Origin of the sequence: Natrinema gari JCM 14663, from assembly GCF_000337175.1 — an archaeon.
Lineage (GTDB): Archaea > Halobacteriota > Halobacteria > Halobacteriales > Natrialbaceae > Natrinema > Natrinema gari.
Genome location: NZ_AOIJ01000058.1, coordinates 1 through 54,066 on the forward strand (window position 1 = coordinate 1; position 54,066 = coordinate 54,066).

General features: G+C 59.9%; 61 protein-coding genes, 3 tRNA genes, 3 rRNA genes and 3 pseudogenes (1 of these 70 only partly in view). 34 read left to right on the plus strand and 36 right to left on the minus strand.

Features of this window, described 5'->3' with window-relative positions; all coding sequences use genetic code 11:
- From C486_RS21935 to rrf (C486_RS12965), 3 genes are all read left to right on the plus strand, one after another.
- Positions 1 to 149 (plus strand): 23S ribosomal RNA (locus tag C486_RS21935); the annotation flags it as partial.
- Between the two features lie 136 nt (positions 150 to 285).
- Positions 286 to 382: ribosomal RNA gene (gene rrf / locus C486_RS12960) — 5S ribosomal RNA — on the plus strand.
- A 153-nt stretch (positions 383 to 535) separates the two neighbouring features.
- Positions 536 to 657: ribosomal RNA gene (gene rrf / locus C486_RS12965) — 5S ribosomal RNA — on the plus strand.
- Between the two features lie 117 nt (positions 658 to 774).
- On the opposite strand, the pseudogene C486_RS12970 reads toward rrf (C486_RS12965), so the two are convergent.
- From C486_RS12970 to C486_RS12980, 3 genes and pseudogenes are all read right to left on the minus strand, one after another.
- Positions 775 to 2,218: pseudogene (locus C486_RS12970) on the minus strand (MBL fold metallo-hydrolase).
- Positions 2,219 to 2,767: 549 nt separating this feature from the next.
- Positions 2,768 to 3,043, minus strand: coding sequence for a PadR family transcriptional regulator (locus tag C486_RS12975; protein WP_008456858.1), 276 nt, complete (start codon positions 3,041 to 3,043; stop codon positions 2,768 to 2,770).
- Positions 3,044 to 3,494: 451 nt separating this feature from the next.
- The gene (locus tag C486_RS12980) at positions 3,495 to 3,689 is read right to left on the minus strand and encodes a cold-shock protein (RefSeq protein WP_006187181.1); all 195 of its coding nucleotides are present in this window, start codon (positions 3,687 to 3,689) and stop codon (positions 3,495 to 3,497) included.
- 444 nt (positions 3,690 to 4,133) lie between these two features.
- On the opposite strand from C486_RS12980, the gene C486_RS12985 reads away from it, so the two are divergent.
- The 7 genes from C486_RS12985 to C486_RS13015 all read left to right on the plus strand — a co-directional run bounded on the left by C486_RS12985 (position 4,134) and on the right by C486_RS13015 (position 10,116).
- A complete protein-coding gene (locus C486_RS12985; RefSeq protein ID WP_008456867.1) occupies positions 4,134 to 4,859 on the plus strand; it encodes a queuosine precursor transporter in 726 nt (241 codons plus the stop codon).
- A 93-nt stretch (positions 4,860 to 4,952) separates the two neighbouring features.
- On the plus strand, positions 4,953 to 6,050 hold the full coding sequence (locus tag C486_RS12990) for an aminopeptidase (protein ID WP_008456869.1): 1,098 nt from the start codon (positions 4,953 to 4,955) through the stop codon (positions 6,048 to 6,050).
- A 161-nt stretch (positions 6,051 to 6,211) separates the two neighbouring features.
- Positions 6,212 to 6,826: a DUF309 domain-containing protein gene (locus C486_RS12995; protein WP_008456870.1), complete on the plus strand. Its 615-nt coding sequence runs from the start codon at positions 6,212 to 6,214 to the stop codon at positions 6,824 to 6,826.
- Positions 6,827 to 6,926: 100 nt separating this feature from the next.
- Positions 6,927 to 7,700: an NAD-dependent glucose-6-phosphate dehydrogenase Azf gene (azf, locus tag C486_RS13000; RefSeq protein ID WP_008456871.1), complete on the plus strand. Its 774-nt coding sequence runs from the start codon at positions 6,927 to 6,929 to the stop codon at positions 7,698 to 7,700.
- Positions 7,701 to 7,799: 99 nt separating this feature from the next.
- Positions 7,800 to 8,771 (plus strand): aldo/keto reductase, encoded by a 972-nt coding sequence (locus C486_RS13005; protein WP_008456873.1) that lies wholly within the window; start codon positions 7,800 to 7,802, stop codon positions 8,769 to 8,771.
- 185 nt (positions 8,772 to 8,956) lie between these two features.
- A complete protein-coding gene (locus tag C486_RS13010) occupies positions 8,957 to 9,316 on the plus strand; it encodes a dihydroneopterin aldolase family protein (RefSeq protein WP_008456876.1) in 360 nt (119 codons plus the stop codon).
- A gap of 335 nt (positions 9,317 to 9,651) precedes the next feature.
- A complete protein-coding gene (locus C486_RS13015) occupies positions 9,652 to 10,116 on the plus strand; it encodes a DUF5790 family protein (protein ID WP_014865830.1) in 465 nt (154 codons plus the stop codon).
- 42 nt (positions 10,117 to 10,158) lie between these two features.
- Here C486_RS13015 and C486_RS13020 read toward each other — a convergent pair whose 3' ends face one another.
- A complete protein-coding gene (locus C486_RS13020) occupies positions 10,159 to 10,896 on the minus strand; it encodes a creatininase family protein (protein ID WP_008456881.1) in 738 nt (245 codons plus the stop codon).
- A gap of 130 nt (positions 10,897 to 11,026) precedes the next feature.
- On the opposite strand from C486_RS13020, the gene C486_RS13025 reads away from it, so the two are divergent.
- Positions 11,027 to 12,055, plus strand: a complete 1,029-nt coding sequence (locus C486_RS13025) for a phosphatase PAP2 family protein (RefSeq protein ID WP_008456882.1) — start codon at positions 11,027 to 11,029, stop codon at positions 12,053 to 12,055.
- Positions 12,042 to 12,386: a DUF5789 family protein gene (locus C486_RS13030; protein ID WP_008456883.1), complete on the plus strand. Its 345-nt coding sequence runs from the start codon at positions 12,042 to 12,044 to the stop codon at positions 12,384 to 12,386. Before C486_RS13025 ends, C486_RS13030 begins: the two co-directional genes overlap by 14 nt.
- A 45-nt stretch (positions 12,387 to 12,431) precedes the next feature.
- Here the strand turns inward: C486_RS13030 and C486_RS13035 are convergent, their stop codons facing one another.
- Complete coding sequence (locus tag C486_RS13035) at positions 12,432 to 14,429, minus strand: ABC transporter ATP-binding protein (RefSeq protein WP_008456884.1); 1,998 nt, start codon at positions 14,427 to 14,429, stop codon at positions 12,432 to 12,434.
- Between the two features lie 32 nt (positions 14,430 to 14,461).
- Positions 14,462 to 15,106 (minus strand): DUF192 domain-containing protein, encoded by a 645-nt coding sequence (locus C486_RS13040; RefSeq protein WP_008456885.1) that lies wholly within the window; start codon positions 15,104 to 15,106, stop codon positions 14,462 to 14,464.
- 62 nt (positions 15,107 to 15,168) lie between these two features.
- On the opposite strand from C486_RS13040, the gene C486_RS13045 reads away from it, so the two are divergent.
- Positions 15,169 to 15,242 (plus strand) — tRNA-Val (locus tag C486_RS13045).
- A gap of 356 nt (positions 15,243 to 15,598) precedes the next feature.
- Here the strand turns inward: C486_RS13045 and C486_RS13050 are convergent.
- Positions 15,599 to 16,045 (minus strand): DUF7344 domain-containing protein, encoded by a 447-nt coding sequence (locus tag C486_RS13050; RefSeq protein WP_008456886.1) that lies wholly within the window; start codon positions 16,043 to 16,045, stop codon positions 15,599 to 15,601.
- Between the two features lie 220 nt (positions 16,046 to 16,265).
- On the opposite strand from C486_RS13050, the gene C486_RS13055 reads away from it, so the two are divergent.
- Positions 16,266 to 16,339: transfer RNA gene (locus C486_RS13055), tRNA-Phe, on the plus strand.
- Positions 16,340 to 16,596: 257 nt separating this feature from the next.
- Here C486_RS13055 and C486_RS13060 read toward each other — a convergent pair.
- Both C486_RS13060 and C486_RS21350 read right to left on the minus strand, forming a co-directional pair.
- The gene (locus tag C486_RS13060) at positions 16,597 to 17,178 is read right to left on the minus strand and encodes a hypothetical protein (protein ID WP_008456887.1); all 582 of its coding nucleotides are present in this window, start codon (positions 17,176 to 17,178) and stop codon (positions 16,597 to 16,599) included.
- A gap of 6 nt (positions 17,179 to 17,184) precedes the next feature.
- Complete coding sequence (locus C486_RS21350; RefSeq protein ID WP_160164299.1) at positions 17,185 to 17,352, minus strand: hypothetical protein; 168 nt, start codon at positions 17,350 to 17,352, stop codon at positions 17,185 to 17,187.
- A 141-nt stretch (positions 17,353 to 17,493) separates the two neighbouring features.
- Between C486_RS21350 and C486_RS13065 the strand changes: the two genes are divergently transcribed.
- The gene (locus tag C486_RS13065; protein ID WP_152419172.1) at positions 17,494 to 17,898 is read left to right on the plus strand and encodes a hypothetical protein; all 405 of its coding nucleotides are present in this window, start codon (positions 17,494 to 17,496) and stop codon (positions 17,896 to 17,898) included.
- A gap of 32 nt (positions 17,899 to 17,930) precedes the next feature.
- Here the strand turns inward: C486_RS13065 and C486_RS20255 are convergent, their stop codons facing one another.
- Positions 17,931 to 18,140: a YgaP family membrane protein gene (locus C486_RS20255; protein WP_008456889.1), complete on the minus strand. Its 210-nt coding sequence runs from the start codon at positions 18,138 to 18,140 to the stop codon at positions 17,931 to 17,933.
- Positions 18,141 to 18,182: 42 nt separating this feature from the next.
- Complete coding sequence (locus tag C486_RS13070; RefSeq protein WP_008456890.1) at positions 18,183 to 18,656, minus strand: FxLYD domain-containing protein; 474 nt, start codon at positions 18,654 to 18,656, stop codon at positions 18,183 to 18,185.
- A 133-nt stretch (positions 18,657 to 18,789) separates the two neighbouring features.
- On the opposite strand from C486_RS13070, the gene C486_RS13075 reads away from it, so the two are divergent.
- From C486_RS13075 to C486_RS13090, 3 genes are all read left to right on the plus strand, one after another.
- Complete coding sequence (locus tag C486_RS13075) at positions 18,790 to 19,038, plus strand: MarR family transcriptional regulator (protein WP_394295333.1); 249 nt, start codon at positions 18,790 to 18,792, stop codon at positions 19,036 to 19,038.
- A gap of 349 nt (positions 19,039 to 19,387) precedes the next feature.
- Positions 19,388 to 19,807 carry an SWIM zinc finger family protein gene (locus tag C486_RS13080; protein ID WP_008456891.1) on the plus strand — a complete coding sequence of 140 codons (420 nt, stop codon included), beginning with the start codon at positions 19,388 to 19,390 and terminating at the stop codon, positions 19,805 to 19,807.
- Between the two features lie 328 nt (positions 19,808 to 20,135).
- Positions 20,136 to 20,684 (plus strand): TATA-box-binding protein, encoded by a 549-nt coding sequence (locus tag C486_RS13090; RefSeq protein ID WP_008456893.1) that lies wholly within the window; start codon positions 20,136 to 20,138, stop codon positions 20,682 to 20,684.
- Here C486_RS13090 and C486_RS13095 read toward each other — a convergent pair whose 3' ends face one another.
- From C486_RS13095 to C486_RS13125, 7 genes are all read right to left on the minus strand, one after another.
- The gene (locus tag C486_RS13095) at positions 20,685 to 21,407 is read right to left on the minus strand and encodes a M48 family metallopeptidase (RefSeq protein WP_008456894.1); all 723 of its coding nucleotides are present in this window, start codon (positions 21,405 to 21,407) and stop codon (positions 20,685 to 20,687) included.
- Complete coding sequence (locus C486_RS13100; protein ID WP_008456895.1) at positions 21,400 to 24,375, minus strand: type I restriction endonuclease subunit R; 2,976 nt, start codon at positions 24,373 to 24,375, stop codon at positions 21,400 to 21,402. Before C486_RS13100 ends, C486_RS13095 begins: the two co-directional genes overlap by 8 nt.
- Positions 24,368 to 25,735, minus strand: coding sequence for a restriction endonuclease subunit S (locus tag C486_RS20260; RefSeq protein WP_008456896.1), 1,368 nt, complete (start codon positions 25,733 to 25,735; stop codon positions 24,368 to 24,370). The genes C486_RS13100 and C486_RS20260 overlap by 8 nt, the downstream gene beginning before the upstream one ends.
- Positions 25,728 to 27,239 carry a type I restriction-modification system subunit M gene (locus tag C486_RS13110; RefSeq protein WP_008456897.1) on the minus strand — a complete coding sequence of 504 codons (1,512 nt, stop codon included), beginning with the start codon at positions 27,237 to 27,239 and terminating at the stop codon, positions 25,728 to 25,730. The genes C486_RS20260 and C486_RS13110 overlap by 8 nt, the downstream gene beginning before the upstream one ends.
- 116 nt (positions 27,240 to 27,355) lie before the next feature.
- Entirely contained in the window at positions 27,356 to 27,952 is a 597-nt protein-coding gene (locus tag C486_RS13115) for a hypothetical protein (RefSeq protein WP_008456899.1), read from the minus strand.
- Between the two features lie 173 nt (positions 27,953 to 28,125).
- Positions 28,126 to 29,391, minus strand: coding sequence for a hypothetical protein (locus tag C486_RS13120; protein ID WP_049910555.1), 1,266 nt, complete (start codon positions 29,389 to 29,391; stop codon positions 28,126 to 28,128).
- Positions 29,363 to 29,842, minus strand: a complete 480-nt coding sequence (locus tag C486_RS13125) for a Panacea domain-containing protein (protein ID WP_008456906.1) — start codon at positions 29,840 to 29,842, stop codon at positions 29,363 to 29,365. The genes C486_RS13120 and C486_RS13125 overlap by 29 nt, the downstream gene beginning before the upstream one ends.
- A gap of 1,796 nt (positions 29,843 to 31,638) precedes the next feature.
- Here C486_RS13125 and C486_RS13135 point away from each other — a divergent pair.
- Positions 31,639 to 32,028 carry a hypothetical protein gene (locus C486_RS13135; RefSeq protein ID WP_206536973.1) on the plus strand — a complete coding sequence of 130 codons (390 nt, stop codon included), beginning with the start codon at positions 31,639 to 31,641 and terminating at the stop codon, positions 32,026 to 32,028.
- 19 nt (positions 32,029 to 32,047) lie between these two features.
- Here C486_RS13135 and C486_RS21040 read toward each other — a convergent pair whose 3' ends face one another.
- Entirely contained in the window at positions 32,048 to 32,458 is a 411-nt protein-coding gene (locus C486_RS21040; RefSeq protein ID WP_152419174.1) for a hypothetical protein, read from the minus strand.
- A 95-nt stretch (positions 32,459 to 32,553) separates the two neighbouring features.
- A complete protein-coding gene (locus C486_RS21045; RefSeq protein WP_152419175.1) occupies positions 32,554 to 32,934 on the minus strand; it encodes a hypothetical protein in 381 nt (126 codons plus the stop codon).
- Positions 32,935 to 33,005: 71 nt separating this feature from the next.
- On the opposite strand from C486_RS21045, the gene C486_RS21355 reads away from it, so the two are divergent.
- Positions 33,006 to 33,170, plus strand: a complete 165-nt coding sequence (locus C486_RS21355) for a hypothetical protein (protein WP_160164300.1) — start codon at positions 33,006 to 33,008, stop codon at positions 33,168 to 33,170.
- Positions 33,171 to 33,174: 4 nt separating this feature from the next.
- On the opposite strand, the gene C486_RS21360 is transcribed toward C486_RS21355, so the two are convergent.
- From C486_RS21360 to C486_RS13155, 4 genes are read right to left on the minus strand one after another with little or no spacing between them, the layout of a single operon-like run.
- On the minus strand, positions 33,175 to 33,312 hold the full coding sequence (locus C486_RS21360) for a hypothetical protein (protein WP_160164301.1): 138 nt from the start codon (positions 33,310 to 33,312) through the stop codon (positions 33,175 to 33,177).
- A gap of 59 nt (positions 33,313 to 33,371) precedes the next feature.
- Positions 33,372 to 33,593: a hypothetical protein gene (locus C486_RS13150; protein ID WP_008456916.1), complete on the minus strand. Its 222-nt coding sequence runs from the start codon at positions 33,591 to 33,593 to the stop codon at positions 33,372 to 33,374.
- 25 nt (positions 33,594 to 33,618) lie between these two features.
- A complete protein-coding gene (locus tag C486_RS21735) occupies positions 33,619 to 33,771 on the minus strand; it encodes a hypothetical protein (protein WP_008456917.1) in 153 nt (50 codons plus the stop codon).
- A gap of 7 nt (positions 33,772 to 33,778) precedes the next feature.
- On the minus strand, positions 33,779 to 34,798 hold the full coding sequence (locus C486_RS13155) for a tyrosine-type recombinase/integrase (protein ID WP_008456919.1): 1,020 nt from the start codon (positions 34,796 to 34,798) through the stop codon (positions 33,779 to 33,781).
- Positions 34,799 to 35,572: 774 nt separating this feature from the next.
- Between C486_RS13155 and C486_RS13160 the strand changes: the two genes are divergently transcribed.
- On the plus strand, positions 35,573 to 35,890 hold the full coding sequence (locus tag C486_RS13160) for a hypothetical protein (RefSeq protein ID WP_008456922.1): 318 nt from the start codon (positions 35,573 to 35,575) through the stop codon (positions 35,888 to 35,890).
- A complete protein-coding gene (locus C486_RS13165) occupies positions 35,887 to 37,365 on the plus strand; it encodes a ComEC/Rec2 family competence protein (protein ID WP_049910559.1) in 1,479 nt (492 codons plus the stop codon). Before C486_RS13160 ends, C486_RS13165 begins: the two co-directional genes overlap by 4 nt.
- 10 nt (positions 37,366 to 37,375) lie before the next feature.
- Here C486_RS13165 and C486_RS13170 read toward each other — a convergent pair whose 3' ends face one another.
- Entirely contained in the window at positions 37,376 to 38,158 is a 783-nt protein-coding gene (locus tag C486_RS13170; protein WP_241432507.1) for a hypothetical protein, read from the minus strand.
- A 92-nt stretch (positions 38,159 to 38,250) separates the two neighbouring features.
- Positions 38,251 to 38,397, minus strand: a complete 147-nt coding sequence (locus C486_RS21740) for a hypothetical protein (protein ID WP_008456927.1) — start codon at positions 38,395 to 38,397, stop codon at positions 38,251 to 38,253.
- Positions 38,398 to 38,664: 267 nt separating this feature from the next.
- Here C486_RS21740 and C486_RS13175 point away from each other — a divergent pair, with 267 nt between their 5' ends.
- The 5 genes from C486_RS13175 to C486_RS13195 all read left to right on the plus strand — a co-directional run bounded on the left by C486_RS13175 (position 38,665) and on the right by C486_RS13195 (position 43,354).
- Positions 38,665 to 39,342 carry a helix-turn-helix domain-containing protein gene (locus C486_RS13175; protein WP_193787474.1) on the plus strand — a complete coding sequence of 226 codons (678 nt, stop codon included), beginning with the start codon at positions 38,665 to 38,667 and terminating at the stop codon, positions 39,340 to 39,342.
- A 239-nt stretch (positions 39,343 to 39,581) separates the two neighbouring features.
- Positions 39,582 to 40,346: an SDR family oxidoreductase gene (locus C486_RS13180; RefSeq protein ID WP_008456933.1), complete on the plus strand. Its 765-nt coding sequence runs from the start codon at positions 39,582 to 39,584 to the stop codon at positions 40,344 to 40,346.
- 207 nt (positions 40,347 to 40,553) lie between these two features.
- Positions 40,554 to 41,237 carry a helix-turn-helix domain-containing protein gene (locus tag C486_RS13185; RefSeq protein ID WP_008456934.1) on the plus strand — a complete coding sequence of 228 codons (684 nt, stop codon included), beginning with the start codon at positions 40,554 to 40,556 and terminating at the stop codon, positions 41,235 to 41,237.
- A gap of 125 nt (positions 41,238 to 41,362) precedes the next feature.
- Positions 41,363 to 42,343: an aldo/keto reductase gene (locus tag C486_RS13190; RefSeq protein WP_008456936.1), complete on the plus strand. Its 981-nt coding sequence runs from the start codon at positions 41,363 to 41,365 to the stop codon at positions 42,341 to 42,343.
- A 150-nt stretch (positions 42,344 to 42,493) separates the two neighbouring features.
- The gene (locus C486_RS13195) at positions 42,494 to 43,354 is read left to right on the plus strand and encodes an aldo/keto reductase (protein WP_008456938.1); all 861 of its coding nucleotides are present in this window, start codon (positions 42,494 to 42,496) and stop codon (positions 43,352 to 43,354) included.
- A gap of 36 nt (positions 43,355 to 43,390) precedes the next feature.
- On the opposite strand, the pseudogene C486_RS22335 reads toward C486_RS13195, so the two are convergent.
- Positions 43,391 to 43,580: pseudogene (locus C486_RS22335) on the minus strand (hypothetical protein); the annotation flags it as partial.
- Between the two features lie 211 nt (positions 43,581 to 43,791).
- Between C486_RS22335 and C486_RS13205 the strand changes: the two are divergent.
- Positions 43,792 to 44,640 (plus strand): alpha/beta fold hydrolase, encoded by an 849-nt coding sequence (locus tag C486_RS13205; RefSeq protein WP_008456944.1) that lies wholly within the window; start codon positions 43,792 to 43,794, stop codon positions 44,638 to 44,640.
- A gap of 35 nt (positions 44,641 to 44,675) precedes the next feature.
- On the opposite strand, the gene C486_RS13210 is transcribed toward C486_RS13205, so the two are convergent.
- Together C486_RS13210 and C486_RS13215 are read right to left on the minus strand one after the other, a co-directional pair.
- Positions 44,676 to 45,029, minus strand: a complete 354-nt coding sequence (locus C486_RS13210) for a hypothetical protein (protein WP_008456947.1) — start codon at positions 45,027 to 45,029, stop codon at positions 44,676 to 44,678.
- Positions 45,030 to 45,182: 153 nt separating this feature from the next.
- Positions 45,183 to 45,254, minus strand: a tRNA-His gene (locus C486_RS13215).
- Positions 45,255 to 45,431: 177 nt separating this feature from the next.
- On the opposite strand from C486_RS13215, the gene C486_RS13220 reads away from it, so the two are divergent.
- Positions 45,432 to 45,887: a DUF5814 domain-containing protein gene (locus C486_RS13220; protein ID WP_008456949.1), complete on the plus strand. Its 456-nt coding sequence runs from the start codon at positions 45,432 to 45,434 to the stop codon at positions 45,885 to 45,887.
- 165 nt (positions 45,888 to 46,052) lie between these two features.
- Here the strand turns inward: C486_RS13220 and C486_RS13225 are convergent, their stop codons facing one another.
- Positions 46,053 to 46,466: a ribbon-helix-helix protein, CopG family gene (locus tag C486_RS13225; protein ID WP_008456952.1), complete on the minus strand. Its 414-nt coding sequence runs from the start codon at positions 46,464 to 46,466 to the stop codon at positions 46,053 to 46,055.
- A 140-nt stretch (positions 46,467 to 46,606) separates the two neighbouring features.
- On the opposite strand from C486_RS13225, the gene C486_RS13230 reads away from it, so the two are divergent.
- Entirely contained in the window at positions 46,607 to 47,569 is a 963-nt protein-coding gene (locus C486_RS13230) for a VOC family protein (protein WP_008456954.1), read from the plus strand.
- Positions 47,566 to 48,237 (plus strand): annotated as a pseudogene (locus tag C486_RS13235) (alpha/beta hydrolase). Before C486_RS13230 ends, C486_RS13235 begins: the two are co-directional and overlap by 4 nt.
- A 65-nt stretch (positions 48,238 to 48,302) precedes the next feature.
- Here the strand turns inward: C486_RS13235 and C486_RS13240 are convergent.
- Positions 48,303 to 48,947 carry an RPA family protein gene (locus C486_RS13240; RefSeq protein WP_008456957.1) on the minus strand — a complete coding sequence of 215 codons (645 nt, stop codon included), beginning with the start codon at positions 48,945 to 48,947 and terminating at the stop codon, positions 48,303 to 48,305.
- A gap of 1 nt (position 48,948) precedes the next feature.
- Entirely contained in the window at positions 48,949 to 49,878 is a 930-nt protein-coding gene (locus C486_RS13245; protein ID WP_008456959.1) for a replication protein A, read from the minus strand.
- Positions 49,879 to 50,195: 317 nt separating this feature from the next.
- Between C486_RS13245 and C486_RS13250 the strand changes: the two genes are divergently transcribed.
- Positions 50,196 to 50,507 carry a DUF7091 family protein gene (locus C486_RS13250; RefSeq protein WP_007107628.1) on the plus strand — a complete coding sequence of 104 codons (312 nt, stop codon included), beginning with the start codon at positions 50,196 to 50,198 and terminating at the stop codon, positions 50,505 to 50,507.
- Between the two features lie 100 nt (positions 50,508 to 50,607).
- Here the strand turns inward: C486_RS13250 and C486_RS13255 are convergent, their stop codons facing one another.
- The 4 genes from C486_RS13255 to C486_RS13270 are packed head-to-tail and all read right to left on the minus strand — an operon-like array spanning position 50,608 to position 53,547.
- A complete protein-coding gene (locus C486_RS13255) occupies positions 50,608 to 50,817 on the minus strand; it encodes a hypothetical protein (protein WP_008456964.1) in 210 nt (69 codons plus the stop codon).
- Entirely contained in the window at positions 50,818 to 52,563 is a 1,746-nt protein-coding gene (locus tag C486_RS13260) for a b(o/a)3-type cytochrome-c oxidase subunit 1 (RefSeq protein ID WP_008456966.1), read from the minus strand.
- Positions 52,556 to 53,347, minus strand: coding sequence for a cytochrome c oxidase subunit II (locus tag C486_RS13265; protein ID WP_008456968.1), 792 nt, complete (start codon positions 53,345 to 53,347; stop codon positions 52,556 to 52,558). Before C486_RS13265 ends, C486_RS13260 begins: the two co-directional genes overlap by 8 nt.
- Entirely contained in the window at positions 53,344 to 53,547 is a 204-nt protein-coding gene (locus C486_RS13270) for a hypothetical protein (RefSeq protein ID WP_008456970.1), read from the minus strand. The genes C486_RS13265 and C486_RS13270 overlap by 4 nt, the downstream gene beginning before the upstream one ends.
- 100 nt (positions 53,548 to 53,647) lie before the next feature.
- Here C486_RS13270 and C486_RS13275 point away from each other — a divergent pair, with 100 nt between their 5' ends.
- Both C486_RS13275 and C486_RS13280 read left to right on the plus strand, forming a co-directional pair.
- Positions 53,648 to 53,863, plus strand: coding sequence for a hypothetical protein (locus tag C486_RS13275; protein WP_008456971.1), 216 nt, complete (start codon positions 53,648 to 53,650; stop codon positions 53,861 to 53,863).
- Positions 53,864 to 53,875: 12 nt separating this feature from the next.
- On the plus strand, positions 53,876 to 54,066 hold the 5' end (the start) of the coding sequence (locus tag C486_RS13280; protein WP_008456973.1) for a sulfite exporter TauE/SafE family protein. Its footprint extends 658 nt past the window's final position; 191 of the gene's 849 nt are visible here — the first part of the coding sequence; the start codon lies at positions 53,876 to 53,878; its stop codon lies beyond the right edge, outside the window.

The window sequence follows — 54,066 nt, forward strand, 5'->3', positions numbered from 1 at the left end:
AGCTGAACGCATCTAAGCTCGAAACCCACCTGGAAAAGAGATACCACCGAGGCCACTCGTAGAAGACGAGATCGATAGACTCGGGGTGTACGCACCAAGGCAACGAGGTGTTGAGCCCGCGAGCACTAACTGGCCAAGCCACACATTCATACACTACATCGCATTGGATCCGTGACGCGAGAACGGGTCCGGACGCAAACTGGACTACACGTACATAACGGTCATAGACAGCGACCGATATTGGCATGACGACGGTTCGATTCCGTTGATCGGCATTACGGCGGCCAGAGCGGCGAGGTACCTCCCGTACCCATCCCGAACACGGAAGATAAGCTCGCCTGCGTTACGGTTAGTACTGGAGTGGGCGACCCTCTGGGNATCCCGAACACGGAAGATAAGCTCGCCTGCGTTACGGTTAGTACTGGAGTGGGCGACCCTCTGGGAACTTCGTTTCGCCGCCTCCACTCATATCGACCAATTCGGTCGACGTTCACCGATCGTGGTCTGACGGCGGTTCGATTCCGCCGATCGGCATTACAGCGGCCACAGTGGCGAGGTGCCTCCCGTACCCATCCCGAACACGGAAGATAAGCTCGCCTACGTTACGGTCAGTACTGGAGTGGGCGACCCTCTGGGAAATCCGTTTCGCCGCTTCCATTCATATTACTCCCCCACACAGCGCCCGCTGTATGGGGTTTTTGTATTTATTTTTACGACCGCGATAGCATCGCCTGCTACTCGAGACCGAGGCCAAAAAATCGGAGTCGAGCTGGCTTAGACCAGTTCGATGACGTTCCCGTTCGAGGTGACGTGGAGATCGCGCCCGAGCGTGTAGCCGCGGTTGGATGCCAGTTCGACGTACCCCGAGAAGCCGCTCATGTCCTGGTGGGCCGGGATGATGTGTTCGGGCTGGAGTGCATCGAGCATCTCGTAGTGGCCCTCCTGACAGAGGTGCCCGGACACGTGAATGTCGTCGTAGATGCGTGCACCCTGCATGCGGAGTAGCTTTTCGGCCTGATAGCGCTGGCCTTCGTTCGTCGGCTCCGGAATGACCCGCGCGGAGAAGACGACCTTGTCACCGTCCTCGAGTTGGTACGGTGTTTCGCCGCGTCCCATTCGCGTAAGCGTTGCTCGAGGTTCCCCTTGATGGCCGGTGACGACGGGAAGGAAGTTCTCTTTCCCCTCGTTCATGATTCGCTCGAAGGTCTGCTCGATGGATTGGCGATAGCCGACCATCTCGACGTCGGAGGGGAAGTCGATCCCGATCCGTTTTGCGGTCCCGGAGTAGGTCTCCATCGAGCGGCCGAGGAGGATCGGCTCGCGATCGATATCGCGGGCGAATTCGATGAGCGACTTGACGCGAGCGATGTGACTCGAGAAGGTCGTGGCGACGATGCCGCCATCGTAGTCCGCCATGCTGTAGAGGGCGTCGCGGAGGTGTTCGCGGGCGACGGTTTCGGAGGGCGTGCGCCCCTTCTTGTTCGCGTTGGTACAGTCCTCGATGTAACAGAGGACGCCGTCGCCTTCGCGGCCGATTTCACGGAACCGCTCCATGTCGATCGGGTCGCCGATGACGGGCGTGTGGTCCATCCGTTTGTCGAGTCCGTAGACGACCGCGCCTTCGGGGGTGTGGACAACGGGATTGATGGCTTGGACGATCGAGTGCGTAACGTTGACGAACTCGAGGTCGACCTTTCCGGAGTCGCCGATCGACATCGTCTCGCCGGCCTCCATCTTGACGAGNGGCTTGGACGATCGAGTGCGTAACGTTGACGAACTCGAGGTCGACCTTTCCGGAGTCGCCGATCGACATCGTCTCGCCGGCCTCCATCTTGACGAGTTCGTTGTCGGTGTTGAATTTCCCTTCCTCCTCGAGTTCGCCTTTGACCAGTTCGATGGTGAACGGCGTCGCGACGATGGGTGCGTCGTACCGGTGTGCGAGTTTGCTGATCGCACCGATGTGGTCCAAGTGGCCGTGGGTGGGGACGATCGCTTTGACGTCTCCTTCGAGGTCACTCATGACCCGGTCGTCGGGGATGGCACCCATATCGATCAGGTCGAGACTGTGCATGCCTTCGGTTCGGATGTTGTCGTGAATGAGTACCTTCGAGAGGTTGAGCCCCATGTCGAAGATCACGATGTCGTCACCGGCGCGAACAGCTGTCATCTGTCGGCCGACTTCCTCGTAGCCGCCAATTGTCGCAATTTCAATGTCCATTGGTAGGGCCGATCATAGCAGTCCTGTGGACAGTCGTGCAGCCGGAACGGCTGCTGGGAGTCGCATCCTGCAACGTGAGCCGGCTTCGATCGCATCCTCGGTGGGTCGAATCGACGGCTCAGTCCCAACTGTGCCAGGGACAGCGCCTGTTTCGGTTAGTGAATCAACGACTCTCCCGACGTAAGTAGTTCTGGGTTTCACGGCGAGTTCGGGACAAGTGCGGTCTCGAGGCGACTATCGCGAGTGGAAACAAGATCGATCGGGAGAGCGGACGAGCCGCGTCTCCATTTCGTACTGCCGTCGGGATGGCATAGACGGGTCTTTATCGGTGTCGTGAGTCGCCAAGTGTGAATCGGCGACACTGGGCAGTGGCCCAGGCCGTCTCGTCGACGACCGCTGTGGTGTTGCCAGACTGAGTTACTGTCTGCCGGTTGGAGTCGGACTTGGGTTGGCGCGGGCGAAGCGTGGCTGTGCGACGGTGAGTAAGCCGCGAGCCCGTCGGATGTGTGAGTCCTATCGCATGCGTCTCCCAGCAGGGGTAAAACCGGATTACCCGTCGAGATACTGTTGTTCCCACTCCCGGCGCTGTTCGATGGTCTGTTGGCCGCGGTCACTGATCTCGTAGTAGTTGGTGCGACGGTCGAGTTGCCCCTTCTCGACGAAGTCTTTGTTGACGAGCGTGTCGAGATTGGGATACAATCGCCCGTGGTTGATTTCGCTGTTGTAATACGTTTCGACCTCTCCCTTTACGTCCTGCCCCGACGGTTGATCGGCCCCTGCGATCACGTACAGCAGGTCGCGTTGAAACCCAGTCAGATCGTCCATTTTGTATTCGGGTGGACGGACGGGAACCCGACTATTTGTTATCGATTTCGTATCAACCGGTTCGAGTACGTTCAACGGAGCTAACTGAGTCATTCGTGGTACTGTCTGTCCTTTCGGCTCGTAACCACAGCTTACAGCCGGCCGTTTGATACCAATCTGGTGTCATAGCCGAAAATAGCCGACGCCGAAACGATCCACACGCTGATCGCGTCGCTGTCATACGAGTCGGTTTCCAGTGACGGTCAGTGGCTACGCCAGCAGCCGTCCGCTACTGGGTCCCTCCTGGTTGTTGTGATCCAGTGCTGGCGACCGTCAATCGAGTGGTACCCCTCAGCGGGATCGTGGGTTCGGGTCCAGCAGCGAGTCGGCGATAGCGTCCGCTGGTTGTCGAGTTGGATGCTGAAGAATGATATTCGAATGTGAAACCCGTTACCGAACGTAAAAAGCCGTATTACAGGCGGGTGACGTTGGTGGCGCGGGGGCCCTTGGGGGCCTGTTCGATATCGAATTCGATGTCTGTGCCTTCTTCGAGGTCCGGACCGCCAACGTCTTCCATGTGGAAGAAAACGTCATCGTCCGCGTCGTCCGTCTCAATGAAACCGTAGCCGCCTGTGTCGTTGAAGAAATCAACGTTTCCTTTCGCCATTGCAATTCAATCGAGGCCGGGGACACGTATAACAGTTGTGTTATAGGTCGTGTGTCGAAACAAAAATAATTAGTGCCGAAAGACGACGATCGGACGCTATACGTCTCGGAAATCGGCACCTCGGTTTTCATTGCCTGCTGATGGATCGGCTCTCGAGAGGGTCATTGAGAGGTCGTCTCCGGGCTGGAGCGATCATCTGAGACGAGCTGGTGGTGTTGCTCGCTGACGGAAGGGGCCGACGAACGCAGTCGATCCGGCCCGATTCGGGCCGACCCGAACCGACTGTTCGTCCAGAGTCGGGTTCGAACTCACCGTGATCTGTTCGGCAGGCTTTCGATTGGGATGGTCGAACGGACCCTTGAGCGGACTCGAATCCGATCCCGTCCATACTCGAGTACTCCGTGAATAGCACTGTTTAGGTGGGTTCGGTGGATACGCCGTCCTATGAGGCAGACACAGACCCGTCACGGGCCGACGATCGCGCAGGTCGCGCTGATCGGCCTCTTCGTGACGGCGCTCGTGACCGCACAGTTGACCGCATCGAAGGTGCTCGCGTTCGAACTTCCCGTTGCGCTGCCGATCACGGGTGCGCAACTCGCGTTACCCGGGGCCGCGCTCGCGTACGCACTGACGTTCCTCGCGAGCGACTGTTATACCGAACTCTACGGGTGTCGTGCGGGGCAGGTCGTCGTCAACGTCGGCTTCGTGCTGAACTTCGTCGTGCTTGCGCTCGTCTGGTCGACGATCGCCGCGCCGGCGGCCCCTACGAGTGTCGATCCCGGCGCGTTCGAGACGGCCCTGGGTGCGTCGACGAACATCGTCATTGGGAGCCTCCTCGCGTACGTCGTCAGCCAGAACTGGGACGTTATCGTTTTCCACCGCATTCGGGAGTCCACCGGCCCCGAGAAGCTCTGGCTCCGTAACATCGCCTCGACGGCGAGCAGTCAGGCGATCGACACCGTCATCTTCGTCACGGTTGCGTTCGCCGTCGCACCCGCCGTCCTCGACGTCGGTGCAGTCCTCAAGCCTGACCTCTTGCTCTCGTTGATCGTCGGCCAGTACCTGCTGAAACTCGCGATCGCCCTTCTGGACACGCCGGTCGTCTACGCTATCGTCTCGCTCGTGCGCTCGCGCGAGGAGGGGTCGGCTGAAGACGCCAGCACTGCCTAATCGTCCACGGCTTGTAGCCGCTCTCCGCACAGCCGCTCTGGCGTTTTCGGTCCGAACGGGGAGCGTTTAGTAGCCCGCTCGAGAGGGGTACATATGGACGAACGCGTGCGCGAACACGCCGCCGTGCTGGTCGACTGGAGCGCTCGAGTCGAAGCGGGCGACGACGTGGTCCTCTCGGTGGGACCCGACGCCCACGAGCTGGCGGTCGCCGTCGCCGAGAAACTCGGCGAACGGGGGGCGAACCTCCTCGCGACCTACGGCTCGGGCGAGATCACCCGCGCCTACCTGCGGGCACACGACGGCGACTTCGACGAGAACCCGGCCCACGAACTCGCCGTCGTCGAGAACGCCGACGTCTACCTCTCGCTGGGCGGGGGCCGGAACACGAGCGCGACGGCCGACGTTCCCGGCGAGCAGCGCCGCGCCTACAACGAGGCGCGAACCGAGATTCGTGAGCGGCGATTGGGGACCCGCTGGGTCTCGACGGTCCATCCGACGCGATCGCTCGCCCAGCAGGCGAACATGGCCTACGCGGAGTATCAGGACTTCGCCTACGAGGCGATCCTGCGGGACTGGGAGTCGCTGGCCGACGAGATGGCCCAGTTGAAGGAGGTCCTTGATGCCGGTTCCGAACTGCGGCTGGTCTCGAGGGGCACCGATCTCACCATGGACATCGAGGGGCGGACGGCGGTCAACAGCGCGGCGTCGGTGGCGTACGACTCGCATAACCTCCCCAGCGGCGAGGTCTTCACCGCGCCCGACGCGACCGAGGGCGAGGTGACCTTCGATGTGCCGATGACGATCCGGGGCGAGCCCGTCCGGAACGTCCGCCTCGAGTTCGCCGACGGCGAGGTCGTCGACTACGACGCCGAGCAGGGCGAAGACGTCATCGACGACATCCTCGAGACCGACGCGGGTGCACGTCGACTGGGCGAGGTCGGCATCGGAATGAATCGCGGGATCGACCGCTACACGGACAACATCCTCTTCGATGAGAAGATGGGCGAGACCGTCCATCTGGCGCTCGGGCGAGCCTACGACGCCTGTCTCCCCGACGGCGAGTCGGGCAACGAGTCGGCCGTCCACGTCGATCTGATCACTGATGTCAGCGAGGAGTCCGTCCTCGAGGTCGACGGGGAGGTACTCCAGCGCAACGGCGTCTTCCGATTCGAGGACGGGTTCGACGCGTAGTTCCGCCCGCAGCGGCCGTATCATATCGGAGTCGGAACCCCGTCGGTCGGCGGCGACCGGAGTATGCTCGTCTCGGCGTGGCTCCGATCGCGACGGCCGCCGGGACCGCCGGCGGTCTCCGTTTCCGTCACGCTCTCGAGTCTCGAGCCCTAATGATGGCTATGCGCGATCGGCTCCGGGCCGGCGTCGCCGTCTTCAACGACGGCCATTACCACGCCGCCCACGACGCTTGGGAGGAGCGCTGGCTCGATCTCAAGTCGGGGAGCGACGACGAGCGACTGCTCCACGGCCTGATTCAGTACAGCGGCGCGGTCTATCACGCCCGCGAGGGGAACTGGGAGGGGGCCGTCGGGCTCGCGGCGAGCGGCGGCGGGTATCTCGCGGAGCTGCCGGCCGACTACCGCGAGCTCCGACTCGGGCCGGTCCGGTCGTTTCTCGCACGGCTCGCGGCCGATCCCGAGATCCTCGAACGCAGGGGGCCAGTTCAAATCGAACACGAGGGCACGCTCCCGACGCTGTCGGCGCTCGGGTTCGAGCCGATGGCGATCGCCGCCGTCGTCCTCGCCGAGGCGTTCGGCTACGACGAGGAGCCGGTCGCCCGAGCGCGCACGTACGCACGCCAGGATCTCGAGGCCGGCGCGGACGACAGCACGTTCATTACGCTGCTGTTCGATTTCGTCCGCGAGGACGAGAACCGCGGGATCATCTATCAGCGGCTCACCGATCACGTCGGCAGGCGGCGGGCGCGCGAGGAAGACGTGACGGGACTGTTCTGAACGTGGTTTCTCGTCGGGCCGCGAGCGACGGGTGCCACGGGTGGCCGTCCGTCCGCCGAACCGCATGGTACTTATCGACGCTTTCCCTTCCACCGAACGAATGGCACAGTCAGTCCTGCTTACGGGGGCTGCGGGGCGGGTCGGAGAGGCCATCCTCGGTGGCCTCGCTGACGACCACGAGTGGCGATTACTGGATCGGAATCCGCCGACTGACGACCAGCCGGGCGAGTTCGTCGTCGCGGACATCACCGACGACGATGCCGTCCGCGAGGCGATGGACGGGATCGATGTCGTGATCCATCTCGCGGGCGACCCGCGCCCCGAAGCGCCGTGGGATAGCGTGCTGACCAACAACATCGACGGCACGCAGACCGTTTTCGAGGCGGCCGTCGACGCGGGCGTCGAGCGCGTCGTCTTCGCCTCGTCGAACCACGCCGTCGGCAACTACGAGACCGACGCGCGCACGCCCGAGCTGTACCGCGAGCACGACGACTACCTGCTCGACGGCACCGAACTCCCCCGCCCGAGCAACCTCTATGGCGTCTCGAAGGCCGCCGGCGAGACCCTCGGTCGGTACTATCACGACGAACACGACCTCTCGGTCGCCTGCGTCCGCATCGGCAACCTCACCGAGGGCCACCCGCCGATCGACTACGAGCGCGGACAAGCGATGTGGCTCTCCTACCGGGACTGTGCGCACCTGTTCGATCGCTGTATCCGCGCCGACTACGGGTACGAGATCGTTTACGGCATCTCCGACAACGACCGGAAGTACTACTCGATAGAGCGCGCCCGCGAGGCCCTGGGCTACGATCCGCAGGACAACTCCGCGTACTACGACGGCGAGGAGCGGGTCGCCGAACCGGACGCCTGATCGGTCGCGACCGGACCTCGGTCCCGCATTCTCCTCGAGAGCCGGCAACCGACTCGGACGAGCCACGACGTTTTGTCGCCGGCGGTCACACTCTCCGCCATGGAGTACACCACGCTCGGATCGACTGGGATGACTGTCAGCCGAATTTGCCTCGGCGGTATGAGTTTCGGGACCGGCCAGGAATGGATGCTCGATCCCGAGGAAAGCAAGGCGCTCATCGAGCGCGCGCTCGATCTCGGGATCAACTTCTTCGACACTGCGAACGTCTACTCGACGGGCGAGTCCGAAGCGATCCTGGGCGAGGCTCTCGAGGGCTACGACCGCGACTCGTATGTCGTCGCAACGAAGGTCTTTGGCGACATGAACCCCGACAACCCGAACGCGAGCGGGCTCTCCCGCAAAGCCATCGAGCAGGAACTCGAGGCGAGCCTCGACCGGTTGGGCATGGACACGATCGATCTCTACCAGACCCACCGCTGGGACTACGACACACCGATCGACGAGACCCTGCGCGCGCTCGACGATGCGGTCCGTCGCGGACAGGTGCGGTACATCGGCACGTCGTCGATGTGGGCCCACCAGTTCGCGGAGGCGTTACACACCAGCGACGCGCTGGGTCTCGAGCGGTTCGTGACGATGCAAAACCACTACAACCTCTTCTACCGCGAGGAAGAGCGGGAGATGTTACCGCTCTGCGAGCGGGAGGATATCGGGGTCATTCCGTGGTCGCCGTTGGCCCGCGGCGTCGCGACCCGGCCCCACGAGGAGATCGAGTCCACGACGCGCGGCCGAACTGACCAGTATCTCGAGCAGATGTCGTACCTGCAGGGCGGCGGCACGGAGATCAACGAACGGATTCAGGAACTCGCCGCCGACAAGGGCGTCTCGATGGGGCAACTCTCCCTCGCATGGCTCCTCCACAAGGACTGGGTCGACGCCCCTATCGTCGGGACGACCAGCGTCGAACACCTGGAGGACGCCGTCGAAGCCCTCGAGATCGACCTCTCGAGTTCCGACATGGAGTATCTCGAGGAACCATACGAGCCGCTGCCGGTCGCGGGCCACGAGTAAGGAGACCGACCCGGCTGTCCGTGCTACAACGGACCGGCCTCCGCGCGTACCGCTACGATCCGCTCGAGGTGGGCCGCGTTCGGCCCCGAGTCTCCGGTCGCTCGTCGTGAGTGAGCGGACGTCGGTACCGAGGCCTCCCGATTACCATCGCAACCCCCTTGCCCGACGCACTCGAGTGTCCGTCCATGTCCACGGACACGACACCGACGGATGCCGAGGCCGCCTGTTTCGAGGCCGGCATCAAGTTCGGCTCGCTCTACCACCAGTTCGCCGGCACACCGGTCTCGCCCGACACCGCGCCGAGTCTCGCGGCGGCGATGGCGGACTCGATCGAGAACCAGCCCCACTGCCGCGAGGTCACTGTCGATGTCCGAACCGACGAACTCGAGGCTGCGCTCGCCGAGTCGACGGCCGACTACACCGAACTGACGGGCCGCTTTCTCGAGGTCGAGATCGTCGTCGACTATGAGGGCTGTGAGGTCGTCACCCGGATGGAAATGGAAGACGGCTATCCGCTGATGCGACTCGAGTCGGTCCGGGACTAACCGCGTGCGACGGTCGAACGGGGCTAACCCGGCTTGTCGCTCTTTTGGTATCGGCAGCGAACGATCGACGCCGATCGGACCACACTCTACAGCGCCCCGTGTGGACCGCCAGGAGGTCCCGTTCTAAGCGGTCATCCGGGTCCCAGCCGGCGTTCGAGCATACAGTCGCCCGACGCTGTACCGGTCGGTCCGATGGCGGCGAACTCATGGGGAACGCGTCGGCGACGTTCCTTTCGAAATCCGACTCCCGTTCGGCCGATATCGATCCGCTCTCGTCCGATTTCACTTTCACTTTCGGGCTATCTTTTAACCATGGTGCCCGCAAAGACGATGACATGAGCCAAGCTACGCTCGGCGACGACGAGGAACTGTTCGGCGAAGCGGCCAACGAGATGCGCGAGGACGTCGAAACCTCGCTCGAAGCGGCCTGGGCGGCACTGCCCGACGCCGACGATATCTGGGAGACCGACGCCGACAACGTGCTGGGAGTGCTCAACGGACTCAACTCGGCGCTCGAGGTCGGCGACGCCGAGGAGCACCTCCGCGATGCGAAGAAGTGGTTCACCATGGGACAACGCGCCGACGCCTTCGACGACGCCGCCGATCTCGAGTCGGAGATCGAAGCCCTCGAAGCGGCTATTACGGATATTTCCGCGGCCGGCGAACAGGTCGGCGAACTCACGTCGACGGTTCCGGCCCTCCGCGGAACGCTGCAGGACGCCGGTCCCGCGGCTCCCGACGATGAGGAAGCCGACGCCGACACGGAGGCTGACGCTGACGCGGACGAAGACGAGGAGTAACTGCTTTCCCACCGCCGACGGACCGCTCGCCCGTCCCGCCTTCTATCGGCGCTCGGGCCGCGAGACATCGCGCTCGGCCACCGCCTCGAGCAGCCGAGCCAGCGCATCCGTCGCTAACTCGACCAGTTCCTCACCCCGCTTGGCGTCACCGTCGGTCGGATCGCCGACGACACCGTTTTCGGTAAACTCCGCCGCGTCGTAGGCCATGTTGACGTAACTCGTCCAGTCGCCCCAGCCGTCGGCCCCGCCTGCTCGAGCCGCCTCGATCCGGTCCTCGCGGATCAGTTCCGGCTCGAGGTGTCGCAGGAGCCCGGTCTCGAGGGGGCCGCCGTGGCCCATCTCGTCGCTGTGCTCGCCGACGGCCGCGAACCAGGTGAAGGGGACGACGTACGCGTCGCCGGCTCGCGTGAGTCGGCCGCCCACCTCACGGAGTGCATCGACGTTGCCGCCGTGGCCGTTGACGAGGACGACCCGATCGAACCCGTGGTGAGCGAGGCTGTCGACGGCCTCGCCGACGTAGTCGCGAAACGTGTCCTCGGAGACCCACATCGTTCCGGGGAACTGCCGGTGCTCCTCGGCGATCCCGACCGGAATCGCCGGCGCACGCGCGACCTCGCGGTCGACCCGCTCGATCCCGGCGTCGGCGATCGCCTCGGCGGTCAGCACGTCCGTCCCGAGAGGCGCGTGGGGACCGTGTTGTTCCGTGCTACCGATGGGGACGACCGCAAGGTCGGTCTCGAGGTCCCGAACGTCCGTCCACGTCGCCGTTGTGAGGTCCATACCGGGTATGTCGACCGTATCGGCATGAAACCCGCGGTGGCCGACATGCCCCAGTCTCGGCCCGCCGGGACGGTGGACCCTGCATGTTCCCGCCCGATCGTTATCCACGCTACCGTCGAAGAGGGGCCGTATGAATCGCGGCGCTGCCCTTCTCGAGTCGGTTCGCGACATCGTCCCGCAGTGGGGGGTAGCCGTTGCTGCGGCCGTCACTCGACTCGGCGACGGCCTGCTGTTGCTCGCGCTCGGTATCGGCGCGTCGTGGGCGATCGCGTGGCGACGGACGGGTCATCGCGGCCGGCAGTTCGGGGCCGGTCGTCCCTTTCGACGGGCGGACGGGCCCTGGTTCCTCGCCGTTATCATCGGTGGCCTGGCGACGATGACGACGCTGAAACACCTCTTTTCCTTGCCGCGCCCCGAACCCGCCACGGTCGAACCGACCGTCTTCCAGTCGCCGGTCCGCTCGGTGTCCCGCTCGAGTGCGAGCGCCGACGGCTACGGGTTCCCGAGCGGCCACGCGGTCGGGGCGACCGTCACCTACGGGCTGTTCGCGATGGTGTTCGAGGCGGGGACGCGACGCCTCCGTCTCGCGGGCGCCGGTGTGATCGTCGCCGCCGTCTGTCTCACACGGCTCGTGCTCGGTGTCCACTACCCGCTCGATGTCGTCGCAGGCGTCGCCGTCGGGTGTTGCTATCTCGCCGGCGTGCGGTGGCTCCTCGAACGGTCTCCGTTCGATCGAACGACAACTGCGTTCGCACTCGCACTGGGACTCGCCGGCGCGGCGATGGTCGCCAGCGGTCGTGCGGACAGTGCCGTCGCGTACGCGGCGCTTGCGGCCGGCGCGCTCGCGGGCTGGACCCTCGAGCAGTCGACACGACCGCTTGGATCGACAGCCGTCGACCGACGCCGCAGAGAGCCGGCGGCGCTGCTGGGCGCGGTCGTTTTCCTCGCCGTCGTCGGCACGGTCGGCGTCTCGAGCGGGCCGTCGAACCTGGTCGTCCCGGCTGCCCTTCTCGGTCTCCTGTCGGTCCTGACGGCACTCGCCTTGTCGCGCTTGCGGCTGGCCGATCCAGCGCCGTGCCGATCGCGGCGGCGTCACGGCGAACGCAGGCCCAACCCGTTTGCGTTGCCGACGCCTTCCCGTACGTATGCCAGACGATAGCCGCGAACGCGGCGTCGAACTCGGTGAGCTACGGGAGACGCTGGAAGGCGAGGAGTATCCCATCGGCCACGACGAGTTGCTCGAGAAACACGGCGACGAAACGGTCGAGATGAGCGGCAATACCACGACGCTCGCGGACCTCATCGGGCCGCTGGGCGAAGACGAGTATCGGGATTATGGCGCGGTCGAGCAGGCGATCATGAACATGGTCGGCGACGAGGCGATCGGCCGGAAGAACTACAGCGACCGCACGCCGCCCGCGGCGGGCGAACGGCGGCAGGACGAGGGTCGACCGGGACAGGACGACCAAGGGGAGCAGGAATCGTTCTAGACCGCTGGCCGGAGACGTCAACCGTGGCGTCGACCGCGGCTCCCGTCAGTCGTCGTCGCCGACTTCGGTCCGCGCCTGCCTGCGCTGGGCGCGCTCGATGAACTCCGCGGGAAGTTCGTCGATCTCGCCGGCCTGTACACCCCAGAGATGCGAGTAGAGCCCGTCGTTCGCGAGCAGTTCGTCGTGGGTTCCCCGCTCAACGATCTCGCCGCCCTCGAGGACGAGGACCTGATCGGCGTCCTTGATCGTCGAGAGCCGGTGGGCGATAGCGAACGTGGTTCGATCCTCCGCGAGGTCGTCGATCGAGCGCTGGATGAGCATCTCCGTCTCGGTATCAACGTCGCTGGTGGCCTCGTCCAAGACGAGGATGTCGGGGTCTTTGAGGATCGCGCGGGCGATGGAGAGCCGCTGGCGCTGGCCGCCCGAGAGCTTGACGCCCCGTTCGCCGACTTCAGTGTCGTAGCCCTCGGGGAGGTTCCGGATGAACTCGTGGGCCTCTGCCATCTTCGCGGCCTCGATCACGTCCTCGCGGTCCGCGTCGAAGGCACCGTACGTGATGTTCTCCTCGACGCTCCCGTAGAAGAGGAAGGTATCCTGGCTGACGTAGCCAAGCGATTCGCGCAGGCTCTCGAGGGTTACGTCCCGAATCCGCATGCCGTCGATCCGGATCTCACCCTCGTCGACGTCGTACATCCGCAAGAGGAGTTTGAGGACCGTCGACTTGCCGGCTCCGGTGGGACCGACCAGCGCGAGCGTTTCGCCGCCCGCCACGGTGAAGTCGATATCCTCGAGGATCGTCTCGTCGTCTCCCGACCCGCTGCGGTCGCCGTCCGACTGAGCGGCGGCGCGCCGAGTTTCACCCTTGCCGTATCCGAAGGACACGTCGTCGTACTCGACGCGGCCCTCGGTCACCTCGAGATCGGGGGCGTCGGGCTCCTCGCCGACCCGGTTTGGCTCGTCCATCAGCCCGAAAATGCGGGCGCTCGAGGCGCGAGCCCGCTGGTACATGTTGATGATCTGGCCGAACTGGGCCATGGGCCAGATGAATCGCTGGGTGTAGAGGATGAAGACGACGAACATGCCGGTGCTGAGATCGCCCGAGAACGGGCCCGGCGGCCCCTCGATGACCCAGAGCCCGCCGACGAGGAAGGTAACGACGAAGCCGATCCCCGCGAGCACGCGCAGGCCGGGGAAGAACTTGATTCGCGTCCGAATCGCCCCCCAGTTGGCGTCGAAGTACTCCCTGGAGACCGCCTCGACGCGGTCGGACTCGTAGGCTTCAGTCGTACTGGACTTGATGACCTGAATCCCGCCGAGGTTGTTCTCGAGTCTGGAGTTGACCGTGCCGACGGTCGAGCGGACCTGGGCGTACTTGGGCTGGATCGTCCGGATGAACAGGTAGGTGAAGGCGGCGATTAACGGCACCGGGAGCAGGGCGACTAGCGCGAGTTGCCAGTTGATCGCGACCAGCAACCCGCCGATGCCGAGCACCATCACGAGCAACCGAAACAGGGAGTTCATCCCGTCGTTGAGGAACTTCTCGAGGCGGTTGACGTCGTTCGAGAGGATCGACATCATCTCGCCGGTCTGCTTGTCGGCGAAAAACCCCATATCGAGGCGCTGCATCTCGTCGTAGGTATCGGTCCGAACGTCGTGTTGAACGTTCTGAGCGAAGGTGTTGAACCCCCAGTTTCGGGTCCAGTGAAAGACCGCCGAGAGGAGAAAGGCGCTCGCGATGATCCCGACCGTCAGCCAGAACTGCGCCAGCCGTCCCTCGGGGACGGCGGACGCGACGAGCCCCCCGCCGACGGGGAACGCCTCCGCGTACGGGATCTCCTGACGGATCACGGCGTCGATCGCGACTCCCAGCATGAGCGCCGGGAGCAGGTCCAGAATCCGCGCGAAGAAACTCGCGATTATGCCGATGACTGCAGCACCCGTGTAGTTCGACCCGTACTCGAGGAACAGCCGCTTCATCGGATTCTCGACCGCTTCGCGCTGGTCCTCGAACGGATCGTCCGCGTCCGGCTCGGCGCTATTCATTGGCCGTGCTCAGTGGTCGCCGGCAATAAGGATTATCGACGCACCGACCCACGCTCGGCGGCGACCGCTACCGGCGCGATCGGCTCGCGGTCTGACATTGTGACGGCCTGCGTGAGCGTCTCGGAGCCGCTCCCGATGATACCGTCCCCGTTCTCGAGGTCAATGACGACCTCGTCCCCGACTTCGATGCCGGTCTCGTTCGCGTAGCCGCGTGGCACTTCCAGGACCCACTTTCCACGCCCGGCGTATCGAAGGTCTTCCCCGTCCTCGTCGGGGCCAGGCGCGCGGGCGTGGTGGATCGTCGTGATCTCGCGATCCGCGTCGATAAAGACGATGTCGATATCGAACTCCATCCCGCGCATCACGTAGGCCAGTTCCTGTTCCTCGTCGTGGACGAACAACATGCCATTACCCGGCTCGAGGGAGTCGTGGTCGCTCAGCCCGGTGTACCGCTCGGCACCGGAGTCCGCGACCGCCACGTCAACGACGGCTTTGGGGGTGCGGTTACCGTCACCGTCCGCGGTCGACTTCTCGTCGACCCCGCCATCGAAGACGCGGACCGCACCTTCGTCAGGACCCCACGGAGCCGAGACGAGCCCCACCTGAACGAGGAGCAGCCCGACGAGAGAAAGACCGGCGACCACGAGTAGGCCCCGCAATACGTACTCGACTGCCATGCAGATGTCCTGCACGACGAGAGAGTAAAGGTTATTCGGACGGACCCACTCGTTGCGGATGCGGGCTCGTGGTCTAGCTGGTCATGACGCGGCCTTTACAAGGCCGAGGTCGGTGGTTCGAACCCGCCCGAGCCCACTATTGCTGTCGCGAACAATTCGTGAGCGACAGCAATGGAACGCGAGCGGCGGTTCGAACTACGGAACGAGCGAGCGTTGGCGAGCGAAGTTCAGATGGTTCGAACCCGCCCGAGCCCATATCTCTGCCACGAGCGATTCGTGAGCGGCAGCACTCCGTCGGGAGCGGCGGGTATAATCTCAGTTGCGGGTCGACCGCGTCACCTCGCTCAGTTTCGACCGCCCTCGAGCGGTGGCGCTATCCGGGGTCGTTCGAACCGGCAGGATATCGTCGTCCCATTCCGACGACCGAACACAGTCGTTCCCTCGAGTCGGCCCACTCCGTTTCCCTCTCGGTCCGAATCCCACCCGGACCGGTCACTGCTTGAGCCGTGCGACGTTTTCGCGGATCTGGCCGAGAAGCCCCTCACCCGATCCAGTCTGGAGCGCGGCGTGCAGCGTCGAATTTTCCGGTTCGTCCTCGACGACGATCCGGAGGTACGGCTCGAGCTGTTCGAAGTTGTCCGCGAGGACGACGGTATGGTTGTCCTCGTCGTGGTCGACGACGCCGGCGTCGTCCAGTTTCGGGACATGGCACTGGACCGACGAGACGTAGACGCTCTTGTATTCGTTCTTCGCGACTTCGTCGGGGGGCACGTCGTGTTCCCACCCTGCGACCGTCTCCGCCAGCGTCGAAAGTTCGATCGGTTCTTCGTGTCCGCGCAACGCATAGAGGAGGTAGCGACGGCGGCGGTTCGCCAACAGCTCGAGGATGGTATCGGCGTCGAGTTCTCGGGCCTCCTGACTCGAGGTAAGGGCTGCCATAACACGATATTACCCCCCAGTGCTGAAAAGGGTGTCTTGAATATCCGAAATTCCAACAGACGGCGGGTAATCACGCATAGAGGTCCCGTATCGTCCACATTACTCGGTTTTCAGATACTTACGTTGATCGTCGGATCGGCGTCGAGTCTCCTGTAAGTGGCGTGGAACACCGATCGCGATTCGAAATCCTTTTTTATACCCTGGACGGAGAATGGAGTAGGCCGCCTTAGCTCAGACTGGGAGAGCACTCGACTGAAGATCGAGCTGTCCCCGGTTCAAATCCGGGAGGCGGCATACTTTTGCGGTTCGTTGCGTATTGACCGTATAGCAGTGGATTTCGGCAGTGTTGCCCCCGCGATTTCCGGAGAGATTTGAACCGGCTCACGAACGCACCCTTCGCCGTCGGGCGTTTCATTACATTGTACGTTCCGAGGCACCTTCATTCCTTCCCCTATTCGGGAACGAATTGTGTGGTGCCGTCGGCTACGCGCGTCGTTTTCGGGGGATTCAGATTCAGAGGGAATGAGTCAACAGGTAGGTGTTGCGCCCGCTCACCGGAGGTGTTCGAGAATCTGTAGGATACGGAATCCGAGTTCACCGTAGTCCTTCTCGGTCTGCCCCGCCCGCTCGCGCAGTGCCTCTATGCGCTCGGTGTACTCCTCGTTGATTACGAGTTCGAGTTTGGCACCGTTTTTGTCTTCAAATTCGTCAGCCATGTCATAGAGGCCGGTCAGTAGGTACTTTTCGTCACGGTTCCCGCGAACGACAGGCGACCAGAATTGGAAAACGAAGGAGTCGTCGTCGGCGTCGAAGAGGTCGGTGACGTACTCTTTGTCCGAGTTGAATTTCCGCCACAAGCGCTCGAGGGTGTGCTGGTAGTCTTCGTTCCCGTACTCGGCCCATCGGTCGGTATCGGGCGTCCCCGAGTAGTGAAGCCCGTCGATGTGGGTCACGACCTCGCAGGTGTAGACGACTCGTTCACCTCGTTCGGTGTTGTCTACCCCTATCACGTCGATTTCGAGTTGGTTGCCTTGCTTTTGCGACCGCTGGTTATACATCACCAACTCGCACCCTTCTACGAGTCGAAGATACGAGCCGACGAGAAGTTCGCCTGATTCGGGCTGTTCAGTCATGCTGGCTTATGAGCCGTCGTCAGGCACGCTTCGAACGATAGCAAAATCTTCGTGAGGATGTTCGGTATCAAGTTCAATCAACTTCTTAATAGCCTCTTCGTGAGACACATCCTGCGCTTCCACTCGGTACTTGTTCGGTAGAATGCGAACAACGGTGAGGGTGTCATCAGCCATACTATGTCAAGCTGAACATTAGATGAATGCCAAATATATCTATCGCAAAGAAGGCAGTTTCCGGTATTCATACAGAGAATACGTCGATAGTAGTCATAGAAGATGAAGATTTTCCCGACTGGTATGTGAATAGCGGTAATGATGAACCCTCACGCCCTTGAACAAGTCCTTCGACGGAAGTCGATACCGCGTGGTCAAATCACCCTGCTGAAAGAACTATACGAGCGGGAGAAAGACGAGTGGGTTTCGAGTAGTGAACTTATCGACCGGATTCGGTGGGGGAACGAAGAGCGGTTCCCCGGAGTGTTAGGAGCATTCGCCAACCGAATCAACGCGACAGCCGAAATCACGGGCAACCCCGGTTCGAGTGCGTTTTTCGAGCGGGAGAAGATTGACGGCCAAACGCACTATCGACTACGGTCAGAAGCACGCGAGGCGATTGAAGAGGTGCAAGTCCTTCTTGACACCTTCGACCAGCACTCAATGTCGGAGTTGCTCGAACCGGAAACGGAAATCGAGGCTGAACGGCTTGAGAGCGAGGCCTAACCCCTCTCTTTCCACTCGAAGAAAGCCAATCGTTACTCGTCGGTCGTGTCAATACCGAGCGTCTTATTCAGCCCACAGAAACAGGTTGTCGCGTTAAATCCGAACCCGACCGCCCCAACGAGAGCAAGCAGACTGGTCTTGCGTTTCCCTTTTCGGAGTGTGTTTACTGCTACGAGAGTCAGCACAACGGCGAGTAGTGCGCGGACGAGTCTGTCACGGCCACCAACATTTTGTTCAACCATATCTGAATAATAGGTCGCCTCGGGCTTGTATCTTCCCGAGAATCAGAACCCGCTCGAGACTTCGATTTCGTACTCTTCGATACGGCTCGCGTCTTGGCCGGTGAACATACAGTCGAACTCCCACTCACGACCAGCCGCAAGGTCGCTCACGTTGTCGAGTCCTTCACCTATCTGCGTCCCTTCCGAGTCAAGGAACGTCGCGGTCGCCTCGACGTAGCCGATTGCACTGTCAGTGTTGTTGACGGCAGTTCCACGAACACCCGAAGAGAACTCTTCGCTGTAGAACTCGTGGTCGAGAATCTCTACGTCCGACTGGTTATCGTCACCGCTGTCTCCGCTATTGGTGTCGCCGCCGTTGTTGTCTCCGTTATTGTTTCCGGAGTCGCTGGTATCGCTGTCACCGCTGTTTCCGTTGGCGTTTCCTTCGTCTGAATCACTCTCGTCGCTGGTACACCCTGCGAGTCCGAGGGCGGTAGCGGTCGCACCTATGCTTGCCAGATACTTCCGTCGGAACATTTCATTTCAACACAAAACAGAGAGTCCTTATAATTGTTGCTGTAGTTAACGCTATGTTAACTGAACCATACTATTCGTGATATGTAACGACAAGTGGCGCGAGTTTTCGACAATGAGAAAATCGGCGGATTGGATGAGTATCGCGGACGAACGGATTCTTGAGGCGCTTCAGGAGAAAGAATCAGGCACGCCGACAAGTCTGTCACAAGACGAATACGTCCGATTCAGCCGTACGCATCTACACCAGAGGATGAAAAAATTAGAACGCCATGGATTGATTCGTTTTCTCGGGAATGGGGTGTACGTCCTTACCAACGAAGGCCAACTGTACCTTGATGGTGAACTCGACGCGGCGGAACTCGAACCGGACGACGAAGACTGAACCTGCTCTTTCCCTAAAACGGAACGAGAAGGTTTCTATCGCGCCCTTCGATGATGGCAGCACCACCAGCGGGTCGAGAGAGTCGCATGAGTGTGTCGTGAACGCGTTCGTCGCGGAGCGAATGGCATTGAAGGTCGTTTCTGACGGTCGCTCTGCGGCGCTGTACGGCCATTTGAGTGGCTTCTAATTCCCACTGCGCATTGTATATAGAATTATGATTCACTACAATTATAATGCCACGGCACCTACTATATTGTACGGAGCCACTGTCTCTTCGGGGTAATCTCGCTATGAGAAAGCCCGGCGCTTGGGACGCCGGACAGTGGCTCTCTGAAGGTGCCAGAAAGCCATGAGTACATCCACGCTCGACTTACTTGAGTACGACGACCAGATAGCCAAGAGGGCGCAGTGGGAAGCCTTCGAGTTCACCGCCCTCGGTGACGGCGACGTAGAAGTAGTGAACGACTCTCACGAAGAAGCCGACGACCACACCTACACGGTTCACGTCGAGGGCGGTATCCCGTCGGACTGTACGTGTCCGGCATGGGAGTACCAGCCCGGCGCGTGCAAGCACATGGTCGCCGTCGCCATTCGAGAGCCAGTCCTCGAAGCGGCCAGCCGGGAGCAGCCTGTCCGCGCTGACGGTGGTACTGCCACCCTCGACTCGTTCACTACCGAGGACACCGACGAAGGCAAGTGCTGGTGCGACGACTCGGACTTCCCGTGTTTCGGATGCTACAACGATGGTCGGCGCGACCTTCCGGGTTGAGGGCGAATGACCCGACCGTCGCCTGCGGCGGCTCTCAACGGCGTCGAGACAGGCCACATTTGCGACCAGTGCAACCGGGGAATCCGGACAGGCGACAAAGCCGTCGTCTACGCCACCTACTACGACGCCGATGGGTGGGTCGTCCGGCGCGTGTGGTGCGACGACTGTGGAAGTACGACCATCGGCTTACCGACCGATGGTGCCGACGAAGTCGTGGTCGAGGCCGTGTACTGGCAGGGACGACTCGTCGGTGTGACCACGGTAGACCGGAGTCGGCCTTGACCAAGACCAACCGGACTTATACCCAACAGCCACCTTTCTCGGAATAGTGGTAGAGCCAACGGTCGTCAACGTCGTCGGGACAATCACCTATCAGCAAGAGATAGCGTTAGACGCGTTGGCGGACACATTCTCTCGCCGTGGTGAAATCACTGACGTAACCTACGAACCTGCCGAAAATCACTGGCTACAGACTCGGTTCGCGCCCGATGATACCTACGTCGCATTCTACCGAAGCGGTCGCTGTTCAATAGTAGGCGGTAATTCAGTCGAACACTTTCATGAGATAGCAGACCGGGTTAATACCCTCATGCGGGACATTCTACAGTTCGAGTACGAGCCGACCGTAGAAATCAGCAATATCGTCGCTACGGCGGATATTGGGTCATCAATCCCGTTGGAAGTCCTAACACTCGAACTTGGGATGGAACACACCGAATACGAACCCGAACAGTTCCCGGCGCTCATGTACCGAGAAGAGGATTATGTCATGTTGGTCTTTGCCAGCGGGAAACTGCTTTGCACCGGACTGACCGATGTGGTAGATGTGACCGACGCGATTGAACAGATGGAATCCCGACTACGGGCAGTCGTATAGTTACACGTCTTCTTCGCTAAACACCAACTTCGCGCTGTTCTGTTCTAACCACTCGGCCTTCTCCTTGTAGTCAGGGACGTGTTCTCCGACGAACTGCCAGAACTCTCGTCCGTGGTGCTGTTCGGTCAGGTGAGCGAGTTCGTGGACGACGAGGTAACCAATAACGTCGGGCGGGGCCATAATGAGCCGCCAGTTCAGGCTAATCGTTCCACCAGTCGAACAACTACCCCACCGTGTGCGCTGGTTTCGGAGTTCAAGTTTTTCGTACTCGACACCCATGCGCTCGGCGTAGTGGTCGGTACGGTCGGTGAGATAGTCCCGCGCCCGGCTTCGGTAGAAATTTTCGAGAACTTGCTTGACCGACGATTGCTCGACAGCACTCTTTCGGAGCCGAATCGAATCCTCGTCTACCTCGTGCTTTCGGCAGGATTCTATGACGAGTTCTCGGTCTTGTCCGAGGAACGGGAAGCACGCACCCGCCTCGAAAGTCCGGTCGGGGACTTGCTCGCGGTAGGAGTCGTACTTCCGTCGCTGGTCTACTACCCACGCCGCGTTCTCTTTCAGCAACCTCAATGGACGAACATCCTCGGACTCGGGAACCACGACCGTCACGCCGTGTATATCCACGTCGATACGTGGCTCATTGGCGTCGGCACTGTGGCGTACCTCGTACTCGATGGGGTTCCCCAACAGGTCGATTTCACGCGGTTGCGCTTTAGCCATTGTTCGCAATGAGGTAGTTCCGAATCGCGTCTACGAAATCGTCGTCGTCCTGAATCAAGTGTCCAAGGTCGTACTGCTTGACCAGCACATCCAGCAGGATTCGTTCGATTTCAGCGATGGTCTGCTGGTTCGTCTTCCACCCGTGGTAGCCACGGTCCACGCGGTCGCGGAATTGCGAGACGATTTCCCCGGCCACTTCTTCGGCCTGTTTTTCGGACTCGATAGTCTCGGTCGTTTCTTCGGTCAGGTGGGTGTAGATAGCGAACTCGGCGGCTTCCATCCCCTTCTCGTCGGCCTCGGCTTCCACGTCAAGAATCTCTTCCTCGACGGCCTTGAGGGCTTCAACGGCCTCGGGGTCGCCTATCTCGTCACCCTGCCAGCGTTCCACTATGTCCGTCACACGCTCGCTCAAGCGCTTGTAGCGCGGGTTCTGGTTCTCTCGAGGATGTAGGTGTTCGCGGGTCGCGTGGGCAATCTGTGAGGCCTTGACGCCGGGGTTATCCAGTCCTTCCACGTCTTCGAGGTATTCCTCACCGAGCTTGTACGTCGGGAAGTCCCGCTTGATTTCCCCGATTTCGACGTTCTCGCTGATTATCTCGCGGGTCTTCTCTTGCATGTCCTCTTCGGGGTCGTCGTCGCCGGACGTGGTTCGCTTGAACGCGACATGAACCCGACTCAACCACTTGTAATCATCTTCGATACCGCTCTCTATGAGCCGTTTGTCAGGCGCAACGGACTCGTAGAGCGACTGTAGCCGTCGGAAGCCCTGTTTGAATTGGCGGCGTTCGGGATGGGTGCTGACGCGTTCTACGGCCTCATAAGCGGCTTCTTGGCTGTCGTTCTTCGGTATCCCCTCGAAGATTTCCATGACCGTTGCCAACTGGTCCTTCAGGTCCTCGAAGAGTTCGCTCTTGTCGCGGGCGGCGTAAGCCTTTGTCTCGTCGTCGTAGTCCAGCGCCTCGTCGATGTTCTCGAACACGCCTTGGAAGTCCACTATTTCGCCGTTCTCCTTACCCTCGGCAGGCCGGTTCGTCCGGGCGATTGCCTGCATGAGCGTGTGGTTCTTGAGATTCCGGTCGAGGTAGATGGTCTTCAGAATCGGGGCGTCGAAACCCGTCAACAGCATATTGTGGACGACCAGCAGTTTCGGGTCCTCGTCTTCCTTGAACGACTTGATGATACTGTCGCGCTCGTCAGGGTCGGTATGGAACTGCTTAATCAGGTCTGGGTCGTCATTGGTGGTCGTGTAGAGAACTTCCACTTCGTCCTCGCCGCGACGGTCTATGAGTCGCTCGCCGTACATAGCGGCTGACCGGCGGCTCGGCGTGACGACCATCCCCTTCCAGCCGTTCGGGGAAACGTGGTCGTCGTAATGCTGGTCGATTTCCTCGACGGCCTTGTCTACGCGAGGTTCGATTTCTGCGAGCGTGGTCGTGTTGACCGCCTCGCGGATGAACTCGCGCTTCTCGTCTTTGGTGAGGCCTCGAAACTCGTGGTCGAACTCTTCGTCCAGCCCGGCCTCATCAATCTTCCATTCCATCTCGTGCCGGAGCGTGAAGTAGACGGGCAGAATCAGACCGTCCTCGATACCTTCCTTGACCGTGTACTGGTGTAGGTACCGTTCGCCAGTTCGGTAGTCTTCACCGTCGGGCGAGAACTCGCGGAAGGTGTTTCGAGCCTTCTGTGTCTCGCCTTCCCTGACGGGTGTGCCGGTGAAGCCGAAGTGGTAGCAGTCCGGAAGCGCGTTGTCGAGGCGACTACCAAGGTCGGCTTCCATGAACCGGTGAGCCTCGTCGCTCATGACGATTACCTCGTCGTTGCCCTGCGCGTCTGGCTCTACGTCCTGAAACTTCTGAATGGTCGTAAGGACGAGTTCGCTCTGGCCTTCTTCTATGAGTTCTTCGAGGTGGTCGATACCCGTGGCTTCGGTCCACCGTTCGAGGGAGAGGTTCGCCAATTGGTCCCGCATTTGGGAGTTCAGTTTGTCTGTGTCTACGATAATGAAGACCTGCGGGTTGTCGGCCATGTCGCGGGACAGCAGGTTCTCGGCGGCGTAGAGCATGGTGAAGGACTTGCCCGACCCTTGGGTGTGCCAAATGAGGCCAGTCTTGTCCTCGCCCTCGTCCACGCGGTCGAGAATTGCGTTCACGGCGTAGTACTGCATGTACCGAGGGACGATTTTCGTGTCACCGCCCGCTCGGCGCTCGAAGAAGACGAAGTTCTTCAGCAGGTCGAGAAGGGAGCCGGGATTGCACAGCGCCTTCACCGCCTGCCGTATTTCGTTGTCGTCGGCGTACTCGTCGGGGGCGTCGTTCCACGGTTCGTAGAACTCGCGTGGTACGCCGACCGCGCCGTAGCGTAGTTCCATCGTGTCGGCGGCGACGTTGAACAGGCTGGGGATGAACAGCCGGGGAACGTCGTCTTCGTAGGCCAGCAGGTCGCTCACGGCGTCGTGCCAGTCGTTATCCTGCGCTCGGCTCTTCAGTTCCATCGTCACGAGCGGAATCCCGTTGACGAAGAGATTCACGTCCGGGCGAATTGTCGTCTCGCGCGATACCGAGAACTGATTCACGGCGTGGAAGGTGTTGTTCTCGGGATTCTCGTAGTCTATCAGGTCTACGTAGACGGTCTTCGTCACCCCGTCCGGGCGTTGGACGGAGAATGTCTTGCCCTTCGTCAGCAGTTGGTAGAACGCTCGGTTGCCGTCTATCAGGTTCTCGCTGTCGAGGTCACGCTTCAGCGACGAAATGAATTTCTCAACGTTTTCCTTGGTCACCTCCTTGTTGAGCGCTATGACCTGTTCGGCCAGCAAGTCCCAATAGACGATTTCGTGGCTCTGCCGGTCATACGTGGCGTCGAGGGCGCTCGCACCACGGTCGCCGTCTTGCCCGTAGGTGTCCCATCCGACGGTGTTGAGCCACGATAGAAGCGAGTGTTCAACGCCCTCTTCGGATGGGTGGTTAGCCATGCTGTGCGATTTCCTCCGGTACCTCTATGTTCGTATCGGTCGTTCGGACTGTTCCCGACAGCAGGTCTTGCATAAGGCCCTGCTTGAAGCGTTGAAGACGTTGTAGGTAGTCGCGCTCGTTTCGAAGTGCCTCGGAGTGCTGGTCAATTATCTCGACAATTTGGGCTTGTTCTTCTTCCGAAGGGAGGTGAACGGGTACTTCTCGAAGGTCTTCCAGATTAATTCCCTGAACAGCCTGTCCGATAGTGTTCCTCTCGAAGTAGTTATTCGGTGTTTCCGTCTCGAAAAAGTACCGAATGAAACGAGGATTGGCCTCTGTGACTCGGATACGGGCAGTGTCCTGCGTAATATTTCCTCCGTCCAATCGTTCTGGAACGAAGGCCATTCTACCGACCGTTCCCCGGATAGTGAATAACAAGTCACCCTCCCTCAACTCGGCACGCTTGAAGTCCTCGTGTATCTCTTGGGACGTGTGGAGGATGTCGCCCTGCTTTACTTCTCCATCGTGAATGTCTTTCACCTTCACAACAGGGACACCATCTGGCTGATGGTCGCCGGGCTTCAAAATTCCGTAGACGATAGGGGCGTCTTCAGGGACGAGTTGGCTCAAGGGAACAATATTCCAACTCTCGGGAATTTCTCCGTACTTTGTCTCACGGTACGATTCAGAGCTGCCGTCGGAATTACGTAGTTCTCCGTCTTCATCTAACCCGTATCGGAATAGGTCTTGCATTAGTCCTTTCCTCACCCGAGTCGCCTGTTCTGTGATTTCCTCGGTCGTCTGAATCGCTTGGTCTACGTTTTGGAGTACGGTAGCGATTTTTCGCTGTTCAAATTTCGGAGGTACAGGTAGTGGATACTGTTCAAGCACATTTGTCTGAATACTTTCAACGGTTGTTCCAGTCTTCTTGCAACTTCCTCGTATATCTTCAGAAAGTCCCGATATTGATTGAAAAAAATACTCTGCGTTGACCTGCTCCCTGTCCGGGTCAAGGGCCTTCAAATCCTGATTGATGGTTGTTTGATTATCGACTATTGCAACGGGTAAGGTATGCCGTAGAACACCACTCCGAACGACCATGAGAGTCGTGCCGGGAGGGTATATTTTGGACGTTGACGCCTCTGCCCCCTTCTTCGTCATCTTGTCTTCAGTGTCATTTAGTCGTGGGGAGTCGAAGTCTTTCGGCGATGTCCACAGGATTTCTCCCCCCTCCCAGTATTCGTCGTTGCTCTTTTTTGGAGTGCTTCCACCCCCAATCTCGCATAAGTCAATGAGACTTTTTTCAGCCCATTCCGCCGTCTCCTTGTTTCCCTGTTCTCTTGAGTCTGCGAAATCATCTAACTTTGCTTCTTCACTCATAATTCAGCGCCTCCATGTGGCTATCCATCCGCGCTTCAATTTCGTCGCGCTCGGCCTGCAACTCGCGTAGTTTCCCGAGTTCTTCCTGAACGTCAATCTCTTCCTCCGGCTCGGTCGTATCGACGTAGAGCGCGATGTTCAGGTTGTAATCGTTTTCCCGAATCTCGCCCAGTTTGACTGTTCGGCTGACTCTCTCTTCGGTCGTCCAGTTGCGGAAGTTCTCGACAATGTGGTCAAGACCTTCCTCCGTCAGTTCGTTTTGGTTTGACAGTTCGCGGTAGAAGTCTTCGTCTGCGGCGTGAACGAATTGAACCTCGTTCTTCCGCTCGGCTGGCTTGTCGGTGTTCAGCACGAGGATGGCCGACGGAATCGAGTTGTTCTGAAAGAGATTCTCGGGAAGCCCAACGATTGCTTCCACAAGGTCGTCTTCGAGCATTGGCTCGCGGAATTTGCTCTCGTGCTTGCGGAACAGCACGCCGTGGGGTATGACGATTGCGGCCTTCCCACCCGAGTCGTCGCCTCGCTCGCGGTCTTTCAGTTGCTCGGCCATGTGCATGATGAAGGCGTAGTCACCCCGGTCGGCACGAGGTAGTTTGCCATTGTCTGCCCAATCGAAGCGACCATACGGGTCGTCCTGAAGGTCGCTCTTGGCCCAGTCTGCCGAGAACGGGAAGTTAGCCAGCACCCGGTCGAAGCGCGTGAGTTCATTGTCGCCCTCGTTGGTGAACGCCGGACTCGACAGCGAGTCTTCGCGCTCGATAGTGCCATTCAGGCCGTGAATCGAGAGGTTCATCTTCGCAATCGCGGCAATGTCGGGATTGATTTCCTGCCCGGTGAAGGTCAGTTTCGAGGGGTCGCCACCCTGTTCCTCACGGTAGTACCGGGCAGCCTCAATGAGCATACCACCGGAGCCGACGGTCGGGTCGTGGAAGGTGTGGCCGTCCTCGAACTCGTCCACGAGACGAACGCAGAGGTTGACGATGTGGGGCGGGGGGAAGAACTGGCCACCGGATTTGCCTTCCTCTTCCGCAAAGTGGCGAACCAAGTCCATGTAGGCCTCTCCGAGCATGTCCGGCGGGATACTGTCTCGGTCGAGGTCGTACTTTGAGAGGTGTTCGACCAGTTTCCCGAGCCGGTCATCGTCCAGTGCGTCGGCGTCGATGTAGTCAGCCCGGAAGAGGCCCTGAAGTTCCGGGTTCTCTTCGGTGAGCGCGTCGAAGGCTTCGTTCAGTTCCTTGTCCACGTTGTCCGAGACGGAACGAAGGTCGTCCCACAGGTACCCCTCGGGTACGACCGGAATGTCGTACAGGTTCTCCCGGCGGGCGAAGTCCTCTCCGTACTCTTCGAGGTTCTGCTGGTACTGTTTTTCGAACTCGTCGCTTATAGATTTATAGTATACTAAAGGAAGAATAAATTCTTTATAATCTGTTGGGTCTACAGCGTCACGAATAATGTCGGCACACTTGAAAAGATGTGAGTCCAGTTCTTCCAATGAGAGGGTCATACGCGTCACATTTCATGCGAGCGTGTTATTTGCTCCGGTAAAGTTCGGAGACGACGAGCGCAAGGTTGTCGTAACAGACTCGCGTGTGTTCCGACTCGACTGGTGAGGCGCTCTATTTATTCGTCGGAACTGGTGGGACTACGCAACTCATTTTTGATTTCTGCCATGGTGTACTGCTGAATTTCAAAGTCCGGTTTGTCCGTGGAATTGAATGGAATGCCCTCGTTCCTGAACGCGTCGGAAGGGGGCTGTTCAACCTCGGCCTCGACCGACTCAACAGCCTCTACGAAGTCCCACGGGAGGTAGTGAGTCCACGGGCCTTCATCTTCCAAGTCGCTCACGTCCGCGTCGTCAACGACGACGAACTGAAAGTCCTTGTCAGGGAACGCCTCTTGGTACACGTCCTGAACGAGACGTAGACCGTCCCGACGCCGGGGCTTCCAATAGTCCTCAAACTGGCTGTTCTTGTATTCGTACTCGCCGTTATCGAGGTAATCTTCCCACGCGTGTTCCGCCTCTCTGATACCCGGAATCTCGGCTTCGACCCGAAGGTGCTGATTCCCGGTGGCCCACACGGGAATGTCTGTACAGTGCCCCCACCACTGCACCCACCCGATAGGCACCGCTCGCTCGTCCGGGTGGGGGTTGACCGAGACAGTATAGTCCCGGTCGAAGCACAGAACTATCCGTTCAGTCGTTTCGTGGTTGCTCACTGGCGACCCCGTACATTTCATAGGGTAGAAGGGAATTTCAGGATTCTGGGTGTCTTCACTTGACACTGACAAGTGCAAGTCGTGGAAGACTTGGTGTTCTGAAGCCGCCCCTGCTCGCGAACAGTTGGAGGAGAACGTGGCTATGCTCAATACCCGTGAACCCACGTATTCGGCTATGTCATGAACCGCTCTACCTTCTCTCTACATTCGGAGAGTAGGCTTTCGTATAGGGAATCGAAGTTCTCTATGAACTCTTTGGACCCGTGGTGATTCAGGGCATTTGGGTCTAAATCCGTCTGGCTTACATCATCAGGCCGGGAAACAACGTCTACAGAAATACCTAATTCGGTCAGATTCTCTTGTGCGTTCAACGTAGCAGAATCCTCGTGTAAGTCGTTCGGATAGGAACCGGTGGTCAGGTAGAGATACTGTATGTCGAGTTCCTCGTACCGGTTCTGCAGAGCATGAAATTGTAGTATGACGTTGTGCTTGTTCCGGAGCTTGGACGAACTGACTTCGTTTTCAGCAGTAGTTTCGATGACCACTATCTGCTGATTTTCGAAGTCGCTCAACACAATATCCAATTCCTGACTCATCTCAACCGGACCCTCACACCGACAATTTAGCTTGATTTCATCGAAGTCAAAGTCTACGTGGAGTTGGAATGCGATGACCGCATTGAACAGAAATTCGCCCTCATTGTCTAATCCGAGAGAGTCCATCCGACCATCGTGACCAGCAATGAAATTGTCGTCAGTTTCAATCTCTGACGGCGGGTCTGACCCCGTTGCCAGTTCCAATACATCGTAGTCCTCAAACTCATCGGGGAAGGTGTAAGTGTAATCCGTAGGGATTCGGTGCAACAACCCACTCCCTCCTAATGCCCACAAGTAGTCGGGATTGTCACGGACCCTCTCTGCAAACCAAGAAGACATGTATTCTTGGCATGTGTCACAGGCGTCACCAGACGCTTCCTCCGCATAGTCAGCTGTATTCGGAACCTCTATTCCCTCTATACCATTGTCAAAAGACAACTCAAGATTCGACTGACCAGCGTTGAATCCGAGAAATGACTTCGCCGGGCATACCCCACAGTTCCCGAAAGCATGTCCAAGATATTTCAGGGGATATCGAACTTTCCCTCTTCCATAGGGAGTGACTGAATCGTCTGTACACCAAATTGAGGCTATCAGGTCCTCGTCCAAGATAACATAGGATAGGTCGCCTTGGTCACTCCACCCGTCGTAGTAGAACGAGAACAGACCTAACTGACCGATATCGTCAAAAACGGTTTGTTCTGCTATATGGTATTCTTCGGATTCCTGTTCTATTACCCCGTTTTCTTGCAGGAGAGCCGAAAATACCGATTGAAGTCGTTCCCCGTCCGCGTCCGGAACGAGAGTAAGCGAATCAGCTGTTAACCGCTCTCTGTTCGACATTCACGTTAGTATCCTGTAATAGTGGCGTGTATTTCTCTATACTGTCCAAATCATCCAAGTCGTAAACAGTCTCAACCAATTGTTTCGTTTGAGTATCCTCGAACTCTCGGAGGACCTGCTTCAATATAGCTCGCTCTTCACGAGTTAGAGTTGAACCCTCGTAATCACTGTTAGCCTCGTAACGGTAGTATGTCCCGTTCGAAGAACGGCCAGATAGCTCCCTAATTTTGTCACCGTCCATTTCCTGCAATGTATCTACTATGTCTTCCGAGTACGGGCCGTAGTGATACTTTATATAGTTGAGATTCGATATTTGTCTATCTCGGGCGATATATGACTCTCTATCGGCCAAGTAGAGAAGTTTCACCAGTTTGGTTCTGGTGAGTGCATTGCCCGAGAAATGACTCACGAGATATTCTATCATGTCGTTGAGTTTAGCCTTCCCGGGCATAGTTCTACTATGAAATCCAACCTTCTCCCTGAAATGCTTTGTTGTGTATTGCTACGAACCTACGACCTCGGAATTTTCACGGCGAAGAATAGGGTCCTACCGACGAGGGGGTAGTGCGGACTGATGAGGCGGTGGACAGACTCTCCCCCATTCAGGGTTTTTAGAATAACTCTCCGAGCCTTCGCAGGCCTCGGATTCTGTGGCACCTGATACGCCACGCCCACGTAGCCGAATAGGTGCATGCCAGAGTAAGTCAGGCCGTTGGGATTCACTCGAGCCAAGTCTAACATACCTCGATGGTTGTTCGAACCCATCCCGAACAGTGCCGACCGAGTAGTGGTTAGGTTCTCGGGGAATTGCGTTGCCTCAAAACCGGTTCCATAGCCGCCGTGTAGAGCCTCATACACAGCAGGACAGGTTTGTTTTCGCGTGTCCACTGCAATCCTACTGTGTCAACTCCACGCCGAACGAGCCGACTGACGTTTCTGCCAGACGTTTTTGAGAGGTATTCCCGTTCAACTCGTCTTCAGTCGTATAGACGAGTACCGATTGCCTCTTTCGGGGGTATCCCTACTCGACAGATTAGCACCTATCCGACCCACCCACCTACCCTCGCCAAGCGGATAGGCTTTGGACAGTTCTTCAGTTCTGTCTGGCGTTCATTGCGGGGGAACTGTGAAAGGGAGAGTTCAACGACCAGTCCCCTTCTCACAGGCTCTTGCTCTTACGCTAAATGGGTTTTTCAGGCCCTTAAACCCTCGTCTGACTCCATGTAGATATGGAACTGTACTCAAAGGATGAGAAGGGGACTGGTCGTTGAACCCATTTAGACCATAGAATCCAAAGGGAATAATACTGTCGGTAATATTCCGATTGAACAGGCTCATTCGGGCCTGCTGATAGGGATAATAGCAGAGCGCCGAGGCCGAACCGGTTTGTAACAGGTTGGGGTGTGGGACTCCTACTCGGTCGCTGTGAAATCGACACCGGGGGTGTTTTCAGAGAACCCACCGGGGCGTTTCCTTGTTCATTCCCTATATCGGGATGTGTAAGGGTCGGTTTGTTTGAAACAGGTCATCGGCTCTGCGAAACGCTTTCAGAGCGGTGATTTCTATATATATGCGGAAAACCGATTCCTCAATCGCTCTAATATTAGTTTAGAGAGTGTCAGAGAGAGAGGTGTAGAAGGGCGCTACGGGCCTGTGGGGCCGGTAGCCAGTGGGGCCACCCGGACCCGTAGCCCACCCTGATACACACTCGCTACAGCAGGCACAGGCACCAGCAGAGCGCTGTCAGACGCAAGGGGTCGGTGGGGGTACCCCGTAGGGCCGGGTGGACTGACGGGAGTGAGAGACAGGGGACCGCCGTGGGATTCCCGGTAACTGGCCCCGGTGGGGGCCGGTACAGCCGGGCGGGGGATGGGAGGTTCGAGCGGTGGCGAAATGTGTGAGCGGTCACGCTCTCTCCTCGAGAGTCCGTTTTCGCGCTGGTTGACCCGACCGATTTTCACAGAGCCATGACGCGCTTCAGCGGTCACTGCTGGCCTCGAGCCGGTCGTGAGTGGTAGCCTCTGTGACGGGGGAAGTGGTCAGCGTCGGACTTCGAGGACAACAGCGGTGGACTGCGCGGCGAGAATGGACTGGTGACGGTCGTGGAGAGGGAAGGATTTCGGGGAAGCGATAGCCATGGCTCTTTTACCCTTTATTGTGTTCGCTATCGAGATTCTGGCCACCGGTAGTTCTACTTTCACCTTGGTAGTCGAACATTTATTTGGCAGTGAATATTCAGTTATGAACATGGTAGCAGAAGCTCTTGAGTACGTATCGAACAACTTGGCTTCCGTAATGACCGGCCTGACTATGGCTGTGGTCGGAATCAGTGTCTACGAAGCACGGGATGGATTCTTCCTGTTCAACGGTAAATTCCAAGGGAAGTACTCGGCGTTAGTGATATTCTCGGGGACGCTGTTTGGTGCTTCTCTCATCACGCCAAAGGTAAGCGATTGGTGGGCGCAGTTACTTCCATATATCCCGCCGGGCCAGTTACTCGGTGTGGGGCTTGTCCTCGGTATGCTCGGGGTCAACAAAGCGGCGGAATGGAACTTCTTCGACATTAAATCGCTTCCTGTCTACGGAGTCGGCGTGGTCCTCATAGCGAATCCTGAAGTCTTACACACCGTGGCGTAGCGTCAGGAGAGTTCACCGACTACAGATGCTTGTTCAGGTGGTTTTTCATGAATTCACTTTTCCTTCCTCGGTCAGGGTCTTTTGCTTCTTGACGCCGTTCAACCCGCGCGGTTTCTGTGTTCTGGGCAAAGCAGTCTACACCAACTACATCGCCAGCGAGACGGCCTTCGTGAATGTCCCGCCGGACTTTGACCTTGACCGAAGGATTGTCGGCAATGGGCTGAAATTCCGCTGGTACGTCCCTGATAGTAATATCAACAGGACAGTCCTCGGCTGGATGTTCCAAGAATAGATTTCCGTCCTTGCCGTGGGTGAGTTCACTCTGGGGAATACAATAGGATTCCCCCACACGAGCAAGACTGAACATCTTCCTCGTGAGTTTCCTTTGTAGCTCGGGATTCGATTTGACTCGTTCCATGAGATTGGTCATGGTAAAAGAATACCCGCGCTACCAATTAACGATTTCCACGATACCTTGTCACCCTCCGACCAACCCCTTACCCGATATATCGGGCCGACTATAGTCTACGCCTTCACCTGTTCCGTCTCTCCGAGTTCGTCCAAGCGACCATAGGTCACGTCGTCGGGTTCCTCGTCGGTCAGCCCGTATCGAGCGAGATGCTTCCGAACGGTTGTCGCGGAACAGTCGAAGTCGTTACGGGCCGCTATCTCGTTCGTTGACAGCCCTTGTTCGACGTACAGTCGGCGTAGGGTATCCTCATGTCGCCATGGTCGAAGGACGCCGAGGCGTTCCATGTGGACGGTGACACGACTCTTCGAGACGCCAAACTCGTAAGCGATAGTACGAGGGGACAGTCCCCGCTCGTGGTAGGCCCACTGAAGGAACTCCCGGTCGCGCCAAGGTTCGGATTCAGGAACGCGCTCATCGGGAAGGCGGAAAGTCATGTGTCTGAATACGTTATTCGAGCCAGTAACTTTTGGGCAAGCGTTACTACCAGTATCAATGTAGAAGAGACATGACCGAGACTATCGAAATAGCGGAAGGGTTAGAAGTGGATGTAACGGATGAACGCGTTCACTTCCGAAAGCGAAGGGATACAGTAAATTTGAACGCAGACGAGTTTGAGGAAGTTGTCGAGGCTTATCTTCGTCAGCGTCGAAAATCAAGAGAGGAAGAATAGAATCTTATAGGTCGCCAATCAGGCGAGCCTGTGCGACCGCGAGGTTCTTTTCTTCGTCTGTCCCCGCACCGGCCATGTCGATAATGTCGTCCTCGTCCTCGGGCAGTCGAACCTCGGGGTTTCTGTTCTCTTCGTCACTCATACCCGTACTATCAGCCGCAATACGTGAACTTCTTTCGCTGGTTGGACGACTGATTACGGTCACGGTGGGCGCAGGTCGCGCCAGCGGAAGTCCTCTACGTCCCCATCTTTGAGTTCTACCCTGAACAGCAGTGAATCCCGCTCGTCACCCGTAGACTGACCGGCGTCGTCTTCGAGAACAGCGACGACCGTCCCGCGAATCCCGTGGTAGCGCTCGTGGTCAGGGTCAGTCTCGTCGGGAATGTCTACACGAACGCGGTCGCCCTCGGAGAACCGTTGCATACCGTACAAGAGTGACGGGGGTGAGTTAGTCCTGTCTTCTCTCGGTCCACTCGCACCCACAGGACTCGCAAGTGTAGTGTTCCTTGGTGATGGTCGGCTCGTCCTTCTCGAACATCCATACGTCGCTGTCGTCGCCACAGCGCGGGCAGGTCGCGTCTACGCGGCGGGCAAGGGGCATAGGTCTATCACACTCCTTCGAGGTAGCCACGACGTTGCTCTACCTTCTGTTCCTCACTCCGCTTGTCGTAGTGCTTGTCAAGTACGTCGGGTCCTACGTTCATGCGGTCGCTCACCACCTTTTCGGGCACATCCTTCGAGAGATGTTCAGTGATACTGCCACGCCGAATGTCGTGCGGTGAGACGTTGACCGGACACTTGCTGTAGCCGTTATAGTGCGTCCCCTCACAGGATTCCGGGTCGCGGTTCCGGGGACAGTCCGCACCGTAGTAGCAGGGCCGAGTAACCTTGTAGACGGTTTCCCGGACATTGCCCCGCGAGAGGCGACCGTACCGGCTCGTGACGAGCGGCTCCCGACCGTAGTCGTCCCGCGTGTCTGGTCGGTTGTGTTCTATGTAGCCGTCTATTGCACTACAGACGGTCCCGCTCAATGCGACGATTCGCTCGCCTTCTTTTCCGTTCTTGAGCGCGGTGCCGGTTTCAGGCCGGTGACGGATTTCGAGGGTTTCGCGCTCCGAATCGTAGTCTCCGAGGTCGAGCGAGTGGAACGCTCCGAGACGAATACCCGTATGCCACAGGATTTCGAGAATAACGTGGCCTCGGGTGGCGTACTCGTACTGTCGGAGATATTCTAACACAGCCTCGGCTTGCTCGGCTGGCAGAATGCTCTCGGCCTGTTCGTCCTCCTTCGAGAGCGTGGGCATGATGATTTTCTCGTGTAGCCCCTGCAGTACGGCGTCGATAGACTCACACCAGCGGATGAAGACGCGAAGTGCGTCGAGGTTCCCTTCCAAGGTGACAGGCTTCAGGTCGCCGTCGTCACGACGCCACGTTCGGAACTCTTGGAGTTTCCGTCCGGTGAGGTCGTTCATGTTGTCTATGTCGGCTACCTCGTTACACCACCGAATGAAGTGCTTCAGCCGGTAGTGGTAGCCGTCGAGGGTCGATTGAGATACCTCGCGCTTGCGAGCATTGAGGTACATTTCCTTTGCGCGTTCCGGTGAGATGGGTTGGAGTTCCTGACTCATTTCGACCACCGAAACGCCCCACCTGCGAGGGTGTGAGCCGACCCCGCTCAAGGCGGTGAAACCGCCGTACGGGAGAGCTGTCCCCGGTTCAAATCCGGGAGGCGGCATGACTGTCTCGGTTTACATGCCGTAACCACGGCCCCCCTACCCAGTGGTCTCTCTGCAGTCGTTCGCAAGGGGGTGAGCGCGGGTGCAACTGCTCGAGACCGCGCCCCACGAGTTCGCGGCGCACTTCCTCTTCGACGCGTACGGTCTCGATCCGTTTCGCGTGCGATCGACGGATTAAGGACTGGGACGGAAGCCAGCGTGCGGAGTTCGAATTCGCAGGCGAGTCATGGGAAGTGACGCTCTCCTACCGGAACTCCGGCTTGAGCAACTGTTTTACTTCGCTCTAGCCAAGCCGGACCGTCCTATCGTCGCGGTTCTCGTATTTTGGAAGATTATAGTGTCCGGGTTGCGTGTATTCCGGACAAGAATCGCCGAGAATCTAGTTCTTTCGGTGGTCCCCAAGGGGGAAATCGGGTCGATTCTGTCCGACTCTCCCCCGAATTCGCGGACACCATCTCCAACTGGTCCTGGTGAACTTCTACTAATATCGAGTTGTGACACGATCCTATTGGCGGGTAGGCTGGAGTGACAAGTAATTTGTAGTCTGTCTCTCGGAGCATGAAAAGCTATATTTTTCTCCCTACTGAAGGGGATTATAATGTTCGGAGATTGGATCGATACTGAAGACTGTGCCAGGTATATACTGTCTAAGGGGGTGAACTGGATATGAGTAATATTGGGGATCAAGATCACTATATAAAATTCACTAATATCGAGGATGGAATTGCAAGGTTCACCCTCTACAAGAATAAGAAGGCGATTCGTGGGTTCAACGAGCGCATTGAAAACGTTCCTGACGAGTACGACATAGGAGATTACTTCTCTACGCAAATTAACTCTGAGGGCCTTGATGAGACCGATTTAAACCTCGAGAATCTCAACTTCGATCCCGAATTAACCAAGAAAAAAAGAAAAGAGAATGAAGAGGTGATCGATGAGTTCAAACGGTTACAATCATCTGCTGAGAAAGAATTAAAAGAATGAGTGGGTGTCCTGCACAGAAGATTTTCTCACTCGATGTCGGCCAAGCAGATGCGAAACTCGTCGTCTCTTCCGATGGCACGAAGACGCTCATAGATGCAGATGAGTCGAAAGTGGTTGCTGAATTAGATCGGGTCTTTGAGGAAGAACTCTCGATCGATAGCGATAAAGAAAAAACGATTGACCACTTTATCGCAACCCATCTTCATCAGGATCACATACTTGGCCTTTTCGACCTGAAGCAGTCCGGGTACAAAATACATAGTGCTTCACAACCAAACTTAGCAAGATTTGAGGTGGGTGAAGAAAGGGGGCAGGTTGATCCGGATCTCTTTAGAAATTACATTGAAGCACTGTCTGAGCACGGCATTGCAGCAGACGATATTAACAACCTCAGCAGTGGGGATACTATCGAATCAGTCGCTGGCGAGATTCTATCACCACCAGCCAAATCAGGAACTGTTCCGTTTAAAAGCCCAAAGACAGAACGCGAGCGGAATTTAAAACCTGAAAAGGCAAACGAGAACGGCCTCGTCATTAAACTCGAGTCGGAGGCAGGAAAATCGACGCTTCTTATGGGCGATATGCAGGATAGTAGCGCCCACCACGGAGAAGACTGGCTCGTTAAACAGCATCGGGATGGCAACTTAGATCTAAACGCAGATACACTGCATATCGGCCATCACGGTTCTGATAAAGCTACAAAAGATGGGTACGGCGACACAAACAAGGGGAGTTTCCTTAGCGCCGTTAATCCAGATCGGGTAGTTGTCTCCAGCGAGTTAGAGAGTGAATATTCACATCCCAGAGATGAGGTATTGGACCGGCTCGAAGAGCATGGAATAGATGTTTTCTGGACGGGTGTCCACGGGACGATCAAACAGGAAGGTGACAAAGAAGCGGAAATAGAACAGATCCCTGAAATTGATGCCGCAACCCCTGCCGATATTTTGGCACTGAAGTACTACGCGAAAGCCAATGACGTGACTCAAGAGGAGATCGCTGCTCTTGAAGAAGGCTCACTCTCTGCTGAGGAGCTTCCGCGAGACACGCCAGAACTCGCGTTCAAATCCGATTATCTCGAGACTGCATCCAAAGCGTCTGAGACGATTCGACGCTACCCCAAAGATGCCGAGAGACTCACCCTCAATCGCTTCCCCAAAGCGATGAGCACCGAATACGTAAGCGTCGACGAACACGGAGCCGAATCAACTGTCGCAGACGGCAATGCGGATGATCTGTCGCCGGAGGCTCAACAAGTGAGTCAACCAGTCGAAGCAGCCACTGAGGCGTCTCTAGCGGACATTCGAGAGCAGCGCCAGAAAGCGCTCCAGCGACTCACTGATACGTCCCCACAGTCGATGTCCCGGTCTTCACAAACGACATCTACAACATCGGACCAGTCTATTTCACACAGCCACACCGAAACGACGCAATCCGATCAAGCAGACGAATCTGATAAGCGACGTCGAAAATAAATCAAGTCCCTTACCCGATCCGTGATTGAGCCAGCCGGTACGTCTGCTCAGAGATATCGAGTCTGTGTGAGTGTTTGTTATGCAGATATTCGAGTAGCTGGCGTGCTTCCGGATCGTGATCGAACGCCTCTGGGTCGTGGAGCGCAGCTGTAAGCATGATTTCGTAGAACCGTTCACCGACGCCGTCGTCATTCTGAAGAATGATCGCATCCAGTTTGTCCGTCCGGAATTGCACGTAGGGGTCAGCGAATCGGTCCGCTGGATATTCACATGGAATTGCCGTGATGGCCGTCGCCGCGGCGATCCCAACGTGGGCATCGGTTGTCTCCACCACTACTCGTTTGAGTACGTCAGCTATCGCCAGCGTTGAGGATTCGTCAAGCCCTTCTGCGTGAGCGAGCGCACGACAGCCATACACTTTCGCGAGTCGATCACCGTCGACGATTCTGGTGAGCAACAGATCCAGGTCATATTCCACGATATCAGGCTTTGTCTCAGCAAAGACAGCGATCACCCGCATTGCATAGCCAGCAACGGTCCTACCGGACTCTACTCGTCGCGTGTCAGCCAGTAATGCTACAAGTTCTGTGCTGTAGCGCTCAACTTGTTCAGGTCTTTTCGACGCAACCTCAGCGAAGAGTCCTAACGCCGAGACAGCTTCGGCTATGCTCCCATTCTCAATGTTCGTCCACCAGTCTTCGATTTCAGAGTGGTCTCTTCTTTGAGCCCCTGTCCAGCTTTGAAGCTGTGGACTTCGATTGTTCTTGTTCTCTCCTCCCGTACTATCGGTCATTAATACAGCAGATGGAACGAAAGTATGTAACTCTATTCAGAGTTCAAAGCGGGTGTCTAATGACGGCCGCAGTTCGCACAACGTCGGCGAACTCACGCGCTTCCCGAAGCACCCCAGCATCCTCCGTCGACGAGTCGGACGAACTGCGTGATTCGCCCGAGGTCGTCGCTACTGATATCTTCGCTTTCCTCGAGCCGCTTTTGCAGCCGTTTGAGCTGACGGTCAGCATCGTGGGTCATCGTCTATTCAGAGGGTTATCGCATGAGCATGGAAACCACTCATGGAGATCCTGCGGCGGCATTCTTCACCGATTCGTTACGGAGTGACCGTACAGCGGCTGATTTCAGTAGTGTTGATACCTCGAGCTTCGGAGAGATTTGACCCGGCTCACGAACGTCCCCGTTGGGGGTTCGTTATTCACGAAAACACTGTGGACGAAGCCGCAGCACCGATTACCCGCGTGCCGATCCAGAATATTAACTGTACGTGGTGCGTTCCGCTCCATAATGACGGTTACTACTGAATTACGGCTCCGTTCGTCCTCGCTGCCGCTTGTGGAGCTCACTGCGTCACTGCAGCCCGACGAGATCGAGTGCGTACACGCGCTCTGTCTTCAGTCGGACGTTCGGATGTTTACCGTCCGGATCGATTCGACGGACGATGTCTCCGACGACGAACTCGCGGCGCTCGAGGAAGTCGTGGAGGTGACGGCGCTCGGACGCACGAACGGGAAACGGATCTACCAACTCACCGTCGAACTCGCGGACGCCATCTCGGACGCGTTCGACCCCGACCGGTTCGACGGGGCACAACTGGAGCCGACGACCATCACGCCGGAGGGCTGGTACGAGAAGAAGGTGTTCAGAGACTACGAGACGTTCGCCGAGTTCCGAACGAGTTGTGAGGAGCACGGTATCCCCATCGAACTCGTCTCGATCACGTCTGAGGCCGCACCGGCTGCTGACTCGTCACAGCACGGATTAACTGACCGCCAACACGAGGCGCTCACGCTCGCGATCGCTCGCGGCTACTACGACAGCCCACGCCGAACCTCGACGGAGGCGCTTGCCGAAGAGTTGGGCATTTCACAACCCGCGTTCTCGACCCTGCTCCGTCGCGCGGAGCGGCAGGTTCTCACATCCGCACTCGACGCACGGAGACACGTCGAGACGGTCTCCGGCTAACATCGCCTGCGCGTGTGGCCCGATGCGGCTGCTGACGATGGAACCGACCTCGAGTCGCTGATACGGGACTCGTCGGCGTGTCGAGATCGAATCGTCGACGGACTTCGGGAGTCGCCGTTCGATGTACCGTTCCGGACGCGAGTACGCGCCCGAGAGTCCCGGGTTGATCCACAGATCTACTTAAACACCCTTTTCATATAACAGCAGTCCCAAACCGGTCGCGACCCTCGAGTTAGGTGATGACAACAGCATTCGGTTCTGAACTGGACGGGCAGGTCGCGATCGTTACGGGAGCGTCTTCGGGCATCGGCGAGGCAACGGCTACCGCGCTGGCATCGCGCGGTGCGAACGTCGTCCTTGCCGCCCGACGCGAGGACGCACTCGAGGATGTCGCCGCTCGGATCGAGGACGAAGACGGGGAAGCGCTCGTCGTGCCGACCGATATCACGGACGACGACGACATCGATGAACTGGTCGAGACGACGACCGACGAATACGGTCGGATCGATATCCTCGTGAACAACGCGGGCTACATGCCGCTCGCACACATCGCGGATGCGGATCGGGAAACCCTCACGACGACCATCGACGTCAATCTCGACGGGCTACTCACGCTCACCCACGCCGTCGTTCCCACGATGCTCGAGCAAGAACGCGGACACGTCGTGAATCTCTCTTCGGTTGCCGGACGGTTTGCGATGGAGAACAGTTCGCATTATATGGCGGCGAAAGCCGGCGTGGCCGGCTTCGGCCGAGCGCTGCGGCGCGATGTCGCCGAGGAGGGAATCCGCGTTTCGACTATCGAACCGGGGGCAGTCGATACGGAGCTTACCGAGGACATCCCCGACGACGAGGTCAAGTCGTACGTCGAGGACTACAACCAATCGATGCGACAGCTCGAGCCCGCTGATATCGCTCGGACGATCGCGTTCGTCGTGACACAGCCAGCCCACGTCGACATCAACGAAGTCCTGATCCGGCCGACGGATCAGGTACAACCGTAGCGCACATCCGAGGGCAGCAAATCCGGCCAGCATCGGTATCGGACAGCGCCAGTGATGGTCGGTGTATGGGACGACGGCCGCCCCGGAGGTGCGCATCGTCTTGGAGACACGATACTCCTGACCGGAGTCGTAACCAGTTGTAGAACCGACAATCATGACGGGTATTATTCCCTCGAAACGCCCGCAAACGGAAGCCACCCCCATCCGATGACGATCACAACCGAGTTCCGTCTCACATCCCCCTCGCTTCCGCTCCTCGATGTCGCCGAATCGGTCCGGAGTAGGGAACTACAGTGCGTTCACGGGCTCCAACCCCGAGACGGCGTCCAGTTGTTCCTCGTCCGGATCGACAGCACGGACGATGTCTCCGAAACGAAACTCACAACGCTCGAGAACGTGAGAGCGGCGACGCTGGTCGGACACACGAGCGACGAAGCGATTTACAAGATCACCGTCGAACTCGAGGAGCGACTCACACGCCTCTTCGACCCCGAACGGTTCGATATCGCGCCGGTCGAACCGCCCACGATTTCGCCGAACGGCTGGTACGAGCACAAACTATGCAAGAGCTACGCGGAGTTCAACGACTTTCGAGCCTGCTGTCAGGAACGTGATATCGAACTCGAACTCGTTTCGGTCAGCCCCGATCCGGCCGCGATCGAGAACCCCCCGCAGCACGGGGTAACGGAACGCCAACACGAGGCGCTCACGCTTGCGCTCGCTCGTGGCTACTACGACAGTCCGCGTCGAACGTCGACCGAAGACCTCGCCCACGAACTCGGCATCTCGCAGCCGTCGATGTCGAGTCTCCTTCGCCGCGGTGAACGGCAACTCCTCTCTTCGGTACTCGACTCTCGGACGGAGGGTCGGATTCGTTCCAGTAGGGAGTGACGGTACTCGAGACGAACTCGACTTGCCCGTACTCCGCTCGGTGGGGTACTTAAACATGCTTTCTGAACAGCATTGAATCCATGCGAGACGACCCCCAACTATGGGGTGGGTAGCACCACTCAACCATGGACTACACAACTCTTGGATCGACCGGGATGGAGGTCAGTTCGCTCTGTCTCGGGTGCATGAGTTTCGGATCGAGCGAGTGGCAACCGTGGGTCCTCGACGAGGAGGAGTCACGGGAGATCATCGAACGAGCGATCGACCTCGGTATCAACTTCTTTGACACCGCGAACGTCTACTCGTCGGGCAGGTCCGAGGAAATCCTCGGGAACGTTCTCGCGGAGTACGACCGTGACGAGCAGGTCGTCGCGACGAAAGCCTTCTTGCCGCCCACGGAGGACCCGCATCCGAACGCGACGGGACTCTCCCGGAAAACGATCGAACAGGAATTAGCGAACTCGCTCGATCGACTCGGCATGGAGACGGTCGATCTCTACCAGATTCACCGCTGGGACTACGAGACGCCCATCGAGGAGACGCTGCGGGCGCTCGACGACGCCGTTCGCCGCGGGCAGACCCGCTATATCGGTGCCTCCTCGATGTGGACGTATCAGTTCGCGGAGGCGCTCCACACCAGCGACCGGCTCGACCTCGAGCGGTTCGCGACGATGCAGAACCACTACAACCTCGTCTACCGCGAGGAGGAGCGCGAGATGCTCCCGTTCGCAGAACAGAAGGGGATCGGCGTGATGCCGTGGTCGCCGCTCGCGGGCGGCTACCTCACCCGTCCCCACGACGAACTCGATGCGACGACGCGCGGCGAGACGGACAAGTACATCGATCAACTCCCGTATCGGGATGGCGGCGGTCCCGTGGTCAACGAGCGCGTGGCAGAACTCGCCGACGACCATGGTGTCACGATGGCACAGATCGCGCTCGCGTGGCTCCTCCATAAGGAGTGGGTCACGACCCCGATCGTCGGGACGACCAGCGTCGAACACCTCGAGGACGCCGTCGAGGCGCTGGAGATCAAGCTGTCGGACTCGGACATCGAATACCTCGAGGAACCCTACGAGCCGTTGCCGGTCGCCGGACACGAGTAACTGCGCGCCGTGCGGGCGATCCCACGATCGGCTCGAGGGGGGAGGACCCGATGCCGTCACGGGCGTCGTTCGACGGGCGCTCGGTTCGGTAACCGGCATTCTAGCCGGGGAAGCCAACCTCTCAAGGGGGATGAGGCTGTCAATCCGTTCGTGAGCAGTACCTCGATCATAAACGAGAGCGACACGTTCGAGATCGGCGGTTCGACCGTTCATCGGCTGGGGTTCGGCGCGATGCGGATCACCGGCGAGGACATCATCGGTGCACCGGAGGACGAGGAGTCCGCACGCGAGGTCGTCCGGCACGCGGTCGACTGCGGTGTCGACCTGATCGATACGGCGGACTCGTACGGTCCCGCAGTGAGCGAGCGCCTCATCGGCGAGGCGATCGGCGATCCCGACGACGTACTGATCGCGACCAAGGCCGGCCTGCTGCGCAACAGCGAGGGCGAGTGGCTCGCGCACGGGGATCCGGACTACATCCGCAATCAGGTCCTCACGTCCCTCGACCGGCTTCGGACGGACACGATCGATCTCTATCAGTTCCACCGGCCGGACGACGACACGCCCTTCGAGGACTCCGTCGCGACCTTCGCGGAGCTCAAAGACGAGGGCTTCGTCGACGCGGTCGGCGTCAGTAACGTCTCCGCGGAACTCCTCGATCGGGCCCGCGAGCAGGTCGAGATCGAAACCGTCCAGAACCGGTACAACCTGAACGACCGCGGCAGCCGGGACGTGCTCGAGATCTGTGACGAGGCGGGGATCGGCTTCATCCCGTGGGCCCCGATCGACGGCGACGATCTAGCCGAACACGGCGACCTCCTCGACGAGATCGCCGCCACTCACGACGCGACGCGACGGCAGGTCGCGCTGGCCTGGCTCCTCGAGCGGGCCGCTGTCATGCTCCCGATTCCGGGCACGTCCGATCCCGCCCACCTCGAATCCAATCTCGCGGCCTCGCAACTCTCGCTCGGCGACGACGAGGTCCGCCGACTGACCGCGGCCGCCGACTGAAGTCGGACGGTCGCCGGGCGTCGCTCGAGCGACCCGTCATCCCTCGAGCCGACCGGCGATGCACCAGGAGAGCGCCGTGAGTAGTACGACCCCAGATCGCGGCGACGACGGCCCCGACGACGTCGTAGACGAGATCGACGATCGTGTCGTTGAGACCGTGCTGGGCGAGGACCGCGTCGAGTCCGACCCGCTGTCCGCTTCGGTCGATCCCGAACTCCATGAGTTCCCGGCGACGCCGACCGCCAGACGAACACGAGGCCCGGCTGTACGTCGGCAGATACCGTCCGGTCGCGTTCGATGCACTCGCCGACGACGATCACCTTCACTTCTGCTCCGGCGGTTCCCGTCGAACGGACCGGATCCCCGCAGGAACCACGCTGGAACCGCTCGCTCGTTCCGTCCCGAAGAGTGATATTTCACCCGCCGAACATTGTCGTATGGTCGCACACGACGACCTCGAGCACGGACGGGTCCGCGTCAACGGCGTCAAACTGCACTACGTGACCGCCGGCGACGGGCCGCCGCTGGTCTTGCTCCACGGCTGGCCACAGACCTGGTACGAGTGGCGGGACGTGATCCCACAACTCGCCGACGAGTACACCGTCATCGCACCCGACCTTCGCGGACTGGGTGACTCCGAAACCCCCGTTTCGGGGTACGACAAGGACACCGTCGCGACCGACGTTCGAGCGCTCCTCGACCACCTCGGACACGGCGACGACGCGATCGCGCTCGTCGGCCACGACTGGGGAATGCCGACCGCGTACGCCTACGCCGCCCAGTACCGCGACCACGTCCGTGCACTCTGCGTGCTCGAGGCGGGACTGCCGGGGATCAACGCGGACGAGAAACGCCACCTGTGGCACACGCGCTTTCACAGCGTCCGCGATCTCCCCGAACGGCTGGTCGCCGGCCGAGAGCGACTCTATCTCGATTGGTTCTACAGTGAGGGGGCATACGATCCCGCGGCGATCGACGACGCCGCCCGCGAGGAGTACGTCCGCTGTTACTCCCGGGCCGGCGGGCTGCGGGGTGGCTTCGAGTACTACCGCGCCTTCGATACCGACGCCGAGCACAACCGGAATCACGCTGACGCTCCCCTCGAGATGCCCGTACTCGCCCTCGGCGGCGCGGCGTCCTTCCGGGACCGTCCGATCAGGGACATGAACGCGGTCGCGACCGACGTTGAGGGAGAGATCGTCGACCGCGCCGGTCACTGGATTCCCGAGGAACGGCCGGCGTACTTCGTCGAGCGGCTGACCGACTTTCTCGCGGACGCGGCGTGAACGGCCGGGACACGAGCCGGTTTCTCGCCTCGGGTTCAGTACTGGTCTCGAACGCGGTCGATTTGACACCGGACACAGAGATCGTCGGCGAAACAGGCGATGTCGTCGTACGGGCACTCGTATTCGTCGACATCGACGGACAGGCGACGTTTTGCGCGCTCCCATTCGGTCTCCCAGTCGTCGATGTCCATCTCGGACGACGTGAAGACGACGGCACCGTCTCGATCCAGGATCTTCGCGGCGGTGACCGAGCGGTGGGTCTCTTTGACGACGGCGATCGCGTCCTCGTAGGACGGACACCGGATCTCCTCTCGCCCCGCCTGGTCGTCCAAGAGACGGACGACGATGGAGCCGTCGTACTCTTCGGTCGGCTCCAATCCATTGGTCATGGCAGCCACTGTTGGAACGCCGCGACAAAAAGCTGCGCGTCAGCGCCCGGACTCGCGTCTCGTCTGCCTTGCCCGCTCACCGTATTGCTCGTCTCGCGTGGTTCGATCTCGCGTTCCGGCGTCTCCACTCTTCTCTTCGGTCGTCGTGAAAAAGTCCGGGTGCGAGAATCGAACCCGCGTCTCAGCCTCCACAAGGCTGAAGGATAACCACTACCCCAACCCGGACACGTGTACACGTTACCCTACAGCCGGTTGGACTAAAATACGTTACGACTCTCCGACGCGGTGTGGGTCTCCGTACCGCTCGGTTTCCGTCCCGTGACTGCGCGACGGTCACTCGAGACGGCTGCCTCGCTCATGACCGGGACGCTTTTCGGCGTACGGCGGGTAGCGCCCACAAGCGTGGCCATCACCGACAAGATCTACATCAAGAACCACCGGCAGCTCAGCTCCCAACTCGAGACGAACATTCCCAAGGGAGCGTTCAAGGGCGCGACGCTCGACATGCTCTTTCAGGGCGACGGCCTCGAGAAGTTAGACGACGCGACTCGCGACCGGGTGCTCGATTTCACGCAGGACTTCCTCGACTGTGACTGCGACAACAACCCCTACTGTGGCTGTCCGGAGCGGAAGTTCATCCAGTACCTCCTCGAGTTGCGCGCCCAGGGGCTGGGGCCGGACGCGATCGTCGACGTGATGACCGACGACTACATGGTTTATGCCTATCCCGGCGACGTGCTCTCCTTCCTCGACAACGGCGTCCGCACGCTCGAGGCCGCGGAGGGGCTCGCTCGCGTCGAAGGCGCGGACGAGAAGTACGAGCAGATTCGGCAGGCGAAACGGGAACTCGAGCGATAGGGCCGTCTCGAGGCGGCCGGGCGAGCTACTCGATACGTCTCCCGACCTCGACGATGCGACGCGTGAACCCCTCGAACGATTCGGCTGTGTAGAGCCAGGCCTTCGACCGTCCCTCTCTCCAGTGCCACTGCCCCGTTTCGGACCCGCGTCTCCGCTCTCCGTTCGCTACCGTAGCTGGTACGATCCGTCTTCGTCGTCTAACTCGTCGAGCAACAGCACTTCGTCTTCCTCGTCCTCGAGTCGGTCTTGGAGATCGTTGACGTAGCCCTTGTACTCGTCGAGCTGTTCCCGGAGGTGCTCGGCCTCGAGTTCGAGCCGTTCGTGTTCGCGGATGAAGCGCTTCGGGACTTCGACGGTCGGCGGGAACGAAATCTCCTCGTCGTCTCCTGCTCCGCCGGTGCGGGCCTCGAGTTCGGCCTCGGGGACGACTTCGACCTGGCCGTCGTGTTCGACGAGTCGGTCGACGTAATCCCGGAAGACGGCGGACAGCGAGATGTCACGTTCCTCGGCGATCGCCTGTAGCGCCTCGAACGCGTCCTCGTTGACCCGGAACGAGATGGTCTTGTTCTTGTTCCCCATCGATACCCCTAGTCGTCGGTCACGACACTTAACCATTTGTCAGACGACGGGAATGCGATCAGCGAGGGGCGGGCCGCGGCCGAACCGACTCCGCACCCTGACCCGGCAGGCTATCCATCTCGAGGCCTAATCGACTGCTAATGCTGTCCGACACGCCAGGACTGCACCACGTGACGGGGATCGTCGGGGACCCACAGGACGCGATCGACTTCTACAGCGGCGTCCTCGGCGTCCGACTCGTCACGCAGACGGTCAACTTCGAGGACATCCTGCAGCATCACCTCTACTTCGGCGACGCGAACGGGACGCCGGGGACGGTCCTCACGCACTTCCCGGACCCGCACGGCGATCCCGGCCGACCGGGCAAGCCCCAGATCAAATCGGTTTCCTTTGTCGTCCCGACCGATTCGCTTGTCTACTGGGAAACCCGACTCGCGGATCACGACGTCGCAGTCGAGGGCCCGCTCGAGCGATTCGACGAGCGAGTACTGCGGTTCGAGGACCCCGCAGGCACTCGCGTCGAACTCGTCGCCGGCCCACCAGTGCCGACTGATATCGAGCTGTGGACCGCCGGCCCCGTCCCGACGGATCGCGCCATCTGCGCCCTTCACGGCGTTTCCACGCTGTCGGGCAACCCCTACGCGACCGCGGGAACGCTCGAGACGCTGGGGTTCGACCACGACGGAGAGGACGGCGACCGGATCCGATATCGTGCGTCCGGATCGCGAGCGACCGTCGTCGACGTGCTCGACCGTGACGCCCGGTTCGGCCGCGAAGGGACGGGGACACTCCATCACGTCGCGGTCCGCGTCGAGCGCGAGGCCGACCTCCACGAGTGGCGGGAACTCTTCGACGACCGTGGCTACGACGTCTCCCGAGTCAAGGACCGGCACTTCTTCCACTCGCTGTACGTCCGCGATCCGGGTGGAATCCTCTTCGAACTGGCGACCCAGACCGGCGGCGTCGCGGCGAGCGACGGGGTGAACGAACCCGGCGAATCGCTGTTCCTCCCCGATTGGTTCGAACGAGACCGCGACCTAATCGAAAGCCAGCTCCCGGCGCTGACGGTTCCGACGGGCGTCGGTGGCGACGACACGCCATGACGGACCCGAATCGTCCGATGGATGCCGTCTCGGGACCCCATGCCGGCCGGCCGCTGCGCACCGCTGGTGCGCCTGCACTCGCCGCGGAGGCTGCACTCGTCTGTTGCCACGGCCGCGGCGCGACTGCACAGGGCGTCATCAACCTCATGGAACCGGTTACTCGACACGGCGTCGCCGTCCTCGCGCCCCACGCCGAACGAAGCCGCTGGTATCCGAAGCCGTCGACTGCACCGCGAGCTGACAACGAACCGTGGCTCACCTCGAGCGTCGACTGCGTCGCGGCCGCACTCGAGAAAGCCCGCGCCATCGACGTGCCACCCGAACGGACCGTCATCGCCGGGTTCTCCCAGGGTGCCTGCGTCGCCGCGGAGTTCGTTTGACGCAATCCAGCCCGCTACGGCGGACTCGCTGTCCTCTCGGGACTGCTCCCCGGATCGGATACGGAGCGCCGCTCGACCGCGATCGAGGGCCCGCTCGAGGGGACGCCGGTCCTCGTCGGCTACGGTGTAGCTGATCCCCTCGTCGCCCGCGATCGAGTCTCCGAGACGGCTCGTCTCTTCGAGCGAGCGAACGCTGCGGTCGACGAGCGGTGGTATCCCGAGACGGGCCACGAGGTCACCGACGACGAGTTCGATGCGATCGGTGAAATGCTCGGGGCCCTGCTATAGAGTCCGCGTCGCAGTCGCTTACGGTTCGAAAACAAAGCAAAACGAGAACAGCCGGTGGCCTACGGTCAGGCCGTCGCTTCCAGGTCGTCGTTCTCCGCGACGGTCTCGAGGCTCTCGAGTGCCTGAATCACGTCGTTGCGGTAGTTGACGACGGGAGAGTCGTATCGCTCGCGGGCCATTTCGGCGTACTCGTTGGTCGGTGCCGTCGAACCGCTTTCGGGCGCTTCCTGCTCGGCTTCCCAGGCTTCGAACGCCTCGATGCGATCGAGGGTTCGCTCGGCGGTTTCGACGACCCAGCGGTCGCGGGTCTCGTCGTCAACGACCGCGATGGACTCCGGTCGCAGGGAGACGTTGACGGTCCCGTCGTCGGTCTCGTAGGTGCGCGGTTTGCCGACGATGGAGACGTATTCCGGCGGCTCCGTGTCACGGAGCACCGATGCGGCCTCGGGCTGGTACTGACCGGCGTAGACAAAGAACGTGCCCGTTGGATCGACGACGCGGCCGCGCCAGTACTCGCTGTCGTCGCCGACGTCCTCGGTTTCGGTGAGGGTCCCGACCACGAACACGCGGTTCGCGCGGTCGCCCGTCGGGAGCAAGGCGTAGTTGGGCGCTCGCTCGTCGTCGCTCTCTTTGAATGCGTACGTCGAATCGTTGAATTCGGAGGCGAAGACGCGGCGGGCGACTTCGCGCGTGAGTTCGGACTGGCTCATGTTACATCGACCTCGCTTTGATCAGCAGTTCCTCGGCATCCGCCGGCCCGTCGAGTTCCTCGACGTCGTCGGCCAGGACGTACCGGCCGAAGGTGGGCCCCTCGATGCGGTAGTACGTGCCGACGATATCCGCTCTGATCTCGTCGGCGACGACGGTCGTGTCGAGCGCGTCCATCGCCATGTCCTTGGCCTCTTCGAGGCTCAGTCCCGTCAGGTCCTCGGTGGCGTCCTTGTCGAAGATGACCTCGTGGGCGTCGATCCCGTCGTCGACGACGGCTTTGATGCGGAGGTCGAACTCGCCTTCGCCCTCCCCGTGTTCGTTACAGCGTCCGTTCTGCAGAACGCGGGTACAGTCTTCCTCCGGACAGCGCTTGATCAGCCCGCTGCCGCTTTGCATGTCGACCAGTGCACCCTCGATTTCGCTGGTGTCGTTTCCGACCTCGAGATCCTCGTCGCGTTCCTCGATTACCGTCGTCGAGTTGAGTTTGACCGAATATCGGCCCTGATACTCGTCGGTGACGACGTTGCGAAGTTCGTAGACGCCCCCTTCCTCGAGCGCGGGCAGCTCCGATTTGGCCCACTTCGTGAACTTGATCGTCCCCGTCGGATCACCCAGCAGGCCGACCTGTGCGACCGAGTCGCTGCGGGGGTCCCAGAGTTCGATGACCTTCGCGGTGAGGTCGATCCACTCCTCGGGTTCATCGACCTCCTCGATGGTGGCTGCCTCGCTGTCGCCGCTTGAGATGTCCTCGCGTTCGAGGCCGGCCTCCTCGAGGTAGTGGTTGGTGACGCTTCGCCGTGCCTCGTCCATCGGCACTTTGTACTCGTCGACGAGCGTGGTCAGGCGCTCTTCGACGTCCTCGACATCGACGTCGAGGTGGTCCGAAAACTGCTCGTGGATGTCGTCCGCGTGTTGTCGTACGTCGCTCATTGTGTCTCGCCTCCTCTTTGGTTTCACTGGGAGGCATACGTCCGTTCGCGCCCGATAGTATTTAAACTACCGCCACCGGAGCGAAAGTGAACGTCAGCGAAAGAAACCGCCAGACGGCGTCTCGGGGGCGTGTTCAGGATGCCGGTCGATATCCGTTGGCGCTCGCCGACCACGAGCGCGGTTTCGAGGGCGTCGCGATGCTCCGTCGAACGGCGTCGCCGTCGACCGGGTGATCTATCGTCGGTCCCACCGGCCGCCGTGTCGATCGTCACCCACCGGCGACGGGCCTATGTGCCCTGCGGTCGAACGATGTGCCAATGCCGGATCGGCGTCAGCTCGAGCGGCTCCTCCGCTCGACGCTTCAGGAGGCGGGCGAGCAGTTCGAGGAGCTCCGGAAATCGACCGACGAGCAACTCGAGGAGGCCCGTGATTCCTACGAGGTCGCAAAGAACGCTCGCGGGCTGCCGGCCGACGACGCGGGCCGGGCGAAGATCGTCTGTCGACGCTACGCCGAACAGCGGGCGGCGAAGCTCGACGCGGAGTATCGACCGGCCTGTTACGAGGCGGACCACCCCGACTGCGAGGGGTGTGCGGAGGACGTCCGCGCCGGCCGGATCGAAACCTGGTAACCCGGCACGGCCGGCCGCCGCTGTCTCTCGTCGCCGAACTGCTACAGCGTCCGCGAGGTGGCCTCCACCGTCGCCCCGCTGCAAAAATCGATTCCGCGGGTTACCTCGAGCCCGAGAGCTCCGCCTCGGCGTTCCCGTTCGGGGGCCACACCGCCCAGAGCACGACCGCGAGGATGGCCGCGCCACCGAGAACGAGCGACTCGAGGACCGAGAGTTCGATCCCGAACCACGAGAGCGCCGTCCGGAACTCGACCACGAACGGGATGAGGACGGCGATGACGACTAGCAGTGCGCCCTTCGAGATGCGCATCTACGGCATCACCTCGCGGACCGACTCGAGGACGAGTGCGGGATCGGTTTCGATGGCGAGTTGGAAGCCTCCGATGTCGGGACCGAACAGGCCGCCCGACTCGACGATGCTCGCGAGCGGCAGCGTGTAGCCGACGATCACGAGCACGACGGCGATCGCGGTCCAGAGCTTGAGGTTGTCGAGGACGGCCGGTGAATCCTCGGGACCCGAGAGCGTGCCGGCGTAGGTGTTTGCGGGAAGCGAGTCGCTATCGTCGTTGAACGAGGTCAGGACCATGTTCAGCAGGAACATGGCCAGCGCGACGGTCAGGAGCACTGCACCGAGTGCGACCTGAGCGTTGATCTCACCGACGGTCCCGACGGCCGGGTCGAAGTTGAAGCCCTGGTACTGCGGTTCGGCGGTTCTGCGGGGCATCCCGAACAGCCCGGCACGGTGCATCGCGTTCGACATGAACGTCATACCGACGAACCAGACAAGGACCTGTCCGAGTGCGAGCTGGCGACTCCACAGCTCCTTGCCGGTGACCTGTGGGATGAACCAGTAGGCGGCCGCCATGAACGTCAGGGCGACGGCGGTTCCGACAGTGAGGTGGAAGTGACCGACGACCCACCAGGAGTTGTGGACGAGGTAGTTGATGTTCATCCCGGCGTTGATCATGCCGGAGAAGCCGGCGGCGGCGAACATCAGGCCTGCAAGCGCCATCCCGGTAAACACCGGGTCACGCCACGGGAGGGCCTTGAGCCAGCCGAGATAGCCCGTTCCGCCGCGCTGTCGTGCACCGTGTTCCATACTGGCAACGACGGTAAAGGCCGTCAGCAGGCTGGGCAACAGCAGGAACATCGTGTTCGTCATTGCGATGAACTTGTACCCCTCCGCGATGCCGGGATCCAGATACTGGTGGTGGATCCCGACCGGCGTCGACAGCAGCAGGAAGAGGACGAAGACCACACGCGCAAGCGGGTCGCTGAACAGCTTGCCGCCGGAGAGTTTCGGCAGCATGATGTACCACATCATGTACGCCGGCATCAGCCAGAAGTAGACGACGGCGTGGCCGAAGTACCAGAACAGCGTTCTGGTCAACAGCGGATTGACGGAGTCGACGATCCCCAGCGACCACGGCAGCAGGAAGACGAGGATCGACAGCGCGACGCCGAGCGTACAGAGATACCAGAACAGCGTCGTCGTCAGCGCCATGAACGTCGGCAGCGGAATCCGCTCGTCGGGGTTCTCTTTCCGCCAGGCCCACCAGGTCCGGAACCAGTCAGCGCCGGCGAGCCACGAGCCGACGACGAACAGCACCAGTCCCACGTAGAACGCAGGATGGGCCTGCAACGGTGCGTAGAACGTAAAGAGGACGTCGGCGTACATCGGAATCGCGTCGACCACCCCGCCGAGGATCGAGACGCCGACCAGTATCGTTCCGACGACCATCATGATGTACCAGGCCCAGGTAAAGCGGATATCGACGACGCCACGATCGAGGCTCGTCGTCACCGCCCAGGTGAAGATCCCCACGAGGAAGAAGATCGTGAAGGTGATCGCCAATAGGATGCCGTGGGCGGTAAGGACGGTGTAGTAGTCCGCCGAATCGATGAATCGGAGGACGTCCGTCCGGTGGAGCGCCTGTACGAGCCCGAGCAGGCCGCCGATCGCCAGCGCCATGAACGAGCTCCAGAAGGCCGCCTTGATTACCTTCGCCTCTGCCGGGAACTGATCGAGATAGGTCCGACTCGCAGTACTACTCATTCGTGTCACCTCCATCCGTCTCGCTGACGACCGAAAGCGTCCCGCTTTCCTCGTGGTCGTCGACCGTGAGCGTCCAGTCGTGCTCGCCCGCTCCGAGCGCGTCAGTATCGACGTCGAACGTGAGCTCCGCGCTGCCTTCGCCGTCGATGGTCACGTCCCGTTCGTACTGTTGCTCACCGATCTCGAGGGTCGCAGTCGTCTCGAGGCCGTCCTGCATCCCGTTGTTCACGGTGGCGTTGATCGTCGTCTCGTTGCCCGCCTCGACCTCGCGTGGCGCATCGGTCGAGAGTTCGGTCAGGTCGAACTCGTCCTCGGGGACGACTGTCAGCAGGCCTTCCATCGTGTGGTGGCCTTGCCCGCAGTATTCGTTACAGAGGATGCCGTACTCGCCCGGCTCGTCGAATTTGACGGTCATCTCCGAGATCTGGCCGGGAACGACCATCGTGTTGACGTTCGTTCCGACCACGGTGAAGCTGTGAGTCACGTCGCGGCTCGTCACGTAGAACGTCACTTCGCTGCCGGCCGGCACTTCGATTTCGCTCGGCGAGTACGACCACGCCTGAGCGACGACGTCGACTTCGTACTCGTTGCCGCCGAGGTGTTCGACGCCGGTCTCACCGAACCGCTCGTGATCGGAGATCTCGTTGGGATCGATCGACCCGGCGTCGTCGTCGATCATCGCGATACCGGGGCCGACCGCACCGTAGGTAATCGTCGCGATAAACCCGACGATCAATACCATGGCCGCGACCAGCCAGGCCTTTTCGTATTTGTGGATATTCATGCCAGTCCCACCACCGTCAGGAGCGCCCCGACGACGGTCGGCCCGTTGCCGAGGAACTCGACGAAGTACATGAATAGCCACAGCAGTACCAGTATCAGGAAGTAGATCCCGATCAGGATCGCCGTCCCGACCGGATCGTACTCCTCGTGACCGATCTCTCGAACCTGATCGGTCTCTCTCTGTTCCGTTGCTGAAGCCATACGGAGTGGTAGGTGAGGGGGATGACTTACCACCGGCCGTGCTTCCCACTCCTTGGGAACGTCTCGTGGTTTTAACCCGTCTCCGTCCTCAGTGACGGGTATGTTCGAGACCGCCACGCCGCGACAGGCGGCAGCTACCGGATTGCTCGCGTTCATCCCGGTGATCGTCTACGGAGTCACCCACTCGCTGTTCGCCACTGGCGTTACTACTGTCAACCTCGTCATCATCTTCAGCTCGCTGTATATCGCCATGTCGCCGGTCGACGGCGGACACGGCCACGACCACGCCGGCGACGCAAGCGGTACCGCGAGCTGAGTCCCGTTCCTCATGCTTTCAGGGTCGCTTCTGTCGGACCCGGTCTCGCCTTCGCCTGCGGTCCCCCTTGAGAGCGCCGTTTCCCTGCGCTCGGGTGCCGAGCACGTCGACCTGCTCGTTCTCGTCGTCGTTGGACTCCTGGCTGGCGCACACTGTCTGGGGATGTGTGGCCCGCTGGTGACGACCTACGCGGACCGGATCGG

Bases quoted from the DNA above. Each gene is read 5' to 3' on its own strand.
- azf (WP_008456871.1), top strand. From the start codon at position 6,927: ATGGCACAGTCAGTCCTGCTTACGGGGGCTGCGGGGCGGGTCGGAGAG.
- C486_RS13095 (WP_008456894.1), bottom strand. From the start codon at position 21,407: ATGGCTAAAGCGCAACCGCGTGAAATCGACCTGTTGGGGAACCCCATC.
- C486_RS13180 (WP_008456933.1), top strand. From the start codon at position 39,582: ATGACAACAGCATTCGGTTCTGAACTGGACGGGCAGGTCGCGATCGTT.
- C486_RS13150 (WP_008456916.1), bottom strand. From the start codon at position 33,593: ATGCAACGGTTCTCCGAGGGCGACCGCGTTCGTGTAGACATTCCCGAC.
- C486_RS13275 (WP_008456971.1), top strand. From the start codon at position 53,648: ATGTTCGAGACCGCCACGCCGCGACAGGCGGCAGCTACCGGATTGCTC.
- C486_RS13020 (WP_008456881.1), bottom strand. From the start codon at position 10,896: ATGGACCTCACAACGGCGACGTGGACGGACGTTCGGGACCTCGAGACC.
- C486_RS13080 (WP_008456891.1), top strand. From the start codon at position 19,388: ATGAGTACATCCACGCTCGACTTACTTGAGTACGACGACCAGATAGCC.
- C486_RS12985 (WP_008456867.1), top strand. From the start codon at position 4,134: ATGAGGCAGACACAGACCCGTCACGGGCCGACGATCGCGCAGGTCGCG.
- C486_RS13070 (WP_008456890.1), bottom strand. From the start codon at position 18,656: ATGTTCCGACGGAAGTATCTGGCAAGCATAGGTGCGACCGCTACCGCC.
- C486_RS13230 (WP_008456954.1), top strand. From the start codon at position 46,607: ATGCTGTCCGACACGCCAGGACTGCACCACGTGACGGGGATCGTCGGG.
- C486_RS13135 (WP_206536973.1), top strand. From the start codon at position 31,639: ATGGTAGCAGAAGCTCTTGAGTACGTATCGAACAACTTGGCTTCCGTA.
- C486_RS21735 (WP_008456917.1), bottom strand. From the start codon at position 33,771: ATGCCCCTTGCCCGCCGCGTAGACGCGACCTGCCCGCGCTGTGGCGAC.
- C486_RS13185 (WP_008456934.1), top strand. From the start codon at position 40,554: ATGACGATCACAACCGAGTTCCGTCTCACATCCCCCTCGCTTCCGCTC.
- C486_RS13260 (WP_008456966.1), bottom strand. From the start codon at position 52,563: ATGAGTAGTACTGCGAGTCGGACCTATCTCGATCAGTTCCCGGCAGAG.
- C486_RS21040 (WP_152419174.1), bottom strand. From the start codon at position 32,458: ATGACCAATCTCATGGAACGAGTCAAATCGAATCCCGAGCTACAAAGG.
- C486_RS13125 (WP_008456906.1), bottom strand. From the start codon at position 29,842: ATGCCCGGGAAGGCTAAACTCAACGACATGATAGAATATCTCGTGAGT.
- C486_RS13100 (WP_008456895.1), bottom strand. From the start codon at position 24,375: ATGGCTAACCACCCATCCGAAGAGGGCGTTGAACACTCGCTTCTATCG.
- C486_RS20260 (WP_008456896.1), bottom strand. From the start codon at position 25,735: ATGAGTGAAGAAGCAAAGTTAGATGATTTCGCAGACTCAAGAGAACAG.
- C486_RS21740 (WP_008456927.1), bottom strand. From the start codon at position 38,397: ATGACCCACGATGCTGACCGTCAGCTCAAACGGCTGCAAAAGCGGCTC.
- C486_RS12980 (WP_006187181.1), bottom strand. From the start codon at position 3,689: ATGGCGAAAGGAAACGTTGATTTCTTCAACGACACAGGCGGCTACGGT.
- C486_RS13160 (WP_008456922.1), top strand. From the start codon at position 35,573: ATGAGTAATATTGGGGATCAAGATCACTATATAAAATTCACTAATATC.
- C486_RS21350 (WP_160164299.1), bottom strand. From the start codon at position 17,352: ATGGCTGATGACACCCTCACCGTTGTTCGCATTCTACCGAACAAGTAC.
- C486_RS13050 (WP_008456886.1), bottom strand. From the start codon at position 16,045: ATGGCAGCCCTTACCTCGAGTCAGGAGGCCCGAGAACTCGACGCCGAT.
- C486_RS13075 (WP_394295333.1), top strand. From the start codon at position 18,790: ATGAGTATCGCGGACGAACGGATTCTTGAGGCGCTTCAGGAGAAAGAA.
- C486_RS13270 (WP_008456970.1), bottom strand. From the start codon at position 53,547: ATGGCTTCAGCAACGGAACAGAGAGAGACCGATCAGGTTCGAGAGATC.
- C486_RS12975 (WP_008456858.1), bottom strand. From the start codon at position 3,043: ATGGACGATCTGACTGGGTTTCAACGCGACCTGCTGTACGTGATCGCA.
- C486_RS13225 (WP_008456952.1), bottom strand. From the start codon at position 46,466: ATGGGGAACAAGAACAAGACCATCTCGTTCCGGGTCAACGAGGACGCG.
- C486_RS21360 (WP_160164301.1), bottom strand. From the start codon at position 33,312: ATGAGTGACGAAGAGAACAGAAACCCCGAGGTTCGACTGCCCGAGGAC.
- C486_RS13165 (WP_049910559.1), top strand. From the start codon at position 35,887: ATGAGTGGGTGTCCTGCACAGAAGATTTTCTCACTCGATGTCGGCCAA.
- C486_RS21045 (WP_152419175.1), bottom strand. From the start codon at position 32,934: ATGACTTTCCGCCTTCCCGATGAGCGCGTTCCTGAATCCGAACCTTGG.
- C486_RS13065 (WP_152419172.1), top strand. From the start codon at position 17,494: ATGAACCCTCACGCCCTTGAACAAGTCCTTCGACGGAAGTCGATACCG.
- C486_RS13170 (WP_241432507.1), bottom strand. From the start codon at position 38,158: ATGACCGATAGTACGGGAGGAGAGAACAAGAACAATCGAAGTCCACAG.
- C486_RS21355 (WP_160164300.1), top strand. From the start codon at position 33,006: ATGACCGAGACTATCGAAATAGCGGAAGGGTTAGAAGTGGATGTAACG.
- C486_RS13035 (WP_008456884.1), bottom strand. From the start codon at position 14,429: ATGAATAGCGCCGAGCCGGACGCGGACGATCCGTTCGAGGACCAGCGC.
- C486_RS13010 (WP_008456876.1), top strand. From the start codon at position 8,957: ATGTCCACGGACACGACACCGACGGATGCCGAGGCCGCCTGTTTCGAG.
- C486_RS13005 (WP_008456873.1), top strand. From the start codon at position 7,800: ATGGAGTACACCACGCTCGGATCGACTGGGATGACTGTCAGCCGAATT.
- C486_RS13205 (WP_008456944.1), top strand. From the start codon at position 43,792: ATGGTCGCACACGACGACCTCGAGCACGGACGGGTCCGCGTCAACGGC.
- C486_RS12995 (WP_008456870.1), top strand. From the start codon at position 6,212: ATGCGCGATCGGCTCCGGGCCGGCGTCGCCGTCTTCAACGACGGCCAT.
- C486_RS13255 (WP_008456964.1), bottom strand. From the start codon at position 50,817: ATGCGCATCTCGAAGGGCGCACTGCTAGTCGTCATCGCCGTCCTCATC.
- C486_RS13025 (WP_008456882.1), top strand. From the start codon at position 11,027: ATGAATCGCGGCGCTGCCCTTCTCGAGTCGGTTCGCGACATCGTCCCG.
- C486_RS13155 (WP_008456919.1), bottom strand. From the start codon at position 34,798: ATGAGTCAGGAACTCCAACCCATCTCACCGGAACGCGCAAAGGAAATG.
- C486_RS13030 (WP_008456883.1), top strand. From the start codon at position 12,042: ATGCCAGACGATAGCCGCGAACGCGGCGTCGAACTCGGTGAGCTACGG.
- C486_RS13175 (WP_193787474.1), top strand. From the start codon at position 38,665: ATGACGGTTACTACTGAATTACGGCTCCGTTCGTCCTCGCTGCCGCTT.
- C486_RS13210 (WP_008456947.1), bottom strand. From the start codon at position 45,029: ATGACCAATGGATTGGAGCCGACCGAAGAGTACGACGGCTCCATCGTC.
- C486_RS13120 (WP_049910555.1), bottom strand. From the start codon at position 29,391: ATGTCGAACAGAGAGCGGTTAACAGCTGATTCGCTTACTCTCGTTCCG.
- C486_RS13265 (WP_008456968.1), bottom strand. From the start codon at position 53,347: ATGAATATCCACAAATACGAAAAGGCCTGGCTGGTCGCGGCCATGGTA.
- C486_RS13040 (WP_008456885.1), bottom strand. From the start codon at position 15,106: ATGGCAGTCGAGTACGTATTGCGGGGCCTACTCGTGGTCGCCGGTCTT.
- C486_RS13250 (WP_007107628.1), top strand. From the start codon at position 50,196: ATGCCGGATCGGCGTCAGCTCGAGCGGCTCCTCCGCTCGACGCTTCAG.
- C486_RS13240 (WP_008456957.1), bottom strand. From the start codon at position 48,947: ATGAGCCAGTCCGAACTCACGCGCGAAGTCGCCCGCCGCGTCTTCGCC.
- C486_RS13110 (WP_008456897.1), bottom strand. From the start codon at position 27,239: ATGACCCTCTCATTGGAAGAACTGGACTCACATCTTTTCAAGTGTGCC.
- C486_RS12990 (WP_008456869.1), top strand. From the start codon at position 4,953: ATGGACGAACGCGTGCGCGAACACGCCGCCGTGCTGGTCGACTGGAGC.
- C486_RS13060 (WP_008456887.1), bottom strand. From the start codon at position 17,178: ATGACTGAACAGCCCGAATCAGGCGAACTTCTCGTCGGCTCGTATCTT.
- C486_RS13015 (WP_014865830.1), top strand. From the start codon at position 9,652: ATGAGCCAAGCTACGCTCGGCGACGACGAGGAACTGTTCGGCGAAGCG.
- C486_RS13190 (WP_008456936.1), top strand. From the start codon at position 41,363: ATGGACTACACAACTCTTGGATCGACCGGGATGGAGGTCAGTTCGCTC.
- C486_RS20255 (WP_008456889.1), bottom strand. From the start codon at position 18,140: ATGGTTGAACAAAATGTTGGTGGCCGTGACAGACTCGTCCGCGCACTA.
- C486_RS13245 (WP_008456959.1), bottom strand. From the start codon at position 49,878: ATGAGCGACGTACGACAACACGCGGACGACATCCACGAGCAGTTTTCG.